Genomic DNA, 57,671 nt, shown 5'->3' with positions numbered 1-57,671 from the left:
ATGAGGACTGGCACGCTCTCCGATGCTCCTTCCAGCATGCCAGTACTGCTTTGGAAGGCGCTTGGAGTTGTCGAAGTGCTTTCGCTGTATCGTCCACAGTGAGCATCCTAGGCGAAGTCGAAGGCCCCTCTGCTATTGGTACGCCTCAGCGCCTTTGGTACGTGGCATGCCACGTACCAAAGGCGCTGACACATACCCGTGGCGACCAAACGCACCGACGCTACCCCAACACACCAACAACACAGCAAGAACACACCAACACACCAACAGCAGCGCCGCACACGACCTCTTCAATGACCCCACTAAGCCTGGGTGGCCCCCAACAAAAAACTGGGTGGCCCCCAACAAAAAGGCGGGATTAGCCTCAACAAAAGGCTGGGCACCCCTCCACAGGGGTGCCCAGCCTTCAGACCTTTACCAGGTAGGCATTGAGCGCCGCGCTCACTCCCACTCGATGGTGGCCGGCGGCTTCGAGGTCACATCCAAAACCACGCGGTTCACGTCGGGCACCGAGTTGGTAATGCGCGTCGAAATACGAGCCAGAACCTCGTAAGGCAGGCGCGTCCAGTCAGCCGTCATCGCATCCTCGGAAGACACCGGGCGCAGCACAATCGGATGGCCATAGGTGCGGCCATCGCCCTGCACACCCACCGAACGCACATCGGCCAGCAGCACCACGGGACACTGCCAGATCTCACCATCCAGGCCAGCGGCGGTCAGTTCCTCGCGAGCAATCAGATCAGCCGCACGCAAAATCTCCAGGTTATGGGCGGTGACCTCGCCAATCACGCGAATACCCAGGCCGGGGCCAGGGAAGGGCTGGCGGGCAACGATCTTCTCGGGAACGCCCAGCTCACGGCCGATGGTACGCACCTCGTCCTTGAAGAGGTCACGCAGGGGCTCAACGAGTTCGAACTGCAGGTCCTCAGGTAGGCCGCCCACATTGTGGTGGGACTTAATGTTGGCTGCGCCCTCGCCGCCACCAGACTCAACGACATCGGGGTAGAGCGTGCCCTGAACGAGGAACTTAATCTCCGCACCGGCGGCGCCGACCTCTTCAATGACGCGACGCTGGGCGGCCTCGAAGGAGCGAATGAATTCGCGGCCAATGATCTTACGCTTGGCTTCAGGTTCGGTCACGCCCGCCAGGGCGTCAAGGAAGCGCTGGGATTCGTCCACGGTGATGACGCGGATACCCATACCCTTGGCGTAGTCTTCCTCGACCTGTTCGCGCTCACCGGCGCGCAGCAGGCCGTGGTCAACGAAGATGCAGGTGAGCTGATCGCCAACGGCCTTGTGCACGAGGGCGGCTGCGACAGAGGAGTCCACGCCGCCCGACAGGCCGCAGATGACGTGAGCGTCACCGACCTGCTCGCGGATGCGTGCAACCTGCTCGTCAATGATGGAGCCCGGGGTCCAGGTTGGTTCAATGCCCGCGCCCTCGTAGAGGAAGTTCTTCAGGGCATCCTGGCCGTGCTCGGAGTGCATAACCTCGGGGTGCCATTGCAGGCCAAAGAGGCGGCGTTCGCGTGATTCGAAGGCGGCGACTGGGGTTTCTGAGGTTGAGGCGGTGACGGTGAAGCCTTCGGGGGCGGCCTGGACCGCATCCCCGTGGCTCATCCATACGGCCTGCTCAACGGGGGTGCCGGAGAAGAGGCAGGAGTCGCCTGCGACGGTGGCGGGAGTGTGGCCGTATTCGCGGGTACCGGTGCGGCCAACGGTTCCGCCGAGGGCGTGGGCCATGGTTTGGAAGCCGTAGCAGATTCCCAGGACGGGCACGCCCGCGTCGAAGATGCTGGCGTCGATGCTGGGGGCGCCGTCCTCGTACACCGAAGAGGGTCCGCCCGAGAGGATGATCGCTGCCGGATCCTTGGCGAGCATCTGCTCGACGGGCATGGTGTGCGGGACGATCTCGGAATAGACCGAGGCTTCGCGCACGCGGCGGGCGATCAATTGGGCGTACTGTGCGCCAAAGTCGACGACAAGGACAGGGCGATTCTGATTTCCAGTTGTGCTCACGGGTCTAATGCTACCTGTCTGCCTTGGGGGAAAGGAACGCCTGGAGGCCCTTTGGACCTCCAGGCGTTGCGGTTCTCACTGTCGCATAATGCTACCTTTGTCTCGGCAGCGCGCAGTGCCGATTAGTGTGTTGAACACTGACCAATGCTCACTTGTCGAGGGCGCGGTATCCAAGAAGCATCATGCCGGCGAACACTGCGATCTTGAGGGCGTCACCAATGAGGAAGGGCAGGACACCGACGCTCAGACCTTCAGCCAGGCTCATGCCAGTGAAGGGCACCAGCCACGCCAGGCCAGCGGCATAAACCAGAGTGGAGGCGAGGACGCCTGCGGCGAGCAGTGCCCACAGGGAGCGGCCGATGGCGCGTTGAGCAACCCATCCAATGAGCACTGCGGCCAGGATGTAGCCAAGGATGTAGCCCAGCGAGGGGATGGCCCAGCCCGCACGGCCCGCTGCGAAGATTGGCAGACCAGCCACACCCAGGGCTGCGTAGAGACCGGTAGAGGCAGCGGCGCGCCCCAGGCCCGATGTACCCGCGATGAGCATGACGGCCAGGGTCGCCAGGGAGACGGGCACGGGGGTGAAAGGTAGGGGAATCTGGACCTGTGCGGCGATGGCGAGCAGCGCGGTTCCTGCGAGCACGATGACGGCGTCGCGGACGCGGGTGCCTCCCACAAGGTCGGCGAGGACGCGGGCTTCACTGACACGGCGGGCGGAGGCGAGGGTAGCCGAGGTCGTGGAGGTGGGTGCAATAACGCTCAAAGGAAAACCTTTCTCGATGCCGGCACGCGCTGCGACTGCCCTGCGCTTACCCTGCGTTTGCCCCGCGTTTCCTCGTTTTGTGGGGGCGAGGGCGAAGCGAGAGCTAGGGGCCCTCAGCGTTGTTAGAACAGAACACCGCGCGTCGGCTGTTGTGTGGTGTCAGGCGAGCAACTGATGTCAACCACCCTTCCTGAACACCGTTCAGGTGAACAGTGTTCACTATACTGTTAACGATTCACTTCTTGCCCACAACGCCCTCTTTTGTCCATATCTTGAAACATGACTGCCTTCCAAACTTCCCCTCCCCTCGCCTCCCCTCCTCCTGCCCGTGCTTCCTCCACTTCTGCGCCCGCGGCGCCCTCGTCGCGTCCGCGCTATCGGCGTGAGGACATCATCCGCGCCGCCTGCACGCTTTTGAACGAGGGCGGCCTCGCTTCGCTGACCATGCGCCGCCTGGCCACACACCTGGACGTGCAGCCTTCGGCCCTGTACTGGCATTTCGCGGATAAGCAGACCCTGCTCGCCGCAATGTCTGCGCATATTCTGACCGGCGCCGCGATTGACACCTCTGCTCCGATTGGCGAGGCCACCACCCCGCTCCCTTGGGAGGTCCAGATTCGCCACACTGCGGCAGAGGTCCGCGAGTGTCTGATGAGCTACACCGACGGGGCAGAACTGGTGTCCTCTTCCTTGGCGTTGGGGCGCGTGGAGCTGCCCTTGCGCGCGCAATGTGCGGATTCCTTGCGAGCTGAGGGCGCATCGGAAACGGCGATTGACCTGATCACTTCAACGCTAGGGCATTACGTGGTGGGCGCGACCTTCCACGAGCAGCAGCGCCAGAGTATGGCCGCACTTGACGCTAGCGCAACGGATGCCGAGGCTCCTAAGAACACCGAGCGCGAGCAAACCCTTCAAGCGCAGGCCAATCAGGGGTTCACTCAAGGCGTTGAGCTCATTATTGCCGGTGCCGCAGTGCTCCTGAGCATGGGAGCGGGCAGCGGGGAATGAGGGACATATGATGCCACCATGCGCATCGGAGCGTACTGTTTCACCATAGTCTGTATCCGATTCACCCACCCCGAGTCCCTCAGCCTTGTTACAGTACGAAGTAGTTGACAGCACACAGGCAGGTGAGCGCATTGCAAGAAGTAGGTTTCGATCGAGATTCGATAGGAATCAGCATCAAGAAAGACTGGCACGACAGCGAGGTTTTTTCTTCGGCAGGTGCTTCCATGCCCTATCGTGAGGCAGCCGGAGCAGTTCCTGACATGCCGTGCGGCGATGGAGAGGGGACACGATCTCTACAGTCTCAGCTCCAGACCTTCTGCCGGGTGATGAGGCTTGTCCTCTTAGAGTATTCAGACGCGTGCGCACTCATGGGTTCGGGGCAAGAGAAAGCGATCTCCAACTTCGATCGCTCAGAGTACGAGGTATCTGACCAGTTCAGACTTCTTGCTGAAAGGCTCGGCTAATGACCCGTGGCATGAACGCGCTTCCCGCACCAGAAGACCGTCGCCCACAGCTGTACCGCATCGCAGGCGAGCTCCAGCGCATTTCTTACATCATTAATGGCACCCAGATATCGGTGGATACTGCGCGCACCCGGCGCCCAGAGTGGGTGGGTGAGGCAGCAGAGGCCTACGTGTCACAGTTACAGACGCTGGGGAGCAAGGTACGTGATCTGGCGCCTCGCTTAGGCAAAGCCGCGGAGAGCATTAATGAATGGGGCGACTTGCTGGGTTCGACGATTAACGTTTCACTTCCGGCCTTGTGGGACGACTGGGACGAAGCCAATCGCATATGCGAGCAGGCTATCGCAGACATCAACATCGATGAGATGAATGCCCAGAACAGCCCCACGTCCCCTCCCGCATCGCATTTTGGAGCACAACGGGAGCGTGCATATACACTCCGCGATGAGGAACTTGTGAGGATCCGCCAATCCTACGAGTCGAAGATCCGCTTCCTTGACGAGGCTGCGGGTGATGTTGCCCGCTTACTTCGGACCCTTCAGGACCAGATCGTCCCTGCGAAAGCCGCAGCCGAAAGCCGCGAGGCTATCGGAGCAGCCTTGTTTGATGACATTCCTCTGATTGACGGTCAGGCCCAGTGGGAGCATGCGTTGTCGTTAGCCGACGACATTTCCCAAGGGATACGGGACAAGGATCTGACGACCGAGGAACTCCTTGCGTTCCATGAGAAGTACGGCGAGCTTTTGAAGGACCCGTTCTATAGTCGCGCTGTTCTTGATCAGGTCAGTGCGGAGGACCTCTATCAATTCGCTATGCGCATTGCACCCGGCATGCCTGGCTCTATGATCCCCCACGAAAAGGAACGATCTGATCTTCTCGCCTCCGTTGGTACCATGTTGGCGCTCGCGACGGGCGGCGCAAACTATTCTGGCGACACCTCCCTCTCTCAAGAGAGCTTCGACCAGGTGAAGGCTGGTCTTATCGGCAAATCTGGTCGTTCCTACGATGAGATGCTTGCCCATGAGCTGCAGGAGATCCATGAGAGCGGCCGGAAGCTCATCAGCCCTCAAGGCAGTGACTATTTCGATGCACACACAGATATTGAGGGATACAACCTCTTTAGCCAGCTGACTGGTCACGCGGCAAATCGCAACCCCAACCTTACCTTGGGTGCCGCGTTCTACAGCGGACATGAGGGAACAGACGGCCAACACACTCCCTCCCTGGCAGAGGACATTCTTCTATGGGACCGTGAGAGCGGAGCAGGACTCAGCGCTGCGCGCAACGAGGGTCGAGCACCTTATGACCTTCTGCTCGGCACCAATAGCGCTCTACTAGACCCCATGCAGTCGATCTTCCTCCTGTCCGACACACCCGATTCTCTCGAAGGACTACCGGAGGATTCTCCTCAGAGGATTCAGGAACGTGACAGGCTCAATGCAATTGGTGATTTCCTATCGAAAGAGGCTCCTTTTACGGTCAAAGTGATCGAAGGTAACCAGAGCACTGACAAGACCGTTTCCTTTGCCCGCTATCTTGCAGGACACCGAAATCAGTCCTTCGAAGGCAGCTTTGGCTTCATGGATCGTGGACACGCATTCGGGAATATGATCGCGGACGTGACTGCCCCGGAAACACACCCCCATCTGAAGGAACCTCTACGAGGAGATTTCGACAACCCGAAGGACTTTGAGGAGGCAAAGGCCGCGTGGCAACGTTCCCGACACACAGGAAAAGTCAGCGCCACTGTAGCTTTGAACTTTATCGAGGGCTACCAGGATGGACTCAACCGAGACCATGGAGACGACGATAAATACCTAGGCCAAGATATCTACGGGTATTCCAATGCCGAACTGCGACCGTGGATGGGCAAGGTGCTCGCCTTCCGTGCCGAGGATCTTGCGATTGGAATGTCGGAAAGCACTAACGAAGAGGACAGTCACATAAGTGCCAGAACCGACGGCAACCCCTACAGAATCAAGGTAGGCTCTCTCCTCGCGAGCAGCATCAGTCGTCACAACGGGGTCATTGCAGATCTCGCCTTTGACGAAGCACGCGCGACCCTTTTTAACGATCCTCAATACAGGGTCTCCCACCCGAATGGACACCCACCAGCGCTCGATTATCTGCGTAAGGCCGCTATCCTTGGCCTCAATCAAGACTTGCATTCCACTATCAATTCTGCCGGTTCTGGTACGGACAATGCGCTCAGCCGATGGGGCAAGATCCTTGGATACACTCACCTTGAACCCATACATGCCGCAAAAGAGTTACGCGAGGTCTATGCAGAGAGAAATGAACGCCTGGCACAAGCCGGTGAATTCGCATTGGATCTTGTCACACTCAAAAGAGGAGATAACATTCCAGGCATCGACGAGATGAAGGAGTCCGTTGCGGGCCAATTTGCTGACGCAATCCAGCCCCCACAACCTGGCGTGAGCCTAACGGACCAGCGCAAAGAGACCGCATACGATTTCAGCAGAGATATTGATCTGCTGTACCGCCGAGCATTGACAACCATTGAAGAAATCCCGCCCTACCACGGAGAAACCTTCACAGAAGTTCCTCGAGAAATAGCTGGAGTGACCACCGTTTTCAAACCATACGATCAGATGTCCGATTCTGAAAAGGACATCTTTGACACGTATCTCTCAAACAACCCAGGGTTTGCCAGTCACTTGCAAGCAATCGATGCTCTTCGAGAGAGAGTGGAAACCGGATGGAAGAATGCTCATGACACGGACTAAACGCTTCCTCACCGCTCTCGCAGCATTGTCGCTAGCCTCGGCGCTTGCTGCGTGCAGCCCGCCTCCACCCGAAGGCATGCTCGCCGACTACCCTGAACTCCCCGCCGACTACACCGGCCCCACCTGCAGCGGAACACATACCGGCCCACCCACTGAAGGCGTCATCTTTGGTCCCTTCGAAAATCAAGACCCTATCCCCTACGAGGTCAAGTACAACCACTACACCGAGGTAGCGCACGATACGAAGGCAAACACTCACGGTCGAGCAAACCTCACTCGAGAAGCCCTTCTGGAAAGTCCCGTTTTTGCCGATGCAGTGTATGTGTATTACGGGGTGACACCTCTTGGCGATCCTGTAATCCCGGAATCTCCTGAGGATTTCCGACAACGGTATATTGAAATGGCTGGCGATCTCAACACCGTGGAAGTGACCAACGGCGGTGGAGAAGAAACAATCAGGTACGCTCTACCGCCTCGCTACATCGATGGCAACCTCGCCCTGGGCTACACCCTAATCACAAAGTACAGAGTGACCGGCAAACGGATCGAAAAATGGCGTGTCTGGCGATGCGACGGCCTCTGGACAATCACATTACATTCAGCTCGCCTTAAGCGCCCGGCAGACGGGAGTGTTCCACCATTTCTCGAAGAAGACAAGAAACTACTCGACACTATGAAATGGGTTCCAAAGACGCGCTTCGAAGACCCGCCGCCCCGGGACTACAGGTAGGCCTTTTAGTCCGTTAAGGGAATCTCGCAAGAAAACATTCCTTTCATAGGTCTTCGGCAGATTCTTAGCATTCGAGCCAATTAGATGGACAGTCATGATGCAAACTCAACGCTTCCTCACCGCCCTTGCAGCATTGTCGCTAGCGTCAGTGCTCGCCGCTTGCAGCCCCACTCCACCCGAAGGCATGCTCGCCGACTACCCTGAACTCCCCGCCGACTACACCGGCCCCACCTGCAGCGGAACACATACCGGCCCACCCACTGAAGGCGTCATCTTTGGTCCCTTCGAAAATCAAGACCCTATCCCCTACGAGGTCAAGTACAACCACTACACCGAGGTAGCGCACGATACGAATGTAAATACCCACAGCCGAGTCAACCTTACTCGGGTAGACCTTGTCGAAATCCCTGCTCTCACCGATGCGGTGTATGTACGTTACGGGGTTGCATCTCATAGGGATCATGGGATCCCCGAATCCCCCGAGGATTTCCGACAGAGGTATATTGAATTAGCTGGTGATCTTAACACCGCGAAAGTAAGTAGCGATGGCGAAGAAACAATCCGTTACGCTCTACCGCCTCGCTACATCGATGGCAACCTCGCCCTGGGCTACACCCTAATCACAAAGTACAGAGTGACCGGCAAACGGATCGAAAAATGGTTTGTCTGGCGATGCGACGGCCTCTGGACAATCACATTACATTCAGCTGAACTCAAACGGCCGGCAGACGGGAGTGTTCCACCATTTCTCGAAGAAGACAAGAAACTACTCGACACTATGAAATGGGTTCCAAAGACGCGCTTCGAAGACCCGCCGCCCCGGGACTACAGGTAGGCCTTTTAGTCCGTTAAGGGAATCTCGCAAGAAAACATTCCTTTCATAGGTCTTCGGCAGATTCTTAGCATTCGAGCCAATTAGATGGACAGTCATGATGCAAACTCAACGCTTCCTCACCGCCCTTGCAGCATTGTCGCTAGCCTCGGCGCTTGCTGCGTGCAGCCCTACACCCCCTGAGGGGATGCTTGCCACCTACCCCGAGCTCCCCGCCGACTACCACGGCCCCACCTGCACCGAGACGCACACAGGCCCACCCACCGAAGGCGTCCTCTTCGGACCCTTCGAAAACACTGACCCTATCCCCTACCAAGCTGAATACGACCAAAACACCCAGGTAACGCATAACACGAAAGTAAACGCTTACGGACATGCTACTGCCACCCGCCACCCATATATCTCCGACTTGTTGAGTGTCTATTACGGGTTTATCCCTCGGGGGGATCCTGTCATTCCAAGCTCTCCAAGCGAATTCCATGAGCTGTATACAAAACAAGCTGGGGACCTCAATGCTGTGCGTGAGCTAGACGGTGGAGAAGAAGAGAAAATCCGTTACGCGCTACCCCCTCGATACATTGACGGAAACCTTGCCCTAGGCTTCACTGAAATCACTAAACGTAGAGTTACCGGCGACCGGATTGAAAGGTGGCTTGTCTGGCGATGCGACGGCATCTGGACGGTCAGATTACGAACGCCTCCCCTTGAACGCCTACCCGACGGCAACGTTCCACCAATTCTCGACAGCAGCAAAAACCTACTCAACACCCTCAAATGGGTCCCCAAAACCCTCTTTGAACCCACACCAGAGGGCATCATCGTACTCTAGACAACGAAGCGCGGCCCCATCACCGCCAGTCCCTCCCCCAATAACGCTTGAACCGTCCTGGGTTTCGTTCCGGGGTGAAGCCTGAAAGGATGGTTCAAGAATTACAAAAAGTGATGCGAGCAACCTGAAGTAGGTTCCCAAAACACATTTTGAACCCACACCAGAGGGCATCACCATAAGCCGCTAGACAACGAACGCCGGTCCGCCCTGAGTTGGTGCCTGGGAGTGAGCGAAGGTGTCCCGTGGGGGTCGTAAAGTGGCTCTTCCCAATTGAGGGTGTGGGTGGGTGTGAGCTAGTGCGGGGGTGTTGGTGTGTGGATAGGCGTTGAGGTCTTCCGATGATGGGAGTTAACACAGCCTCCAACGGGAAGACCTCAACATGTCCAACGCTACCTTCATTGAGCCTGATTTGACTACTTTTGCTGGTTTGGACGGCCTTGGGCTCATTGTTACCGGCCAGTGTGTTGAGCCTGAGCGAGCAGTGCTCGAATGCCGCGTGGTAGAGCCGGATAACTGGTGCAGGAGGTGTGGCGGCCAAGGACTAGTACGCGACAGTGTGACGCGAAGGCTTGCGCATGTGCCTTTTGGGTGGCGTCCTACCAGTTTGTTGGTACGGCTGCGTAGGTACCGCTGTCGGGAGTGTGGGCATGTGTGGCGACAGAACATGGAGTCAGCAGCAGCCCCCAAAGCACTCCTGTCCAGACGGGCGGCGCGATGGGCGTTGGAAGCGGTTGTGTGCAAGCACTTGAGCATAGCTAGCCTCGCCCAGGGGCTAGGGGTGGCTTGGGATACCGCTAACGACGCTGTAGTGGCTGAGGGCCTGGAGGTCTTGATCAATAACCCGGCCCGGTTTGACGGTGTGAGAGTTATTGGCGTGGATGTGATGTGCTGTCAACTTTTTGGACAGTTTGTGTGGTTTTCCTTATTGCGGGTTTGGCCGCGAGGGTGTGTTGCTGGACGCGTCTGCGTTCCCATTCGCGCTCTGGGGGTAGGTAGTTGATAGCGGAGTGGAATCGGGTGGTGTTGTAGAAGGTGATCCACCGGGCGATTTCGTGGGTGGTGCCAAGTCCTCCGGGGTGGGCTTGTTGGTAGTAGAACTCGACTTTGAGGCTGGCAAAGAAGGATTCGGCTACCGCGTTGTCATAGCAGGTCGCGACGCGTCCTTTGGACTGGTAAACGAAGTTGTTTTCGCAGAACGTGTCGAATTCCTTGCTGGTGTATTGAGCGCCCCTGTCGGAGTGAAACACGCATCCAGGCAGGGCTCCATTACCCAGGGCCATCTCCAAAGCAGTGGTGACCAGGCTGGTGCGCATATGGTTGGCGGTATGCCAGCCCAGCACTTTGCGTGTGGCAAGATCAATAACCGTTGCCAGGTACAACCACCCGCTCGGGGTCTTCAGATACGTGATATCACCAACGAGAACTTCGCCTGGCTCATAGTGTGACGGGGCAAAGTCTTGCTCAACCAGGTCCAACACATACTCGTTGGGGTTTTCACTGCGGATGGTGGTTTTCTTATACGCCCTGGGTTGAATGGCGACCAGGTTGTTTCCCGCATGATCCGACTCACCAGTTTCACCGAGACGCTGTGACCGCGTCTGCGCATTTCAGCGGTAATACCGCGTGCCCCAGCCCGTGAACGTTGTTCAATGAAAATCTCTTTTACCTCATTGGCGAGTGCTGCGCGGCGTTGAGCATACGAATTCACGTGACCACGCGTGTTTTTCCAGTGGTAATACGATGAGCGACGCACGTGGAGCTTGCGGCACATCCAGGCGACCTTGAAATTGCCTTCTTCGCATCGATCAGGTCAAACTTCGCTAAGACTGGTGCGTGGCTGCAAAGAAGGCCCCGGCTTTTTTCAAGAATTCATTCTCCATTTTCAACTCTGCTAAAGCACGCCGATCAGCCTCCCAGGCCCGACGCTCAGACACATCCAACGCACGATCCTGCCCCGGATGAGCATCACGCCACAGGGCAACCCAATGACCAAGCGTTCCCTCATTCACATCCAAATCACGTGCCACCTGAGCAATCGGCTTACCAAGCTCAATCACCATCCGAACCGCATCATCTTTGAACTCCTGCGCATACCGCCGACGCCGAGACCGACCACCAGAAGCACTACTAGTCAAAGAACTCATCAAACAATCCTCTCAGATCACCTGTCCAAAAAGCAGTATGCACCTCACATACGGAAATCTGGGTTCGTAGTGAGAAGCGTCTTTTCGTTGATGATCACTATGTGACACCCGATGCCTACCTGACTGCACTGCGCGAGCAAGCCAATCGCGAACGCGAAGCTGCTGCTGCCGCTGCCCTGAAGACTATGAATGCCGAGGTCGCCGCTCATACTCAAAGCCTTAAGGATGAAACTGGCCGTTTTCGTGAGGAACCTGCCGGGAGCACTCATCCGGGCAGTGTTTCGGGCAGTGTTGCTGTGGGGGGTGTGGGTGCTGGTGGCGGGTGCTCGGGTTGGGGGGTGATCGTCGGGGCTTTTGGTGCTATAGCCCCTCAAGGAGGTTCAGGCGCGGGCTCTGGTGGTGTGGGGGTGTATCGGCGTCCGCCTGCTTTTGGGCCGGGGAGTCGTATGGAACCTATTAATGATCCTGATGCTTTGCGTCATCTTGATCTTTACAAGACTCCGTTGAATCCTAAGATGAGTTCTGATGGGCCTATTGGTGGGTATTTGCCTGCTCAGGTGACAGATGGTACTGATCCGCGGTGGAGTTCTGAGGCGGGTCGTTCTGCGTTGCCGTCGTCTCGCGCGTCTTTGAGTGCGGGCATTCTTGGTGGTGTTGGTGGCGTGGTTGCTGCTGGGAGTGCGCGCTCACTGGTGGGGCAGGGCCAGGGTGTTGATGTGGGGCATAGGAGTGGTGTGGGTGCTGGCCCTGTGTTTGGTGCGGGCAGGGCAGGTGGTGGGCTCTCAACTGCTACCAGTATGTCGAGTGTGTCCAGTTCGACCCCTTCTGTGGGTGTTGCTCGTTCTTTTGGTGTTCCTGGCGTGGGTGGTTTTGGTGCCCCTGTGGGTGGGTCTGGAACAATGAATGCCGCTGCTTCGACTAGTTCGGCTGGTTCGGCTGCTTCTACTGCTTCTTCTGGTGGTGTTGGTGGGTTGCGTCCTTTCGCCCCTTCTGGTGCGGGCACCCCGGGTGCTGCCACCACCGCCACTGCGGGTGTGCCTGGGGTTCCTGGCGCATATGGGCCTGGCGCAGCCGGGGTGTCTTCTGATCGTAAGGATGGGAAGAGTCGTGTTGGGTATCAGGTGGTGCGTGTGCGTGATGATGAGCGTCGACCGGTTAGGCTTTCAGAGGGCGCGGGCCCTGGGGATGTTGCGAGTATGAAGCCTCTTCGTTTTGATGATGACACGGATGATTCCTGGGAATAACCCCTCTTAGAGAAAGTAAAACAAGCAGTGCTCCAAGTCGGCTAAGGCATAGCGGATACGGTAACGCTTAATGTATGCGGTGCACCGCATACATTAAGCGTTAAGCCCTACGTTAAGCATTGAGCGATACGCAAAGTGCCAATATGGGACACAAAAGCCACACTTTCGCCAGGTCTTCATCCTGATATTCCCGTGCTTTGTCCCGCAGCCAGTGACCTAACTTATCCTCATCCCTCTCCGTGCAGAAATCGTCAATGTAGCTATCTCCATTCAAAGGGCACAATTCGTACCCGTGTGAATGAAGATAACGATTAACTGCCTCAACACTCATCGCAACTGGAGTGCCTCAATGAACGCACGATGAGGCTGAGCATCTAGCACAGGGGCTTCCACAATCGTGACCGCACGCTCTGGCATTTCGATGCCCTGTGGACCAAGGGGAGGGTGAAGAAGAAAATAAGTGACAAGAGTGTCGGCAGAAAGATCGGCGCGCTGGGAACCTTCTCGGCGGCTCTCTAGCAACAAGTGTAATCGCGTCATACGAATCTGCCGGGCGATATCACACACATTCCCTACGCCACGACCTACCAACGCCCGAAAAGCCTCCAAGATAGCGCGGCTGCCTAAGGCCTGTCACCTCGACAGCCGCGCCCCTGCAATGACGGCATCACTGTCGCCTACAGACTCCTATCGCCTCGTCCACTGCTCCCACAAATGCGCATAGGCCCCGCCCAGCGCCACGAGTTCATCGTGGCTACCCAACTCGATAATGCGCCCTTCTTCCATGACGGCCACGCGATCAGCGTCGTGAGCGGTGTGCAGGCGGTGAGCGATGGCCACCACCGTGCGCCCCGCCAGCAGGGAGGCCAGGGATTGCTCAAGGCTTCGCGCAGCCGAGGCATCCAGCAGGGAGGTTGCCTCGTCAAGAACCACCGTGTGGGGGTCCATGACGATAATGCGCGCCAGGGCGATCTGCTGGGCCTGCGCAGGGCTGAGTTCCACTCCCCCAGCGCCAACGGCGGTGTCGATGCCGGATTCCAAGCCCGCCACCCACTCGCTGGCACCGACGGCGGCAAGGGCGTCGGCGATGGCCTCGTCAGACACGGTGCGCCCGTGGGCGGCCAAGCGTAGGTTGTCGGCGATACTGCCGACGAACACGTGGTGTTCCTGGGTGACGAGGACGACGTGGGAGCGCAGTTCGTCCTCGGTCAGGTTGACGAGGGGCACGCCGTCAATGCTGACGCTGCCTGAGGAGGGCGGGTGGATGCCGGCGAGCATACGCCCGAAGGTGGACTTTCCTGCGCCCGATGGGCCCACGATGGCGAGGCGTTCGCCGGGGCGGAGCGTCAGCGAGACGTCGTGGAGGACGGGGTGGCCGTCACGGTAGGCGTAGGAAACGTTGCTGGCCTCAATTTCGGCCCGTTTCACGCGTGAAACGGTTGGGGTGCGGTCGGCAGGAACCTTCCCCACACCGAAGATACGCTGCAGGGCAACGATGGCGAATTGCAGCTCATCGAGCCAGAAGGTCGCCTCCCACACAGGGCCGCGCGCCTGATAGCCCAGCAGTGTCACCGTCGTGACCTGACCGGCGGTCAGCCACCCCAGCGACACCAGGTACACGCCCACGCCAATGACCACCAGCAAAGGCAAGAGGGTGCCACACACCAGGGCAATAAAGAGGATCATGCGGGTCCACGCTCCGTAGCGCTCCATCCGCCACACCTGCTTCACTACGGCATCCATGGAGGCCATGCGCACGCGCCCCAGCCGCAAAGCATCCACCGTTTCGCCGTGGTCAATGGTCTCGGCGACCATGCCCGATAAGGTTGCCTGCCCAGCCGCACAGGCACGATAGACGGGGATGGTGTGGCGGTAGTACCAGCGTGCCACCAGGGCGATAAAGGGCAGGCCCACCAGCATGAGCGGCGCCAGCACCCAGGAGGCGGCGAAAGCCGCTCCCACCGTCACCGTGAAGGTAATAACCATGGTGAGCATGGCAGAAATCCCGTTGCGGACAAGGTGCTGCACACTGCTCATGTCATGGGTGGTGCGAGCCAGCAGGTCACCCGAACCCGCATTCTCTACCGCCGACAGTGGCAGGCGGGTCAGTGAGTCCATAAGTTCAACGCGCATGGAGGAAAAGACTTCCTCGCCCAGGACCCGCGCCCTGTAGGAGGCCACCCAGTTCAACACACCAGCAACCATGACCATCGCGAAGGCAATGCCCAGCATGGTCAGTACCCAGCGGGCCTGCTGCCCTGCCTCAATACCATCAATGACCACGCCCAGGATCCACGGCAATGACACCGCAGCAAGCGAAGCCACGGTTTGGACGACGACTACCAGAGCCACCTGCCCGCGCCGCGCGCCCAGGTGAGTTCCCAGGCGCCGTAGGCTCTCACGCTTGCTTGCCAAGGGGAGTTTGATCATCAGTTGTCCGCCTTTCCCAGCATGGCATGCAATGAGTACGGCTCATTGGAGCTGGCCTGGGCCGAGGTGCCCAGCAGCTCCTCATATGTGCCGCGAGCGCGCTCGCCTCCGGCCTCGTCAATGACGATGACCTCGTCGCAGTGGGTGAGCAGCAGGGGCGAGTGGGTGACAATGAGCGTCGTGCGCCCGCCGCGTGCGGCCTGCAGGCTCTGGCCGACAAGGGCCTCCGTGTGGGCATCCAGGGCAGAGGTGGGCTCAACGAGGATGAGCACGGGGGCGTGCGTGGAGTAGGCGCGCGCCAGGGCCACGCGTTGGCGCTGACCACCAGAAATATTGCGGCCCTTTTCAGCGAGGTTGCCGTTGAGTCCGCCAGGCAGTGAGGTCAGGACGTCCTCGGCGTGAGCGCGGGCGATGGCCTCCAGGAGGCGCGGGTCGGCCTCGGAGGGCGTGTCGTAGATGGCGCCTTCTTCTGTGCGCGCCGCCGTGTCGAGGTCATTGCGCCACACCGTTTCGGTCACGCCTGCGGCTATTGTGAGGTCGGCCTGGGAGCCGCGCAGCGCCTCACGCAGGGTGCCGGCGAAGAGTTGGGGTGTGGCTTCACTGAGGACCACGCGTTTGCGGAGTTCATCGACGGGAAACTGCGCTGCAGGAGTGCCGTCGATCAGGAGTGGGCTGGGGTCTTCAACGCGGGCGAAGCTCCTAGCCAGGGCGGCGCCGACCTCTGGCGTGGGGCCGACGAGGGCGGTAATGCGCCCTGGGGTCAGGTCAACGGTGCCGACGCTCAGAGTCGCCCTCTCCCACGAGACCGGGGCGGCGGTAGTGGTGGCGTCGGCAGACTCGGCCTCGCCAGAAGGCGCGTTAGTAACGAGAGGTTCCACGGCGAAAACCTCGCCAATCCGGCGGGCACCCACGCGAGCGCGCGTCAGATTCTCCAACACCATTGCCGCCATCCACAGCGGGTGGCGCAGGTAGAGCGTGAACCCGTAGAAGGAGAGCAACTGCCCAACCGTGAGCTGTCCGTTCAACGTCAGCAGCGCGCCTTGGGCGACCACCAGGGTAATGAGCAGCATCGGTGCGGCAATACGAGCCGCATACAGCAGCGAGGAGGTTGCCGCAGCGCGGATTGCCGCATCACGCACACGCTGGGACTGCTCAGCATAGGCTGCGGCGTAGGATGCCTCGCCGCCGATACCCCGCAGAATACGCAGACCCTGCACGGCGTCAGTGGCGATCGTTGTGAGCTTGCCTTGCTCGTCTCGCAAGTCGCTTTGGCGTTTCTCCAACGGGCGGGAAATCCACGCGAGGAAAGCCAGAACAATGGGCAAACCAATGAGCACCGTCAAGCCCAACGGCACTGACGCGGTGAGCATCAGGTAAGAGACGATGCAGATCGAAATGGTGGCAGCGATAAACTCCGGGACAGTGGTGAAAAGGTCACCAATAGCGCCACTATCAGTACTGGCAGCAGTAACCACATCCCCAGAGGTCGTCGTGCGTTTAATCGCGCGTGACCTCTGGCTGATTCGACTGGCGAGGCTACGCTTACTCCCCCAATCCGCTCCCGCCCACATCCCGGTTTCTGCGAGCTGACCGAAACCATCACCCGCAGCCACAACGGTCAGGATAAGGACAAAAACGACGCTCGCCCACGCCAACTCACTCCCGATCCCGTGCGCCAGACCAATATCCAAGGCTCGGCCCATCGCCCAGGGCATAAGAGCCGATGACACCGACCCCAGCAGGAACAATGACAACGCAAAGACCGCTGCCCAACGGCGCTCCCGCAGCAGTGTGCGCAGCACACCGTTGCCCGTCGTTGGCAGGACGAGGGCGGAGCCGCGCGGGGAGCGCATGGGGGCAAGCCAGCGGGTCGGTGTGGGAGCGATGGGAGACAGCTCCGTGTCCAGGGCGCGCGCCTGACTATCGAGGTCGGCGGCAACCTCGGCACTCATGGTCGCGCGCGCGGCCTCCTTGGCGCGGCGAGCGCGCTCGCGGTTGAGGCGGCGCTCAGCACGCCTGTCTTTGCGTGACACGGCGCTTGCTGTATGGCCGGGGTTTGCGTGGCCTGGTTGCGCGTGGCCTGGGGTGGTCACAGAACATCCTTACGAATAGTGGGCAGCTCATCGGTTATCACCATCGCGCGCCTGACGCGGATGGTTCTTTCGCGTTCACACACCCCCGGCGCACACCGATGCCGGTGGGGAACGATCAATCGCGATCTTTCCGCCACCGGCACCAGTGGAATGTTTGGGTCAGCTCCAGAGAAGATGAGGCCCTGTGAGCTCAGTGTTGCCAGCGAAGTTTTGCCAGCTCAGTGCGCGAAGTGGCGTGTTCCAGTGAGGTACATCGTAATACCTGCAGCGTTCGCGGCCGCAATTGTTTCCTCATCGCGAACAGAGCCACCGGGCTGGACCACGGCCTTCACACCCGCATCAATGAGGACCTGCAGCCCATCAGCGAAGGGGAAGAAGGCATCCGACGCGGCAACAGCACCCTCAGTGCGGCGCTCGGGTGTGGGAGCAGTGACGGAGGCAGGCGCCCCCTGCGCGGGTAGCCCGTGCGCATTTGGGGTAGGCGTTGAGTTCGCGCCGGAGGCGCAAGAACTCATGGGCGAGCAGGGGGCGGCGGCCTCCGTGGACACAGACACAGGCCTCGCACCGCCAGGTTCGTTTACGTCGGCTGCAGCATCGCCTGTCGAGCGGCCGCCCAGAGTGTTGGCGCGCTCAACGGCCAGCTTGCAGGAATCGACGCGGTTGACCTGGCCCATGCCCACGCCAACAGATGCGCCATCCTTGCAGATAATGATGGCGTTGGAGCGCACAGCGCGAACCGAGCGCCACGCGAATTCCAGGTCGGCCAGGGTGGCCTCGTCAGCGGGCTGGCCAGCGGCGAGCGTCCAGTTTTCGGGGCTGTCACCAGCGGCATCAAGGTCGTCGCGTTCCTGGACGAGTAGGCCGCCGCTGATCTGCTTAAACTCCACCTCAATCTCAGCGCTCTCAGCGGTTGCGGCGGCGCGAAGGGGCGGGGTGACCTGCAGGACGCGCAGGTTCTTCTTGGTAGAAAGGACCTCCAGGGCGCCGTCCTCGTAGGCGGGGGCTAGGACGACCTCGGTGAAGATCGGGGCGATCTGCTCGGCCAATTCCACGCTGACAGGGCGGTTCACTGCGATCACGCCGCCGAAAGCAGAGACAGGATCGCAGGCGTGGGCCTTGCGGTGAGCTTCGGCCACGTCCTCGCCGACGGCCACGCCACAGGGGTTGGCGTGCTTGATGATGGCCACGCAGGGGCGCTCGTGGTCGTAGGCGGCGCGCAGGGCGGCATCGCCGTCGGTGTAGTTGTTGTAGCTCATGGCCTTGCCGTGGAGCTGGCGGGCGTTGGCAATGCCGGGCAGTGGGGCGACCTCGGCAGCGTCTCCGGCAGCGCCGCCCGTGCGCTCTTCGTCCTCGTCGAAGCGTGCCTGACGGTAGACGGCCGCATTCTGGTGGGGGTTCTCGCCGTAACGCAGCACGTCAGCCAGCTCGAAGGCTTCGCCCACAACGGTCGGCCAGGTGAACTCGTCATCCTCAGCATCGGCGGTGGCCTCGCCAGCAGGATCGGCGGTGGCGGCGCACCCGCACGCGCTACCGCAGCTGCCCTCGTCCTCGTCCTCCTCAAGGAGGTCCAGCGCGTCGGCAACAGCCGGGCCCATAAAGGCACTAAAGAGCGCGGTTTCGATCTCGCGGCGGCCCAGCTGTTCACCAAACCAGGTGGCCACCGCCATGTCGTACAGGGCCGTGTGGGTGAAGGCTTCGGCGGCGAGTTCGCGGCGCTCCTCCAGGCTGAAGCCTTCGCCTGCGGCGGCGCGGGCGACGTCCTCGTAGCGTTCGGGTGAGGTCACTACGGCCACGGAGGGGTGGTTCTTCGCGGCGGCGCGCACCATGGAGGGGCCGCCAATGTCGATCTGTTCGACGCAGGCGTCAAAGCTTGCGCCCGAGGCGACGGTTTCGGTGAAGGGGTAGAGGTTGCAGATGACCACGTCGAAGGCGGCGATATTCAGGTCGGCGATCTGCTGGCGGTGGTCGGCCTTGCGCTGGTCAGCCAGGATTCCGGCGTGCACGTGGGGGTGCAGGGTCTTGACGCGGCCCTCGAGCACCTCGGGGAAGCCGGTGACGTCGTCGACGGGGGTGACGGGGATGCCGGCCTCGGCGATGCGTGCGGCGGTTGAGCCGGTGGAGACGATTTCCACGCCAGCATCAGTCAGGGCGCGGGCGAGGTCAATGAGGCCAGTCTTGTCGTAGACGCTGATGAGGGCGCGACGCAGCGGGCGGTGGTCGATGGCGTCGAGATTGTCGAGGTGAACCGTGTGGGTGACGGGGGTGGACATGTTTCCTCCGGTAGGCGAGCGTATCCTCGCCCCGGCGCCCAGGCGGGCGACGCCCTTAGGGCCTGTCCCTGGCCGCTCCCCGGTGGTCCTCCACCCTCGCCAGTTGCGGCCACAGCCCACTTTAGCGCCTGGGTGCACACGCGGGAAGCGGGGTCCACGGTGTAGTCATGTGGGGGCTGGTGGCGGACGGCGGGGGTTGGCGTGTGTTTGACGAGGGTGCTGCGGGTGGCTTTTTGGGTGTGCGCACTGCGGTGCGCGAGGGCGCCAGGGGTGGAGAATCTCTATAGGCGGTAGTGGAGAACTCCTATAGTCAGGTGTGGAGAACTCCTATTCTCTCTAGTGGAGAACTCCTATAGCCATGCGTATACTTGAGCACATGAACGGCTATATTCCGCGCATTGTTGACGCTGAAATCCAACTCGCCCTCGAGAGTTCCGGGGCGATAGAGCTGCGTGGCGCTCGCGCTTGCGGCAAGACGGAAACCGCTCTGCAGTTTGCCACCTCTTCACTGCGCCTGGATATGAACGAGCCTCGCGCCTCTTTAGCGCAGCAGCAGCCAAGCACGGCGTTGGTGGGAGGGACCCCGCGCTTATTGGATGAGTGGCAACTGGTTCCTGGTCTGTGGAACGAGGTTCGCCGCGCGGTGGATGAGCGACGCACGTCTGGCCAGTTCATTTTGACGGGGTCGGCGACGCCCGAGGACGATCCTCTGCGTCATTCTGGAGCGGGACGCTTTGATCGCATCCTCATGCGCACCATGTCTTTGGTGGAGACGGGACACTCTTCTGGGTCAGTCTCTCTGTCAGGGCTATTTGACCTGAAGGATGGCCAGCAGATTCCTGTGACAGACTCCCCCCTTGAGTTCTCTGACGTTATTGACCGTCTTGTTGTGGGCGGATGGCCGGGCTGGTGGGATGCGTCGCCAGAGGTGGCAAGTCGCCGGATTCGTTCCTATCTGGCCGATATTACGGAACATGATTACCGCACATTGACGGGCGCCTCGCGTGATCCTCGGCGTTTTTCGGCCTACCTGCGTGCGGTTGCCACCATTACCGCTCAACCCGCTGCTTTCACGGCGTTGAATGCGCACATGGGCGACTATCTGGCAGCAACGGTTGGCCCGCAGGCAGCCTCGACCCTGCATGACCTGGCTGTGCGCATGTTCCTGGTGGAGGATCAACCTGCGTGGTCACCGAAACTGCGTTCCAAGACAACCGCAGGGCAAGCCCCGGTGCGCCACCTCACTGATCCGTCACTGGCGGCTTCACTGTTGGGGGCGACCCCAGATCGCTTGCTTGCCGAGCCCAATACCTTGGGTTTCCTATTCGAATCCCAAGTGACGCACGATGTGCGCATCTACGCCCAGGCGATGGGCGCGCGCGGCGTCTTCCACTTCCGCGACACGAAGGGCCGCGATGAAATCGACATCATTGTCGAGGACGAGGTCGGCCGTTGGATCGGCTTTGAGGTCAAACTCGGGGTGGATGCGGTCGATAAAGCCGCAGCGAATCTACTGCGCGTAGCGGCAAAGATTGAGCGCGCACCCTCGGCCCTTGCCGTCATTACTCCGACCGGCATTTCCTACACGCGCGCCGATGGCGTGCATGTGATTCCACTTGGGACGCTGGGGGTGTAAAGCACTCTCAACACTCCCCATTTTCTCCTGTTGGACTTTATGCTCACCAGCAGGAAGTTCTTCGACGAATAGGATCACGATGAAGTCGAATACGAAGACCTGGGACTCGCCCAACAAGTACTTGCACGCTAAGGATTTGAACACCTCACTCGGACCAAGGATGACGCCAATCAATGGTGTGCGATTAATGGTTCGAAGATGGGAGGCGTCTTCAGCGCATTCCTTCCCATCAACGATGCCATTGTGAGCACCGGATCAGAGGTCTTTGAGTACCTCATCACTGCTCATCAACATTCTGCTCAGGCAATGCAAAACACCATCGACAGCTACGCCAAAGCAGACAAGGAAGCATGGCCCAGATATGAGCACCCCCACCCCGTTCTCTGGCGCATCTTTCAATTTCGACGAAATGATCTCCCGGCTCGATACACTCAACCGCCAACTCGAAGCCGAGAAAAAGGCTGCCGAAACTGCGGACGATAAGCGCGTAGCCCGCGCCCGATCTGGTGAGCTAGGGCTGGAGTGGAAAAAGCTCCGAGAAAGAATCGATTCTGGCCAGACCTCCCTTGAACAGATTTTTTCGGGGGAAGACACCTCGCGTGAGGCGCAAGAAGTATGTCGCCTCGCTCAACGGAATCTAGCGGCGATGCGAGATGCCTGGCAGCAACAACAAAACGCTGGTCAGGATTCCCCTCTTGATGAGATGGAACGCGCTCGCTGCGGTGAGGGTGCAGACCCCCGCGCAGTGATCCCAACGATTTCCCTGACTACTGGAGGGAGTTTGGCCGATGAGTATCCTGCGAGTTGAGTCTCCTGTACTGACTTATGCCGCAGAAGACCTCCGTTCCGCTAGCTCCCGCATCGCTGAAACGGTCAATACCCTTGACCGAGACATGAGCATTCTCGCTGGAGCGTGGACGGGTGAAGGTGCTGACGCAGCAATGCGGCGGTGGCACTTAGAGAACGCGGATCTGATGCGGATTTCTACTGATGCTGAGCGTGCCGCGCGTGCGCTTGAGCAATGCCGTGAACTCTACGAACGTGCTGACGCCACGGTTGCAAGCATCTGGTCGCTCTAACACGATAAAAGCCTCACATGTCACGATTTCAGGTCATGCCCACACGCCGCTTTTTGGTCCCGCTAGGACCAACCGAGGCGGTTTCTTTTACCTACCGTTTTCTAAAGGCTCGCGGATACTCTTCTGATCCGTGGAATCTTGATTCTGCTCTGCTTGCCCACGGGGACGCTGCGAGGGGGTGGAAGGGGGTCGTCATGCGTGCGGGCGGCGATAAGGAGGAAATGGTCGCAGATTTCCTTATGGAGGTGCTGCCGCCGCTTTTTCTTGTGCCCAGCCTGAGAAACAAACATACACTTGTGCGAGTCGCTATTATCGCCCGCTCAACCAGCGATGCCCGCATAAGCGAACTATTCTGCTCTTTTGTCAGTGTTGCCTCCGATAGGGGCTGGGTCTCCCCCAAGCTTCAGGCTGTGGATGCATTTGACTCTCTTCCACAGGCTTTCGCTGCAGAAGGTTTGAGTGTCCAAGAAACCCTGGCATGCAGTGCTTTAGATCTGGACAAAGATCACCCCCTCCACCCCAAAAAAAATGGCCGCACTCAGGAAACTTATGCGTCGGGAGGCACGGCAGCGAAGGCGTTAGCTTGCGCGCGAATATACCGCGCCTCTTTCACGGCAGGTTTTTCAGGTCATGCATGTAACGCCCCCGGTTCTCAAAAGGCGTGTAACTGGGCCAATGTCGGTCCTCAAAAGACTCCGCCTCAAACAACGCCCGCACACGCTCCACAGCATCGGGCCCAGTAATGAACTCCGCCCATTCTGGTGTGCGAGATAGGCGTATGAGAGTCTCCCATGGCCGCAAACTAAACGACAACGGCGACACCAACAACCGAAAATCCCTCGCACGCACACCACCCCAACGACGCCACCAACACCCCCACCCACGACACACAGGACCACTCACCACCCGATACACCAACACCACATCACCACGCGCACTCTTCCTCGCACCCACCGCACGCACAATATCGGCCCAAGCAACCTCCCACACCACATCCCCCACACGCTGAGACACACCCTCCACCGACAACACCACATCACCAGGAAACACCCGCCGCCGCGACCGTAACCACAACAACACACCTGCCCACATAAGCATGAACACAACGCCGATCTGCCCCATGACATTGAGGACGAAAGAAACCGGCAGGCGAGAGTGTGGATGGGAGTCATCTGCCGAAGTCACCAGTACAAGGCCCCCAAGGATAAGTGCTCCTCCAAACCACCCAACAGCTGCAGAGAGATAGGTGTCAGGTAGAGTGCCCGCTCGTAAAAGCACACCCCGGTCAGCTACTTCAACATGGGGATGGCGCATGCAGTCGAGACGCGCCCTCGCGCCCAACAGAACTGAAACCCCTATTCCCCCGAGCCCACTCGCGATCACAGCCAATCCTGCGATTGTCTGCGGTAGTCCCTCCATCTCTTGTCCAGCCAAAGCCAGGGCAAGCACGATAGCGAAGGTAATTCCCAGAGCTGGATATGCGCCAGCTAAAACCCACCATATCCACGGTAGGTCACGAAAACGGCCTTGCACACCCGTCATCACTCTCGCAGCATTCCTCTCACGGCAGATTCTTCAGGTCATGCATGTAACGCCCCCGGTTCTCAAAAGGCGTGTAACTGGGCCAATGTCGGTCCTCAAAAGACTCCGCCTCAAACAACGCCCGCACACGCTCCACAGCATCGGGCCCAGTAATGAACTCCGCCCATTCTGGTGTGCGAGATAGGCGTATGAGAGTCTCCCATGGCCGCAAACTAAACGACAACGGCGATGCCAGCAGCCGAAAATCCCTCGCACGCACACCACCCCAACGACGCCACCAACACCCCCACCCACGACACACAGGACCACTCACGACACGCGCCACTAACAGCACATCACCACGCACAGTCTTTTTTGCCTCCGCCGCATGCACGATGTCGTTCCAAGCAACCTCCCACACCACATCCCCCACACGCTGAGAAACACCCTCCACCGACAACACCACATCACCAGGAAAGAGCCGACGCCGCGACCGCAACCACACCAACACACCCGCACGCACAAACATGAGGACTGCAATGCTTCCCATCGTCAATTGAAAAACGATGATCTCCCGGACAGATTCTTGCGGTGGAGAATAAGACAGCTGCACCACTTGAGCTCCAAGGAAGACAGCAGCCCCACTGCACCAGCCAACTATGGGCGACAAGCGGCTATCCGGCTTTACACCAGCCCTCAAAATGATGCTGTTGTTAGCTCGCTCCACCTTCGGTGCCCGCGCGCAGTCCATACGCGATTGAGCGGAGAGTAACGAGGCAAAACCCAAGCCAGAAGCGCCGATGGCAATAAGAAGTTGCCCCAGAACCATAATCCACAGGAAGGATCGAGCTTTGAGAATCTCCTGATAAGTAAAAGCTCCGGCAAAGAGCCATCCAATAGCCGCATATGCTCCGGCGAGAATCCACCACAGCCATGGAAGGTCACGAAAACGGCCTCGTGCCCCTCTCATTCCTCTCGGCCTTTCATTCACAGCTGCTTCTGGATGTCTTGCACGTACCAGTCGCGATTCTCAAAAGGCGTATAACTGGGCCACACCCGATCCTCAAAAGACTCCGCCTCAAACAACGCCCGCACACGCTCCACAGCATCCGGAGCCGTAATAAACTCCTCCCATTCCGGTGTACGAGACAGGCGCATAAGGGACTCCCATGGCCGCAAACTAAACGACAACGGCGATGCCATCAAGCGAAAATCCCTCGCACGCACACCACCCCAACGACGCCACCAACACCCCCACCCACGACACACAGGACCACTCACCACACGCGACACTAACAGCACATCACCGCGCACAGTCTTTTTTGCCTCCGCTGAATGCACAATGTTGTGCCAAGCCGCCTCCCATACCGTATCCCCCACACGCTGAGAAACATCCTCCACCGACAACACCACATCCCCAGGAAACACACGACGCCGCGACCGCAACCACAACAGCACAACTCCACGGCTGAGACAAACGACGAAAACAGTCACGAAAATTACGTACGAAAGAACCTCAGCCCTCCGGGGAACAGGTGTGGGGTCACCTGCACTAAAAAGGAGAGCTAAGAGAAAAAGAAGGGCAAGGCTAAATGACCCGACGGCTGGCGATAGGTAGGAGTCAGGATAGATGCCTGCCCTGAGAACCACACCACCATCCACCCTTTCAACAGCAGGAAAACGGTGGCAATCTAAGCGCTCCCGAGCAGCCAACAGCGCAGAAAAACCAATCCCTGTCGCACCTACAGCAACAAGGATCAAACCTAATCCCACAAGCTCAAGGTGCGCACTGCCTCTCAGATACGTTTGGTAGAAAGCTGCCACACCGAGGACCCATCCTGTACCTGCATACAAAGCTGCCACACCCCACCACAGCCATGGAAGGTCACGAAAACGGCCTTGTACCCCTGTTGTCACTATCGCAGTGTTCCTCTCATGGCAGCTTCTTCAGGTCATGCATGTACCGGCCACGATTCTCAAAAGGCGTATAACTGGGCCACACCCGATCCTCAAAAGACTCCGCCTCAAACAACGCCCGCACACGCTCCACAGCATCCGGAGCAGTAATAAACTCCTCCCACCCAGGCGAAAACGCCAACGCCACCAACGCATCCCACGGCGACACACTAAACGACAACGGCGACACCAACAACCGAAAATCCCTCGCACGCACACCACCCCAACGACGCCACCAACACCCCCACCCACAACACACAGGACCACTCACCACCCGATACACCAACACCACATCACCACGCGCGCTCTTCCTCGCACCCACCGCACGCACAATATCCGCCCAAGCAACCTCCCACACCACATCCCCCACACGCTGAGACACACCCTCCACCGACAACACCACATCACCAGGAAACACCCGCCGCCGCGACCGTAACCACAACAACACACCTGCACGCATAAACATGATCGATGCAGCTAAAACAAAGAAAGCAAAACCGAACACATAAACTAGCGTGTTCACACGCTGGTCTGGCAGCTCTGAAAGCGAGGCAATGAACATACCCACGAATGTGAGACCGCCGCTACTCCAACCAACTATGGGAGAAAGGAAAGTGTCCGGTTGATTTTCAGCATGTAGCTGTACTCCATCGGTGCTGTTTTGAACATGCGGGTAATGCACATAATCTAGGCGCCCGCGAGCACCAAACAATGAAGCTACCCCGAGCCCTATCAGTCCTGCTGCAACTAGTGATAATCCGAGCGCCATAACCGGGAGTAAAACAGACTCACGCTGGAGAGCAATCCGAAAGATCGCAATGGCAAACCAAACTCCGAGGATCATGTAAAAGATAGCGATAAACCACCATATCCATGGCAGGTCACGGAACCTGCAGCTAACACCACGATTAGGTGTACCCATACTCCCTCTTCTCTTGATTGAACAGCGTCAGTTCTCAAAGAAGCTATCGACGGCATTATCAGTACAGGTATAAACCACGATTCCTACCCCAATCCCAACAAGTGCACCAACAACTGTTCCCAGACCCGGCACTACGGAGCCGAAAGCCGCTCCCATTGCAGCGGATGCGCCAGCCGACGCAATCGCAGAGGCTCCAACACTCACTGCCCCAGCGATCGCATTTGAAACACCCGCCTGAACAAGAGTTTCACCGTTCTGATAATCCTCATAGCCTGCGAGAAACATCCCTCCAACGGCTAGACCACCCCCGGCTACCTTAAACGCAGTCGGCGTCACTTTAAACGCGCCAGTCTCGGACCGAAGGACCTGGGCTTGAAAATGTGCCGCATCGACATCGTTGAGGACTTGATTGGCAAGCTTCCCTCCGCCAAAAGCCACAGGATCAGCAAGCACCCTTCCTTTGAGAGCCTTCGCTCCATCATCAAGGGCGGACGCATATTCCTGGCCCCACTTTGTTCCTCGATATGTCGAGTACCCCACCACCGAAGCCATCGACATCGATGTCCCTATATCAAAGGCCTGAACCCAGTCCCCCAAAGTCTTTGGCACCAAGCTCTCTAGTGCCGCGCGCTCGCAATACTCCTCGCTGCGCAACTGCTCCATCCGGTAGGATAGATCTTCATAAATCGCTTGACGCCGTAGATATTGGTCGTCATCTGGACCGTTCGGCTCCGGTGGATAAATTGTGTCACCAACGACTGTCAATCCAGTATCTCTGGCTTCTTGACGTATCTGCTCCGCTGATTTCTGTACCCGGTCGAGGCACGTCCCGTAGTCATACAACATGTCGATGACAGGAGATATTTCCCTGAGGATTTCTCCACACGCCCGGCTCTTATCCTTCGCCCACTGTGAAGCAGCCTGAGCGGTCTCCCCTGCCCAATCGTCCTCAATCCTTCGACATGCAAATCGCAGGTCGCTCTCCGAGTTTTCGAACGACGGGATCACCCTATGTCGGAGCCATTGCTCAAGCGCAAAAAAGACCTCAGGGCGCCCTTCAAAATCCGCGTGAATGCTCACAGCGCACGCTCCTGATTAACAATCGCTTCACACACCTGACGTTCAACATCGGAAAATCCTTCAGCGGCTCTTTGAAGGTTCTCCCCGTATCGCCCGATTCCTTCCGCCGCTGCCAAAAGGACGCTATCGACCTCTTCAATAAAAGCAGACAGCACCGTTGTCAGAGCACCCGCATCTCGAACTTCAGGTTTGAAGTGGCGTGCCGTCCTCATCTCAACAACAGTAGCGTCCATCTGGCGCGACACTACATCGCTGACATCTGAGCTAAAGCGCAACTCCTGAGCTGTCATCGCCGCTCCTCTGGAATGACAATGTCCTTCACAATCATGTCAAACCCATCGACCTGCTGAGCCTCTTCCAACATTGCCCAGTCCATCAGAACCCAAGGCGTCTGCTCCCCAGCCATATCAATCAGCCGATCAAGCGCCGTGTAGACAAGCAACGCGCGCCTACCATCAGGCATTTCACGCAAGGCAAGGTGTGCTTCATTGCGTTCATCAAGCACACAAGGGACATAAACCACAGGCGGAAGAATCTCCCAACGATTCTCCGAAGGGGACGGTACATTCACCGAGCTAGCAAAGTCAGACATGCCTTGATCCTAGGTGACCCTAACTCACTCCCGCTGCTATTTGCCCGTGCTTCGCCGCGACTTAGTTTTCCACCCCGTACCGCACGCGGCGTCCGTTGATGGTCCAGCCTTCGCGGATCATGCGGCCCACGGCCTCGACCAGTTGCTTCTGCTCGGCGATCTTGATGCGTGCCAGCAGAGAGTCCGCGTCGTCCTCGTCCTCAACGGGCACGGCCACCTGAGCGACAATCGCGCCCGTATCCAGGCCGGGGTCGACGATGAACAGGGTCGCACCCGCCAGCTTCACGCCCGCTTCAATGGCATCAGCGGGCCCGCGCACGCCAGGGAAGGAAGGCAGCAGGGAGTTATGGGTGTTGACAATACGCCCCTCGAAGCGCTCCAAAACCGCAGTCCCCAACAGCTTGAGGTATCCGGCGCAGACCACCAAGTCTGGCTCGTACTCAGCCATGAGTGCAGCCAGCTCGCGGTCCCACTGCGCACGGTCCCACTGCGCACGATCCCCTTGGGCACCTTCCGCGCCACGCTTGAAAGGGTGGCAGAAGGTGGGGATATCCTGCTCGGCAGCCCACTCCAGGCCTGCGCACTCCCGGTCCGCGCCGACGGCCACGACCCTGCCGCCCCAGTAGGCGGCGCGGCTAGCCTCGACGACGGCCTTCATATTCGACCCCTCCCCCGCACGAGGACGAGGATGCGGGCGGGAGCCAGAGGTGCTTGCGTGTGCTTAGTCATCGGCGGGGTCCTCAATGCGGGGGATGCGGGTGGTGGGGATGGTGTCGGCCTCCGTCGCTGGGCGAGGCCGACGCGTGGTGGCGTACAGCGAGCCGGTGTCGACAGAGCCGGTGTCGGCCGCTTCTATTGAAGGGTTCTGGGCAGAACCGCGAGCGTCTACATCAGAAGCGGCCTCGTTTATGGCCGGATCATCCGTAACGTCCTCCGCTAAGGCGATTACCTCAGACAGTGGAGCCGTCGTCTCGGTGGTCACAGCATCCGTTTCAGTCGTTTGCGAGGTCGCAGCGTCACCCTCAGACGACTCGGAAACTTCGACCAACTCTGGCTGCACAGAATCAGCACCCTCGGCAACTGAGAATACCTCGGTGGGAATATCGTCAGGGTCGAGATCTTCAGTCCTGGACGCTCTCGCCTCCAGACCAGTGCTTCCTTCAGCCATGCCAGAGGAGGCACCTTCGCCGGGGCCAGCTTCAGCCACGCCCTCGTGAGCAGCCCGACCCGCACGGATCTTCTGACCCAAACTACTTCCAGCCAGTGCCTCGTGAGCGTCCGCGCGACACCCCTGCATCCATGCACGAGTGATGGGATGTGAAAGCACCACGATCAGCGCAACCGCGCCCAGGATTTCCCCCAGCAACGCAGGCAGCGTCCACTCCAGACGCGGGCCGATCCCCACCATGCGTCCCTGTCCCAAGGTCAGGATCGACAGCCACATCCACGCAGCCATGAACAGGGCGAACACTCCCGCAGCGACGCCCAACGCATAGGCCTGCTCACGTAGGGAAGGCAGGCGGCCTCGCCAGGCAAAAAGTACCCCCACCAGGGCACCCAACACCAGCGGCACACACACCACCCATGCGCCCACGGGAGAGGAAGGCAGCACGCCAAGGAAAGGCACCGGCGGGATCGGCGCGGTCGGAGCTGACGTCAGCGAATGGACAGTGTCGGGCCCCAGGACGACGCCTGGCCCCGCTCCCCAGGCCGCCACCCATGCGCCTGCCGTCGGCACAAAGAGCGCCTGCGCGATAGCCAGCATCACCGTGTCTACCGTAGTTGCCGGATGCAGCAAGTCAGCAATGGCAACGACGTTCTCCCAGCGCACGAATACCAGGCTCATCAGCGCAATCAAGCTGGCCACCCCAACGATGCCCGTCATGGCCGCCCCCTGACGCAGGCCGATGCGCAGCCATTCGGGAATCTGCATCATTCGGGGAGGTTCAGGTGGCGCGGTGTCGGCTTCACGAGCCAGCGTGCAGGCTTTACGGTAGGCGGCGCGGGTCTGCCCCAGGGCCGCCCACGCGGTTGCCAGCGTAGCGCAGCAGAAAGCGCCAATCATTGTCGCTGGCCACGAGTGATGCGTCGTATTGCTCCCCACCAGCAGGGCGGTTGTGCCCATGTATGCGGGCACGGCAAACCACAATGCGGAGGCCGGGAAGTGGCGTCCCGTGAACAGCAGCAGACGCAGGATGACCACAGCTAGCAGAGTCATCAGCAGTGGCACCGCACGGTAGGTGACTTCGTTGACAGTGAGCGGGCTCCCCAGGCTCATCGCCCACAGGTCAGACCCCACCGCCATCGCGTCATCCCACGAAATTTTTCCCATCCACGGGTTACCAGAAACCCCCAGGTAGGTGACGAGCACCAGCGTGGTCGACAGCGCCCACCCCAGCAGTGCTCCTTCAACGCCTGCCAAGAGTGACCGCCCCCAGCCGTCGGGAATACGGATGCGCAGGGTTTTACGTTCGCTGCGCGCAGCGCGCGGGCGTTGTTCGTCTGACGAGGCCACCGGCGGCGTGGCGCTTTGTCGGCCAGGTGCGGCCTCGCTGTCGGTTGGGGTGGCGCCTGCCTGAGCTCGACTGCCCACACCGTGAGTGGGCGTGCTGATACCTCGGACGGGTGTCACCATATGGCGTGAGGCTTCAGCCGAGGTGCTGGCAGAGGCGTCCATGCTTCGGGCATCCGATCGCGCGCTCGCAGTAACGCTGTCACCGGGCATGGCTGAGCCACGCGAAGATTGACCATTCAGGGCTTCGCCGCGTGAGGGGGTGCTGGGGGTGGGTGTTTCACTCATCGTCTCCATCGTCGCCTACATCCTGCGCCCCTGCTGGGTGCAGCGCCGAGGATGGGTGAATTGTGGGCCTCCCCAATGGGTCTCAATGCTCACATCGCCTCTGCGTTCTATGTACCAGGAGTACGTCCATGGCCCTTCGTTGCTTGATGTCCTCCTGGTCGCTCACATGCAGCCGTGCGCGGCAAGGCATGAGCGGCCAGGAGCTTCGCGTGTAACGAGCCCCGCATGCAATGCGGATCCCCTTGAACCAAAAGGCAGTTACAGGACAGAAGGCGTCCACACACGGAAGTTCCCTGGGTACGCAGCTCGCGCAGCGGATTTTGATTACTGTCCTTCATATGCGGCAAGCACTTCAAGGGCCGCCTTCGCCTGAGCGCGTTGCTCTTCCACGATGGGGGCCAGTTCGTCGCGGTGGGTGTTGACGAATTCTTCCCGCACGGCCCATTCAGCCTCGTAAAGGGCGTCAAACCAGCCAGAGGAACGTCGACAAGCAGCATCATGCGTTGCCACGGCGATTTCGTCAGCTGAGGGTTGCCCACTCGTCTCCCATTGCCAGCGTATCTGCAAAGATTCAGGCATTCTGCGTGATGCGTTGCGCCACGGGCGTTCTGGAAGGTCTGGGATTCCCAGGGGAGCCATACATTCTCGCCACCTTGCCGCAGCATCAAGAAGTTGGGGCAAAGTGGGGTCGCTGCCCAGACGGTTGAGTTTGGACCCGATGCTCTGTTGTGCTTTCTCGGCTGCTGCCTGTATTTCTGCCTCTGTTTCGGGCAGTCCCTCGGCTTTCTCTTTCTCAATCTGTGCAACTTCATGTGGGCGCACACGGCGGGCGGCCTCCATCGTGCAACGCTTCCATGTCTGATCAAACTCCGGCGGCATCGTGGCTGGGTCGGGCAGAGTGACGCCTTCAACGTAGTCGCCATTACCATCCATACGATAACCGTATTTCGCGGCGATCTCTTCGGTGAAGATATTGTTCGATGCTCCCCAGGGCATTACCGCGTCCTCGGGTTGGAAAAGCTTGATATGTAGCGGGTAGTCGGGGTAGCCCGATTCGCGCATGCACTGCACGGTGCCGACAATCTCCGCGTCAGATGCTAACTTTCCCAGGACGCGTCCCGTGTAGATGTCGGTGGGCATCACCCAGCGTTGCTGGTCTTTTTCAGGGATTTCCTCCGAAAAAATGGGCATCCGAGAGGCAAGGTCCACGCTTATTTTTTCTGACGAGGCCACCGTAGCGCCGTTCTGTGCGCTGAGATGCACGCTTGAAGGGGCAGATGATTGCCCTCTTCCAGCAACACTGGAATCAGATGGGTTGGCGCTACATGCTCCGATCATCAGAGCGAGCGCAGCCCCGGCAATGAAGGTGCGCCGTGTATGGCCGAGAGTGGAGCGTATGCGCGTCATGGTGTCTCCTTCGACAGAATGTGGCTTCCTGCCACCGTGAGTGCTTTCTTCTCACCATGCTAGGAAGGGGCGCACTACCACCTCTATTGATTTTTGTTAATGCGCTGCCTTACTTGTATCCATAGGAGGCGAGCACTTCAACAGCGCGCTTCGCGTTGTCGCGGTGGCGTTCCAGCAGGGGTGCAAGTTCGTCCTTATGCGCGGTCATGAACTCTTCGTGAAGGCTCCAGGTCTGCTCGTACAGGGTGTCGAACCACCCTGATGATCGTCTGCAGGCGGCATCATGGCGAGCAACGGCGATCTCATCGGCGGAGGCGTCGCCATCTGTTTCCCAATTCCACCTGTCACGCAATGAATCAGGCATCCGTTGGGAGACATTTGGCCATGGCCGCTCGGGCAGGTCAACGATCTTCAGGGGCGCCATACATTCGCGCCAACGTTGGGCAGCTTGTGTGAGCTCGGGGCTCGTCAGATCAACACGAAGGCGATCCAGTTGCGTCTCAATGTCTCGAAACTCGGGCGTGAAGAATGTCCGCCACTGTTCCAGGGGCGACTCGTGCAACTGGGCTAACGGCGAATCTTTGGCTAAAAGATTTTCATACTCTTCCACAGTGGTGCCCGCTAAACGCGCTGACACTTTCAGCGTGCAGGCCCGCTCATCGTCGGCAAAGCCGTCTGGCATGTTCGACCAGTCCGGCAATTCGACACTGTCGATCCGGCCAGGATCGGGAGCCAAACGGTAACCGTATGTGGCGGCGATTTCTTCAGTAAAACGATGCCCGATGCCTCCTGCCGTCTCTGTTTCCGGTGGCGGGGCGAATGGGGTGACGTGGATGGGGTAGTCGCTGTATCCGGCCTTTCGCAGGCAGTGGGCGCGCGCAACGATGTGGGCATCGCTTGTTAATCTGCTGATCTGCCCACCATAGTAGGCGTCGGTTGGCAGGGTCCATCGTTTTTGATCTTTAGCGGGTGTAGCGTCGCTGATTGCGGGAACGCGGCTTTTCGCTTCCTCTGCTCCCTCCAAGGGGGTCGATGCGGCTGATTCAGGTGCGCGGGTGACCTCGTTTATCGCATCTGGCCCTTCTGTGACGAGGCCACTACAGCCGCTTAGTCCGAGCGCCACCGTAATGGCCAGCGTTGCGGGGAAGGCATGCTGTTTTCCCACACTGCAGGTTACCCCGCACCTAGCTTTCCGAGTGCCCGATTCTGCGGTGCCCTCGCGCAGTGGGCCGCCTTCCTTCTGATGTGTCGTTGCAACCACTCTCACCGACTGTACTATCCCTACTCTTCAGTGTTCGCCGTCAGTGCACGCGCGCCTGAGCCCGCGCCGCATTCAATGCCACTTCAGTTCGAGAGCGGCACCCCAGGGCATCAAGAATCTGCGTGACATACACTCGCACCGTGCCCTCCGAATAGGCCACGCATTCGGCAATCTCACGGTTTGATGCTCCTGTGATGAGCACCTCGTACACCTCACGCTGGCCAGTGTTTAGCGATTCAACGAGGCTGAACCAGCGCTCACTTTCTTGACGCTGCTCCCCAAGGTGTCGTAAGGCTTCAAGGGCACTTTCCGTTGCGCGTGCTGAAAGAAGACGTTCACCAGCATGGATACGCAGCAGGCCATTGATCACTTCCTCCGGCGGCATGTCCTTGGTTAAGAAGGCCACTGCGCCTGCGGCCATTGCCGCACTCAAGCGTTCCTGCCGCTCAAAAGCGGTGTACATGACAACCTTTACTCTCGGGTGACGGCGAGAAAGACGCTGGGCCGTCTCCACCCCATCCATGATGGGCATTTCAACGTCAAGGAGCACAATATCGACGCTATGCACTTGTAGGAGATCAAGGACCTGCCTCCCATGTGCCGCTGTTGCCACGATGCTGACCCGCCCGTCTGCGCCAAGCAGACGGGCAAGGCGTTCGCGCAGCTCGGGCTCGTCCTCGGCAAGAAGGACTTTCAGCGGCCACGGCGCTTGGGTCGTGTCAGTCACGAGCTTCCTCCCGGGTTTCTGAGGAGAGCGCTTCGGTCTCCTCATGTGAAGGTTCACGTGTGGGCAACTGTATGGACAGCATCCATTTGTCTGCCACCTGCCCAACCATCACTTCTCCGTTGAGAAACTGCGCCCTACGACGTAGGTTCTCAATCCCTCGCCCCGAGGTCAGTGCGGCATCGACCTCGTTCATCGACAACGCAGTGTATGCCGAAACGATGGCAACCTCGACTTGTTCATCAGTGATTTCGCCCCACACGCGTACTGTGGCCCCGTGAGGAGTGTACTTCGCGCAATTGACCAGCCCCTCCCGAATGAAGAGGACAAGGAAGTCGTAGGCGACAGCCCCTAAGGCTTCTCGCAAGTCAGGTTCTTCTGGCAAGTCCACGCGGAGGCTCCGGCGTTCTTGACGCAGGATCACTTGTGCTTCCCGCAGGATTTCAGCCAAAGATTGTGCGGGCACCTCTCCGTCAGGTTGGAGGATATCAGCAAAACCTCGCAAGTATTTCACGGATCGTTCGGCTGAGCCTTCAATAAGGGCGCACTCTTGGCCGAAGGCACCAGAAGAATCCTGAGCTCTGATGGTGCGGGCAGCAACCAGTATCTTGCTCAGGTCTGTCATCACCGTGTCATGCAAGGACATGGCAACATCCATACGGGTGCGCTGAGTGGCCAGTTGTAATGCATGTTCAAGGCCATGAATCCGCGCCTGGTTGAAGTACATCGAGAGTCCAAAGGGGAGCGCGATTGCCGTTTGGAGAATGACAGTCACAACACCGGTCAGTATGTTTCCCTGCGTACGTGTCACCACGCCGATGATAAGCGCAAGAGCCGCGATCCCCGCAGCGAGTGCCCACTGTCGGCGTGAAATCAAATCAGCGGCAGCAACCACGATCAGGAAAGAGGTGAAGCCGACGCTACCGAAGGGGGGCAAAAAGACGGGCCAGATCAGGCACAGAGCAGCCGTGGTGAGGGCTGCAGGAGTGGGATAACGGGCGATGAGAACTGTTGAGAGGACGATGGCGGCCATGAGAAGCAGACCATGCATCGGCGGAGAAGATATGAAGGTCCAGGCCACAGCGTCCACACAGACAAGGGCTAGGCTAATCGCAAGGTAGGCATGAGCTTTACTCACGTCCCCTCCCCCTATGTTGCTGCCTACAGGTCGGCTCCATTGTCTGCGATGAGGGCATCCTTTTCCATTAACAAAAGTCAATAAGGACCGATCGTTGCTCGATGTCCTCTTGGTCGCTCACATGCAGCCGTGTGCGGGGAGGCATGAGTGACTAAGAGCTTCGCGCACAAGGAGCCCCGCATTCAATTCGGATCCCCTTGAACCAAAAGCCGGTTGCAGGACAAAATGCGTCCACACACGGAAGTTCCCTGGGTGCGTGACCCTCTTGGCCACGCACCCAGGGAACTAATCTCGTTTATCACGGACGAGGTTCTGCAGGAGAGTGTGAGCGCGACTGCCGGCCTACGCCCCTTTCAGGTTGGGGTGATGTGTCCCCTCAGCCCTGCAGAATCTCCCTGGCCAGCAAGGCGGTCTGCGACGGAGTACGTCCCACCTTCACGCCCACAGCTTCCAGAGCTTCAGCCTTAGCCGCAGCCGTGCCGACTGAGCCGGACACAATCGCACCGGCATGGCCCATGGTCTTGCCTTCAGGAGCGGTAAAGCCCGCCACGTAGGCCACCACCGGCTTGGTCATGTTTTCGCTGATCCACGCGGCGGCACGTTCCTCGGCGTCACCGCCGATCTCACCGATCATGACGACCAGGTCGGTGTCGGGGTCCTTCTCGAAGGCCTCCAGAGCATCAATGTGGGTGGTGCCGACAACCGGGTCACCGCCAATACCGATACAGGTAGTGAAGCCTAGGTCGCGCAGCTCGTACATGAGCTGGTAGGTCAGCGTGCCCGACTTCGATACCAGGCCAATGCGGCCGGGGCCGGTAATGTCGGCGGGAGTGATGCCAACATTGGACTGTCCGGGGCTGATAATGCCGGGGCAATTGGGCCCAATTAGGCGTACGCCAGCTTCCAGAGCGCGGGCCACGAATTCAACGGAGTCGGCCACGGGTACGCCCTCGGTAATGACAACAACGGTTTCCATGCCCGCATCGATGGCTTCGAGGACGGCTGCTTTGGTGAAGGCTGGGGGTACGAAGACGACGGACACATTTGCGTCGGTTTCGGCGCGGGCCTCAGCGACGGTGCCGTAGACGGGAACCTCAACCTCGCCGCCTGTGACGGTGTCGGCTGCAGGGCCGTAGCCTTCAACGGTGAAGGTGACGCTGGTGCCCGCTTTACGAGGGTTAACGCCGCCAACAACTTTCGTCCCGGCGCTGAGCATGCGGGTGGTGTGCTTCATGCCTTCGCCGCCGGTCATGCCCTGAACGATGACGCGCGAGTCGGCGTGGAGGAAGATCGACATTGTTTCTCCTAGTCCTTAGTCGTTCCGGGTCACTTTGCTGCGGCTTTTTCGGCGGCGGCAAGTTCGGCTGCACGGCGGGCGGCACCGTCCATGGTGGGATCCAGGTGGACCAGCGGGTGAGCAGCCTCTTCCAAGATGGCGCGGCCTTCTGTGACCTTGTTGCCGTCCAGGCGAACCACTAGCGGCTTAGTTGCTGCATCGCCCAGCAGTTCAAGGGCGCCAAGGATACCCTTGGCAACCTCGTCGCAAGCGGTGATGCCGCCAAAAACGTTGACGAAGACGGAACGAACCTGCTCATCACCGAGGATGACATCCAGGCCCTTGGCCATGACGGCTGCGGAAGCACCACCACCAATGTCGAGGAAGTTAGCGGGGCGCACGCCCAGGTCTTCACCGGCCATAGCGACAACGTCCAGGGTGGACATAACCAGGCCGGCACCATTGCCGATAATGCCGACCTCACCTTCCAGGCGCACGTAGTTCAGGCCTTCGGCCTTGGCCATGGCTTCGCGGGGATCCTCAGCGGTGATGTCTGCCAGCTCAACATGCTCAGGGTGACGGAAGGTTGCATTATCATCCAGGCTGACCTTGCCGTCCAGGGCGATAATCTCGCCATCCGGGGTGGAAACCAGGGGGTTGACCTCAACCAGGGTGGCATCCTCACGGGCGTATACGTCCCAGAGTTTGACGAGGATTGGAGCGATAGCGTGTTGTTCTTCGGGGGTGAAGCGTGCGGCGCTGAGGATGTCGCGGGCAACCTCGTCGGTGATACCAACTCCCGCTTGAAGCGGGACCTTCGCCAGAGCTTCGGGGCGTTCCACGGCGAGGGCCTCAATCTCCATGCCGCCTTCGCGTGAGCACATGGCTAGGTGGCGTCGGTTGGAGCGGTCTAGGAGGATGGAGAAGTAGTATTCGGCGGCAATATCTGCAGCCGAGGCAATCAGGACTTTGCGGACGATGTGGCCCTTAATGTCCATGCCCAGGATTTGCGAGGCTTTCTCTTCTGCTTCTTCAACCGAAGTGGCGAGCTTGACACCACCCGCTTTGCCGCGGCCACCGGTCTTGACTTGGGCCTTGACGACCAGCAGCGAGGCACCGCCATCGAAGAGAGTGCGCGCAGCATCGCGGGCTTCTTCAGTGCTGGTGATGACGATGCCAGGCAGGACGGGTACGTCGTGGGCAGCGAACATGTTTCGCGCTTGGTACTCGTAGAGGTCCATACTTTTCCTTCTACTTGTTTGTTCTGGCACTACCAGGGGTGCGCGGCAGTGCGCTGAGACTCAGCGTTGAGACGTCGCGTCCAGATTACCCCCTTTTAGGCCTTCAGTCCCAAATTTGGACAATTTTACTGTGCCTTTGCCCGATGAGGGGAGGGGCGTTGCATACTGCAGGTTTGGGCCTTGCCTGCCAGGCCTCCCCCTTATGTACGACTTGGCACACTATGCACAGCCTGCCCCCTTATGTACGGCTTAGTGCACTGTGTACGGCTTAGTGCACTGTGTACGCGGCGCACCACGTACATAAAGCTCTAAGTCGTACACCACACAACAGCAGGAACGCCCTCAAGCCCCATTCATCACAGTCGTTGCCTAGGCCCTACTGTATTCAGAGCTTTTCGAGGGGCGCCATGCGCACGAGCAGTCGTTTCTCGGTGCCGCCGAAGGAGATTCTCGCGACAGTACGCGCATCCGATCCTTCAATGCCCACAACTGTTCCAGTTCCCAAGGTAGCGTGGGAAACGCGATCGCCTACCTTCAGTGTGAGCACGGGTTTATCTGACGAGGTTCCCGCCACCCCACTCTGACCCGCAGCGCCGTTTACCCCAGTTGACTGGCCCATACGCACGGTTGTGCCCAAGCGGTGAGGAACGAAAGGCTTTGAGGATGAGCCTGAGCTCCGGCCAGAACCAATCACAGGGCCGTCATCGTCCCACTCTCCCCTGCGTCCGCTGGAGCCATAACTGCCGGAAGTGTCACCACCACCAGAGCGGTAACCAGAGCCGCCATAGCCAGAGCCAGTCCCCCATTCGCCACTTCGAATACGCTGCATGGATGAGGCAGCTCTGCGCACATGCACGACTTCTTCGGGAATGTCATCAAGGAATCGCGAGGGCGGCATTTCTTGAGGTGTCCCCCAGGCTGATCGCACAGCCGCACGCGTCAGGTAGAGGCGTTCACGAGCTCGGGTAATCGCTACATAGGCGAGTCGTCGCTCCTCGGCAAGCTCCGCCACTTCACCAAGGGATCGCTGGTGGGGGAACGTGCCATCTTCCATGCCGGTCACGAACACGATCGGGAACTCCAAGCCCTTGGCCGTGTGGACGGTCATGAGTGTGACCTGTCCTGAACGCCCGTCCTCGGAAGGAAGCTGGTCAGAGTCGGCCACCAGAGAGATACGCTCAAGGAAATCAACGAGGTGTCCGTGCGGTTGTGGGTTCTCGGCATCCAGTACGCCTCGCGCACCCGGCGCACCCTGTACAGCCTGTTCGGTCTGGGCGCTCTGTTCAGCTTGCTTACTCCGTTCAGCTTGCGCCGCCACAAGGCTGGCGTTGAAGTCCTCGGCAACAGAGTGCAATTCAGCAAGGTTTTCCACCCTCGAGGCGTCCTGCGGATCCTCCGACCTGCGCAGTTGCTCCAAATACCCCGTGCGGTCCAGGACTTCTTCGAGAATGTCGCCAACGCTCATGCCCGCCTGGTCGCAGCGCCGCAAAGCATCCAGCAGCCCCCAGAATCCGGCAATGGCCTTGAGAGCTCGAGCGCTCACTCCAGCGGGCCCCGGCCTTTCCACTCCCCTATCCGCAGTGGGGGATGTGGTCTCGCGGGTCTCAGCAGCCTCAACAATCGTCGGCTCGGGTTCCATCAACGGAACTTCACCCGCCAGCGAATCAGCGGGTTCGGGGGCGTTCGTCGCGGTTAGGTCGGGCGTTGAGGCCGCGCCGGAGGCGCCAGGCCTCATGGGCGAGACGAGCGCCCCCGCATCCGCACCGCTACCGGCGCTCACCTCGTCCTCCGGCGACCGTCCGCTTACAAGGCGGGCGCTCTCGGATGTGTTCGCCAGAGCGCCGGGCACTTCCAGCCCTTCGGCCTCGCCAGCCGGGCGACCTGCCTGCTCCCACACGTCAGCGATGGCCTGCCCGAAGGAGATGCCGTACTGGTCCGCGTAAGCAACCAATAATTCCTCAGCCTTGGCACCAATACCGCGCCGAGGCGTATTTAGAACGCGCCGCAGCGCAACGGTGTCATCGGGGTTGGCAATGGCTTGCAGGTAGGCCAGGGCGTCTTTGATTTCTTTGCGTTCGTAGAATCGGGTGCCGCCCACAACCCTGTAGGGGATGCCTTGACGGACGAAGAGTTCTTCAATGGAGCGTGATTGAGCGTTGGTGCGGTAGAAAACGGCAATGTCGCCCCAGTTGGTGCCCTCGTCATTCAGGCGGTCGATTTCGGCAACCACAAAACGGGCTTCGTCGCGGTCCGAGTCGGCGGCATCAAGGGTAATGAGCGAGCCCGCTCCCGAGTCGGTCCACAGGTTTTTGGGTCGGCGGCCTTCATTACGTGAGATGACGGCGTTAGCGGCGGTGAGGATGTTTTGCGTTGAGCGATAGTTTTGCTCAAGCATGATGGTACGTGCGCCGGGGAAGTCGCGTTCGAACTCTTCGATATTACGGATGGTGGCACCACGGAAGGCGTAGATGGACTGGTCAGAGTCACCTACGACGGTCAGCTCAGCAGGCGGAACGTGATCCTCACCGTCTCCAACGAGTTCGCGGACCAGCACATACTGAGCATGGTTAGTGTCCTGATACTCGTCAACCAGGATGTGGCGGAAACGCCGGTGGTAGTGCTCAGCGACAGCCGGATTGTCGCGCAGCAGGGCGACGGTGCGCATGATGAGGTCGTCGAAATCAAGCGCATTGGCTTGGCGGAGGCGCTTGTCGTAATCACTGTATGCGGCTGAGACGATGCGTGAGATCGGGTCGTTCGGCGCGGTTTCTGCGTAGTGCTGCGGGCTGATGAGCTCGTTTTTCAGGTCAGAGATGCGTGCGGCAACGAGCTTTGGCGTGTAGCGCTTAATGTCGACGTCATGGGATTTGAGCACCATCTGCAGCAGGCGTTGGGAGTCTTGGGAGTCGTAGATGGTGAAGGTGGAGCTCAACCCTGCGGCCCGGTATTCCTTGCGGAGAATGCGCACGCAGGCAGAGTGGAAGGTTGAGACCATCATGCGTTTCGCCTCTGGCCCGACGAGGTCGGCAACGCGTTCACGCATTTCGGCGGCGGCTTTGTTGGTGAAGGTGATGGCGAGGATTTGCCCGGCTCGGGCGCGGCCGGTGGCCAAAAGGTAGGCGATACGGTGGGTCAGGACACGAGTTTTTCCTGACCCCGCGCCGGCCATGATCAGCAGGGGCTCGCCCTCGTGGACGACGGCGTCATGTTGCTGCTGATTGAGGCCTTTGAGCAGTTCACTGGTGTCGATAGCGGGCGGCTGATTTCCCCAATTGGCGAGGCCACCGCCCCCGTAGTAGGCCGCAGTGTTGCCTTCAACGCCGCCGGGATAGGCAACGCTCGGCCACGCATTATTGTCGTCGGGCGCGTCATCCGCGGGCACGTACTCGGAGGGTACATATTCGGCGGGTACATAGTCGGCGGGGGCGTCGTCCTCGTAGGCAGGAGCATCTGCCGGGACGTAGCCTTTAGGGAGGACTCCACCCGGCATGCCCGAGGCCGAGGAGATCGCTGTGCCCAGATGTTCTGCGCCCAAAGTGCCTGTGCCCAGGGGGTCCCCGCCCCGAGTGCCCACGCCTGACGCACCATCGGGGGCGAGGCCGTAGGCGCTTTCATCCAAGGTGCGCACGGGAGCGCCGCCCTTGCCTCCAGCAGAAGCAGGTGTAGTGGTGGCAGACGGAGCAGAGGCAGGGGTGCCCATGTCGAAGAGGCCTTGGTCGAAGGAGTCAAGATCCGGCAGGCCTAGGTCAGGCAGTCCCAAGTCAGGCAATCCAGTGAAGTCAGTACTCATGGTGTCCCCCACTTTAGGCCAGCAACCCCGCATTTGCGTGATCGCCCACGGCAATAAATGTCAGGCATAGGGGGTTGTGTGTGGGGAGTCTTCGATTCCCGACACGCAACCCCCTAGAGGTTAGAGGCAAGTTTGTTGCCTTGTAGTCGCTAGCAGATTCCCTTAGCGTTCCAAGTGCTCGTCTTGGAGTTGCATCCTCTTTGTCGAGTCGTAGTGCTCGTCAACAAAGGCCTCAAACTCAGCGACCACCTCTCTGCCCTCCCCCAGTCGACGAAGGGTCACCTCAAGGTTTTTACGACAGCCGAGCTCAAGTGTCTTGTCCCTACGCAGCTCCTCCTTGCGCGGCTTGTGAGCGTGCCCATTAATGTCAAGCACCGTGCGTTTCTCTTGATAAAAATCGAGCACAACTTTGTCTGAGTAACGCTTATGAGACATGAGGATATTTGCTTGAGCCCATTCCCGGGGAACAAGAAGGAGTTCTTTGCCTCCTGCAACAGGGAGAACAACTTCCTTCTCTTCCCAATCCCGACTGTCCGGGTTCCAGACTTGCTTCACCACTCGCTTAGTCTCCCGAGCGAGCTGAGGATAGAGCAACATCATCTCATTGGTGAAATCGACGAGAGCGTCAAAAATAATCCGCGTGGTGATGTCGGAAGTGATGTCATCAGCCACCCCTTCAATGAAGAGAGGGAGGTGCTCTAGGCGTTTCATGATTGCGAGTTCAAAGTAGGCATCACTATTCGCTCGCAGTTCACCCAAGATCTTTAGCCCCGTGTCTGTGGCACCACCACGCCCATAGCTTCCCTCAGTAGAGAGGCCCATGCGTGTCTCCCATGGCTCACGGAAACTGCCGAGCAACTCCTCTGCGCGCGGGCTTTCGAGCTTTGACTCCCTCAGTTCGGCGAAAAATGTATCGAGACATGTGACGGCTAAGCTACCTTGCTTCACATGTCCAGCAAACATCCTCACTGCGCACGGATCAACGAACAACTTAGAGTCGTTCTTCACGTCGACATTCACGAAAGGCACCTGACTTGAGATGCCATAATAATCTGTCAGTTTCAAAGAAGATCTCCTAACGCTCATCGACCAAAGGACGAGGGAGGTTCTTTACCTCCAAGGACTCGTGTAGACTGACAGTTCACATCTCGGCCAGTTCTTTGGTCGCATCGGCTTGGCCTCCGGCAAGAGGCCAAGCCGGTTTTTTGTATCCGATAGCCGTTTTCTATCGAGTACACGAATACCATAGCACACAATTTCTAAGTTGCTATGTCTAAGCAATAATTGCCTCCTCATTTCTAGTCACTCACACAGACAGCACCCCGCCAATAGGGCCTAACGCGACACCCATCCCGACCTACAAGATGCACAGCCGCCTCTCCATATCAGATAATCAACGGGTTCCCTGTACCAGACAGGGATGACCCGTTGCTCTGTCTCAGACGGGAACCCTCCCCGCATATGCGGGGATTGCAGTCGGGGCTGCTTCACCATTGTGAGGCAGCCCCGACTCGCACCTAAAGGAACTGCGCCATGCCCCCTCCCCTCTCAACTTTGCAGTACGCACCCCGCATTTGCGTGATCGCCCAGCGTGGAGCCCTTCATTACACAGCCCATACCCTTAACGCGCCACGATCTACACCACACCCCCTCAGCCCGCATCCCCACCACCCAACACCCCCCAACAGGAAACCTCGTACCAAAAAGCGGTACCATTAGGGTGAAAGCTCAGCCGAATGACCCAGCCCGATGAATAGGAGTTCCGATGTCGATCAGCGCAAGCGAAGCGCGTCGCACGCTCTTTCCATTGATTGAGCAGGTGAACAACGACTGCGAAGCTGTCGAAATTGTCTCTCGCGCAGGCAACGCAGTCCTCATGTCAGCCGATGAGTATGCCGCATGGAAAGAAACCGCTTACCTGTTTCGCTCTCCAGAGAACGCACGACGCCTCCTTGACGCTTACCAACGCGCAACGGCGGGCATGACCGAGGTTCATGAACTCGACCGCGAGGACTGACATGCGCCTCGTCTGGGATCAGGCTGGGTGGGAGGATTACGTCTTTTGGCAGCAGGCTGACCGCAGAATCCTCAAACGCATTAACACCCTTATCGATGCATGCTTGCGCGATCCTTTCGAAGGCATCGGCAAACCTGAACCTCTGAAGTACGGTGCTTCCGGTGCATGGTCACGACGAATCACCGACGAACATCGCCTGGTCTACCTCGTCATTGACGGCGACCTCATTATTCTCCAGGCGCGCTACCACTACTAACGGCTCGTCAGCTCAAAGCCCTCGCCCCACAGCACCGCAGCCCGCAGCCCCACAGTCGATACGGTTCGAGGGCGCCCTCTGGCAGCAAGCAGTGCACCGCCAAGAAGCCCCCTCGAACCCGCCGAAGAAACCCTTTCAGCTCTTCTTGTACAGGCTCTTCGTCTGATACACGGGTTCAGAGGTGACTTGCACACCGAGGTTACGGAAGATGCCCTCGTCCACGGATCCCAGGATGGTGGAGGTGTGGACGTCGCAATGACGCAGGGTTCCGAGCTGAGCTAGGGCGGCGCGAGCGTTGGGATCGTGGTTGGCTGAGACTGCCAGGGCGATGAGCACCTCGTCGGTGTGCAGGCGCGGGTTGCGGCTGCCGAGGTGGCCGGTTTTGAGGGCTTGGATGGGCTCGATGGATTCAGGTGAGAGCAGGAGGATCTCACGATCCAGGTCGGCCAGCATCTTGAGGGCATTGAGCAGCATCGCCGAGCACGCGCCCAGCAGGGGCGAGGTCTTGCCGGTGACGATACGCCCGTCGGGCAGTTCGATGGCGGCTGCGGGGGCGCCGGTCATTTCGGCGACGGTGAGGGTCGGCTCAACGACGGGCCGGTCGGTCTTTTTCACGCCCAGGCTCCCCATGAGCAGGGCGATGCGCGCGGATTGCTCGGGGTCGAGTTCCTTGCGGCGTTCCTCGACGAGGGCCTTGTAGTAGCGGCGGATGACTTCCTGTTTGGAGGCTTCGCGGCAGGCCTCGTCGTCGCTGATGCACATGCCGGCCATATTGACGCCCATGTCGGTGGGTGACTTGTAGGGGGATTCTCCCAGGATCGTCTCGAAGAGGCGTGAGAGGACGGGGAAGATTTCGACGTCGCGGTTGTAGTTGACGGTCTGCACCCCGTAGGCGGCCAGGTGGTAGGGGTCGATCATATTGACGTCGTCGAGGTCGGCGGTGGCGGCCTCGTAGGCGATATTGACGGGATGATCGAGGGGGAGGTTCCAGATGGGGAAGGTCTCGAACTTTGCGTAGCCTGATTGTAGGCCGCGCTTGTGGTCGTGGTAGAGCTGGGACAGGCAGGTCGCCATCTTGCCTGAGCCGGGTCCGGGGGCGGTGATGACAACGAGGTCGCGGCTGGTGTCGATGTAGTCGTTCTTGCCGTAGCCTTCGTCGGAGACGATGCGGGCGACGTCGTGGGGGTAGCCGGGGATGGGGTAGTGGCAGTAGACGCGCATGCCGAGTTTTTCGAGTTTGGCTTTGAAGGCGTATGCGGCGTGGTTGTCGTCTGTGAGTTGGGTGATGACGATGGAGCCGACGTAGAGGCCGTAGCTGCGGAAGGCGTCGATGTGGCGGAGAACGTCGTCTTCATAAGGAATGCCAAGGTCTGCGCGCACTTTCTGGCGGGCAAAATCCTTGGCACTGACGACGACGACGATTTCGACTTCTTCGGCGAGGTGGCCGAGCATGACGATCTTGTTGTCGGGGGTGAATCCGGGGAGGACTCTTGAGGCATGCATGTCGTCAACGAGTTTCCCACCGAACTCCAGGTAGAGCTTCCCACCGAATTGACGGCGCCTTTCGGCGATATGTTCGGATTGGAGCTGGATGTACTTTTCACGGTCGAAACCGATTTGATGCATGTCTCCTCCTGAAATGATCAACCCGCTTAGTTTACTCCTCAGCTGAGTGCCCTTGACTCTTCCTTGATGGATGTCTGCTCACACTCTGACATGCTCTGCAGGACGAGGCTACCGCCCGCGCTTCCTTGCGCTGTCGGCTGCCCTCTCGCGCGGGCCGGGTGGGACGCGGTGTGGGCCGGGAAGGCCGACAGGTAAGCGTTAGGGAGGAGGAAAGCAGAACGGGACGCCGGGAGGCGGCTAGTAGCCGCCTCCCGCTCCCGCTCCGCCTCAGATGATGTGTCGTTGCGCGGCCCATCGGCTGAGCTCGTGGCGGTTGGAGAGCTGTAGTTTGCGCAGCACCGCAGACACGTGGGTTTCCACGGTTTTAATGGAGATGAACAGTTCGGAGGCGACTTCCTTGTAGGTGTAGCCGCGGGCGATGAGGCGCATGACCTCTTGTTCACGCTGGGACAGCAGGTCAAGCTCGTCGTCTTGGATGGCGACACTGCCTGTTCCGAAGGCGTCGAGGACGAAGCCGGCCAGGCGGGGGCTGAAGGCGGCGTCCCCTGCGGCGACGCGTTGGATGGCTTCGACGAGTTCAGCGGTGGAGATGGATTTGGTGACGTAGCCGCGAGCGCCTGCGCGAATCACGGAGACGACGTCTTCTGGGGCGTCGGAGACGGATAGGGCAAGGAAACGGACGCCCTCAACACCGGCGCAGTTGTGGGCGACTTCTGCGCCGCCTCCGCCTCGTCCGCCGGGCAGGTGGACGTCAAGGAGGGCCACATCGGGGCGTAGTTCGGTGCAGATGGCAATGGCGCTGTCGACGTCGGCGGCTTCGGCGAGGATGTCGAGGTCGGCGCCGGAGGCTTCGAGTTCGGCGCGCACGCCCGCGCGAACCATGGGGTGATCGTCAATGACTACGAGTCGAATGGTCATGCTGTCATCCTACTTGCGGGTTCGTGGTTTTCGGGACGGAGAGGTGAATTTCGGTGCCGGGGTCGAGGGCGCGGATGATGGCGCTGCCGCCTGCGCGTTCGACGCGGCCGATGATGGAGCCGCGCACGCCGTGGCGGTCGGCGGGGATGGCTTCGATGTTGAAGCCTGTGCCGCGGTCTTTGATGAAGACTTCCACGCGATCGCGTCCGACTTCGAGGTAGACGGAGACGGGTGGGGTGCCGTGGCGGACGGCGTTGGTGACGGCTTCGCCTGCGGCTGCGACGAGGGCGAGTTCGGCGGGGCCGGGTTCGACGTCGCCGACGCATACGACGTCAACGGCGACTCCGTAGGTGGCTTCTGTGCTTTCGACCTGTTCGCGCAGGGCTTGGGCGGTGGAGGTGGCGGCCTCGTTCTTGCCGGTGTATAGCCATGCGCGTAGTTCGCGTTCTTGGCCGAGGGCGAGGGCGCGGACTTGCTGGGGGTTGTCGGCGTGGGAGCGGATAAGGGTGAGGGTTTGGAGGACGGAGTCGTGCAGGTGGGCGGCGATGTCGGCGCGTTCAGCGTCGCGGACTTGGCGTTTTTGCGCGTTGGAGAGTTCGGCGCTGGTGCGCACCCACAGGGGGATGAGGGTCAGGACGATGACGAGGACGATGCCCGCGCCGTAGACTCCGCCTTTGAGGAGGTCGAGGGTGGGTGGGCCGCCTGCAACGAGGATGGTGACGCCGATGATGACGAGGATGATGCCGACGATGACCATGAGCCAAAAGCGCAGGGTTCGCCAGTGGCGGAGGTTGTTGCTTTGGCTCCACACCATGCCGATGCCGACGAAGATGGGGACGGGGCCGACGATCCAGTACAGCTCGAGGTGGGTGGAGTTGAGGAAGAGGATGAGGAGGACTGAGAAGATCAGGAAGGCTGCGCCGACCATGAGGAGCTGGTTGCGTGCGGTGACTTTCTTTTTGCTGTCACCGATTTGTTCCAGGCCGCTGGCGAGGCGTTCGGTGCTGGTGAGGGAGGCGTGGTCTCCGTCTTTGGGGATGAGGACGGAGATGAGGAAGTAGATGAGGAGTCCGGCGCCGAAGAAGCCGGTGATGATGAAGATCCAGCGGATGAGGGTGACGGAAACACCCAGGTGGACGCTCAGGCCCGAGCAGACACCGGCCAGCCAGGGGGTGGGCATTTGGACGGATTGTCCGGTTGCGCGCACGAGGGGCGGGCGAGCAGTGTTGGCGGGAGGGGGGTTCCACTGCCAGGCAGGAGTTTCTTCATTCACCCCACTATCTTCACATTCTTTCGCTTCTCGCCCCCACCCTGAGGTGGAGAGTTCAGGGTTTCTTCAGGGCAGTCCCTCATAGATAATTGGGCGGGGATTAGGCACAGTGGAGTACATGAGCACGCATTCCCCTTTCGAGGGCCCTCAGTCTCCGATGGAGGATCCTCAGATGTTTTCGCAGTACGGCGCTGCGCAGCAGGATCAGGCTTCCTCTGGCCCTCAGGCTACCTTCACGCCGAATGCGGGTGGCTATCAGTCTGCTGGCAGCTATCCGCCTCCGCGTCCGGCCGGAAGTGGTTTCTTTGATTCCCTTCGTTCCAGCGGGTATTACCGTTCAGAACCGCGGGTTCTGGGAGGTGTCTGTGCTGGTATAGCAGCTCGCTTTGGCTGGGACAGGACGCTTGTCCGTGTTATCACTGTCGTCTTGGCGCTGTTCGCTCCGATCCTGTGTGCGGCTTATGGTGTGGCGTGGGCATTCTTGCCTGAGCATCGTGATGGCCGTATTCATTTCCAGTCTCTGCTTCAGGGCCGTTTTGATATTGCCCACCTTGGGGCTTTGCTCATGGTCCTCATCGGTGTAGGCAATATTGGCCCATGGTTCACGGTCTTTGGTGTGACGGGCATTGGGGTCATGGTCGGCCTCTCAATCCTTGCTATCGCCATCATTGCCATTATTGGCGTTACTTCCGTGAATACCTCTCCCTTTGGGCGGTCCTTCCCTTCGCAGGGAGCCACCGCATTCTCCCCTACTGGAATGGAGAACCCTATGCCTACTCCTCCTCAGAGCGGCACCCCTTCAGCTCAGCCGGGTGCTGATTGGCGTTCCCAGGGCGGCCCTGTCTCTGGTGCTTCCACTCCCGGAGCTTCTTGGGAGGCATCCTCGACCCAAGCTTTTGCCGCTCCCCCATCCCCGGGGCAGCCTTTTGCCTCCCACTCATCGCCCATGCAGGCGCCTCCGTCGCAGGCGTCTTTTGTGGGCGGGCCGCAGACGCCTCACTCCGGCGCTCCAGGTAGCCACAGTGGCCCTGGCACCCCTGGAGGGCCTGCAGCATTCCAGCCCTACGCCAGCCCAGCTCCAGGCGCGACTGTGCCCCCGCAGCAGCCTCGTCCGTCAGGCCCTGCCTTCTCTGCCCCCGGCCCTCAACCCGGCCACACTCCTCCTCCCTTTGGAGCTGGCGCGCAGGCCTCTCCCCACAGGCCCCCCCCGGCGTATATGGCTCCGCCGATGAATTGGCGTCCCGGGCCGATGCTCAAGCCTCGAGTGCTGCCCGCTTGGCTGAATCTGGCGACCACTGGCCTGATTGTGCTCGTCATTGCGGCGACGCTTTTCATCCTCCATCAGATGTCGTATGGCCCCTACCACTACAACGATTATGCGCAGGTTCTGCTCATCGGTGGCGGCTCGTGTCTGGTGATTGTGGGCCTGGTGATTGCGATCGCGTCGATGCGTGATCGCAGTGCAGGGTGGATGGTTGCCTTGTCGATCATCGGGACGCTGATGGCGATTCCGACGATTATGGTGGGTGTCGCGGGCGTGAACTACGCTGAAAATAATGAGTCGTGGAGTTTCCCTGACTCCGCTCCCGTGGCCTACTACGACTGGTCGGCGGGTTCCCTTGACGAGGTCGTCAACGGTGAGCTTCATCTTGAGGATATGCCCACCGATCAACGCCCCACGATTGAAATTCAGGACGTTGTCGGCGAGCTGATTCTTTTTGTCCGTAAGGATCAGCCGGTCGAGATTCAGATTGTTGACATGTTCGGCACTCTGTCGGCTGACTATGTCGAACCGGGCGAGCAGTGGGTGCCCACTCACCTGGGTTTGTCGCAGGATACGAGCTTCCGTTCCATTACGGATAAGACGGTGCCCGTGCCGACTGTGCGGATCCACAATATGCTCGGATCACTACGTGTGATTGAGGTCGACATGGAAGAAGCGGACTTCGCGCCCGATGCTGCTGAGAATGTCGATCCGGTTACTCCCTCAACACTAAATCCCCAGTCGGCCCTTCCCGCGCAGACTGAGCAGGCTCAATCCGCTGATCGTCCCCAGTCCGCTACTACTCCGGCCTCCGGCCAGTGAGGTGAGAACAATGAGTGTTGAGAACACGCAACGCGATGATGAAACCACTGTCCTGCCTGTAGCAGACGAAGAGGAAACCGTGCTGCTGCCCGCCGCCGGTGTCGAGGATGTGGACGCCTCCGCTGAGGACGCGCCCGCGATTGTCACTGACGAGGTTGACGCCCCAGCTGAGGATGGTGTGGACGTGACCGAGGAGGGGGCTGCGGCTGCGGCGGAGGCTGCGGCACCGAGTGGCGCTGTGCCAGATGATGCCCCACCCGCAACTGGAGTTAATGCTGACGCTGGTGCTGCTTCTGGCTCTGGCTCTGGCTCTGGCTCCGCATCGACAATCCCCCAGTCTCCTCTTCCCGGAGCTGGTACCGCGTCGGTTCAGGAGGCTCCTGCCGGAGGCGTGCGCGTCGCGCAGCTCGTGTGGGCGGGCCTGGTCATTGTGCTGGGTGTCTTCATGATCGCTATTTCCTTCCTCCGTTTTGTGTCGATCCCGCTGCTCCTGATCTCACTGATTGCAGCCCTTGGCATTGCCCTGATGGCAGCCGCCGTCGTGACGTCAGTGAAGAAGGGGTAGCACTCTTCGAAGAGCCGCTCTGATGCGTGAGGGCACTGTTCTTTGCTTCCCCTCACAAATAGGTGCCTTGTTGACATAAAGGTGGCGCACCCGCCATCGGTATGACGACAAGGCACCTTTTTGCTGTCTCAGCTCCACCCAGCCACGGCCCATAGCCCAACCACGGCCCATAGCCCGGCTACAATCCGGCGACAACCCACGGAGACATCCAATACACGAGGCCGCCGCGCTCCCCTGATCATCAGGAGGGCGCGGCGGCCTCGTTATCAGTCGATCATTCTCCGCCTGCGCGGGCAAGCTCCTCTTCGACGATCGACTCATCAAGCTTGACGAAGACCGGCGTGGGCTTGCCGATCACGCGGCCCACCTCGATCTCACGGCGGCCCCACGCAGGGTAGCCCTCGTAGTCGCCGGTGAGGATCGGGTAGCAACGCGGCGAACCGTCCTCGTTGGTGACATCCAGGTCCTCGACCTCTTCGATACGCGGCATGGGCGCAACCTTGCCGTCACCCCCGAGCACCATGTCCACGTCGTTGGCAGCGTGGGGCAGGAAGGGGCTGAGCATGAGGTTGAGGTCATTGACAGCCTGCGCCAGGGTCCACAGCACGGTAGCCAGACGCGGACGCTCCTCCTCGCTCTTGAGCTTGAAGGGCTCGGTGTCGGTGACGTACTTATTGGCCTCGCCCACCAAGCGCATGGCCGCACCCAGGGCGGCCTTCTGGCGGTGGGTGGCGATCAGCTCGCCGACCTCGTCAAAGCCAGCGGCAATGGCGTCCAGGAGCGCACGGTCAATATCCTCCAGCTCAGCGGGGGCGGGCACCTCGCCAAACTTCTTGTGGATCATCGAGGCCGTGCGGTTGACCAGATTGCCCCAGCCCGCCACCAGTTCAGAGTTCGTGCGGCGCAAGAACTCTGCCCACGTGAAGTCAGCATCCGAGGTCTCAGGGCCAGCGGCGCAAATAAAGTAGCGCAGGGCATCGGCCTGGTAGCGGGCGAGCATGTCACGCACGTAGATGACAATGCCGCGCGAGGAGGCAAACTTCTTGCCTTCCATCGTGAGGAACTCCGAGGAGACGACCTCGGTGGGCAGGTTAAGGGTGCCAAAAGCGCCGGGCTGGCCGCCCTTGTCGCCTGCACCGTTGTAGCCGAGCATCTCGGCCGGCCAGATCTGGGAGTGGAAGACGATATTGTCCTTGCCCATGAAGTAGTAGGACAGGGCCTCAGGGTCATTCCACCACTGACGCCACGCCTCAGGGTCGCCGCTGCGGCGCGCCCACTCAATGGAGGCCGACAGGTAGCCCACGACGGCGTCAAACCACACGTAGAGGCGCTTGGAGGGCTGATCCTCCCAGCCGGGAACGGGGATACCCCAGTCAATGTCGCGGGTCATGGCGCGAGGGCGAATATCCTCCAGGAAGTTCTTGGAGAACTTAATGACATTGGGGCGCCAGGTGCCTGACCTGTCGCGGTCATCGAGCCACTCGGTGAGGGCTCCTGCCAGAGCAGGCAGATCCAGGAAGTAGTGGTCGGTCTCAATGAACTGCGGGGTTTCGCCGTTGATCCGCGAGACAGGGTTAATGAGGTCAGTGGGGTCGAGCTGGTTGCCGCAGTTGTCGCATTGGTCGCCGCGAGCGCCGCCGTCACCGCAGATGGGGCAGGTGCCCTCGATGTAGCGGTCGGGCAGGGTGCGCCCCGTCGAAGGTGAGATCGCGCCGTGCGTGGTTTCGACGAGCATGTAGCCGTTATCGCGGACGACCTCGAACATGGCCTGCACGACGGCGTAGTGGTTGCCGGTGGTGGTGCGGGTGAAGAGGTCGTAGGACAGGCCCAGCTGCTGGAGGTCCTCAACGATGAGGCGGTTATTGCGGTCGGCCAGTTCTCGGGCGCTAATACCGGCGGCGTCGGCGGCCACCAGAATCGGGGTGCCGTGCTCGTCCGTTCCGGACACCATGAGCACCTCGTGGCCCGCCATTCGCATGTAGCGGGAGAAAACATCCGAGGGGACGCCGAATCCGGCGACGTGTCCAATATGGCGGGGCCCGTTTGCGTAGGGCCATGCAACGGCAGAAAGAATACGACTCATAGTGTCCTAGCGTAGTCCCGTTAGGGTGCCAAAAGCGAAGCGCGCAGTATCAAAGTCGCCGACGCCACGACGCAGGGGACGTGCTTTCGTTAGGCTTGGTTCCAGCGACTTCATACGTGCGTAGTTTTGGAGGTCCTATGTCGCGCGCTTTGATCCTGGTTGATGTCCAGCCGACCTTCTGCGAGGGCGGTGCTCTGCCCGTCGAGGGCGGAAACGCTGTGGCCCAGCGTATTGCGGATTTTGTTGAGGCCCATCGCAGTGAGTATGCCCTGGTGGTCACCACACAGGACTGGCATATCAACCCTGGCGGGCATTTCTCCACCACCCCTGATTTTGTCGACACATGGCCGCCCCACGGCATCGCCGACACCGAGGAAGCCGCCTTGCACCCCGCGCTGTCGAAGATTGCTATTGACGTGTCGGTGAAGAAGGGCCAGTTCGAGGCCGCCTACTCTGGCTTTGAGGGCGTAACTGACGAGGGCGAGCACCTCGCTGACGTTCTGCGTGACAAGGGCATTACCGCAGTTGACGTGGTGGGACTGGCCGAATCGCACTGCGTGTGCGAGACCGCCTTGGACGCTGTGGGCTATGGCTTCCCGGCGCGCGTCCTCATGGATCTGACCGAGCCGGTCACCGAGGAGCTCGGCGCCCTGGCTCGCGCCCGCATGGCTGAGGCTGGCGTGGAGCTCACTGTTTCGCCCGATGCTGAGGACTATGGAAGCATCGAGGATACGGTGGCGGATACCAACTAGACCTGGCACGAACTCTGAGCCGAGGGGGGTGCTGGTTCCGAAAGGAACCAGCACCCCCCTCGTTGCTTGGCAGTGACTTTTCCAGACTCTGTTCCAAGCCGCTCCCACCCTCACGGGTGTTTCCCGGCCTGGCGGCATGCCGCTTCCTTCGCCTCGGCCTCCTGTAGCCCGAGCCTCTCACGCTATTTCTGTGGCCCGAGCCTTTCGAGCGCGGCTTTAAAGAGCTCGTTCTTGCGCAGTCCGGTGGCTTGAGCGACCTGCCCCGCAGCGTCCTTCAGACGCGCGCCTTCATTGGCCAGGGCCAGCACGGCCTCCACGTAGTCGGCAGCGTCTCCTCCGCTCCTTGCCCCTTCGACGACGATGGTGATCTCCCCCAGGACTTCACCACTGCTGCGCTCAAGGAGGTCACTGAGGGTGCCTCGCCAAATATCCTCGTAGGTTTTCGTCAGTTCCCGGCACACGACCGCCTGGCGGGCGCCACCAAGCACGCTCACCATTCTGCTGAGCGTCTCATGCAGGCGTTTGGGGGACTCAAAGAAGATCAGGGTATGCGGCATAGCGGCAATACCCTCAAGGTAGCGCAGCGCCTCCCCCTCTTTACGGGGCAGGAAACCCTCAAAGGCGAAACGATCCGAAGGCAAGCCAGACACAGCCAGGGCGGTTACCGGGGCGCTCGGACCAGGCAGGGCCGACACCGGAATCCCTCGTTCAACAGCGCGCTTGACCAGGCGGTATCCGGGGTCCGACACAGTGGGCATACCCGCATCGGACACCAGCACCACGCGCTGGCCTTCCTCCACGCGGTCCAGCAGGGCATCGGCCTTGTCCCCCTCATTGTGGTCATGCAGGGCGATCACCTTCCCTTGTAGAGTGATCTCCAGGCGGGCTGCCAGGGCTTTGGCGCGACGCGTGTCCTCGGCGGCCACAATGTCAGCCTGACGAAAGACCGTCACGAAGCGTGACGAGGCATCGCCGACGTCCCCGATGGGTGTTGCTGCCAGGTAAAGGACGCCAGCTGGCTGTGCGTACTCCTCAGCCACGGCATCCTCCTTCCATGTCAGCGTCTGCCTCACCTACGCACGCTTTGCCAGGGGATGCCTCACCCGCATCTGCCTCGCCAGTCAGGAGGGCCACCAGGGCCGCAGGCGTGTCAACCATCGCAACCACCCCATCGAGTTCGCCCTCCTCGGCGTAGCCCCACTCGACACCAATCACCGGGATACCAACCGCTCGGCCCCCAATGACATCCCACTTACGGTCACCCACCAACACCGGACGCGACACATCAGCCCCACCTTCCGCAAGGCGCGCGAGAGCCTCTTCAATGACGGTCTCCTTCGTCGAAGAAGGATCGGGGGTAGCGCCCGCCACCACGGCGAACACCTCGTCCAACCCCAAGAAGGAGATCTGTTCGCGCGCCATCGCGGCCTGCTTCGAGGTCGCCGTGGCCATGGGAATCCCCGCAGCGTGGAGAGCCTCCAGCATCTCGCGAACGCCGGGGAACATCGGCGGGTCAAGGAAAAACCCGTGGTAGAAGCTCCGGTAATGGGCAACAGCCTCAGCGGATTCCTCAGGGCTGAGGCCGTAGTGGGCGAAGGTCTCCCACAGGGGAGGGCCGACAAAGGCCATGAGTTCTTCGGCGCTACGTTCCTCCAGTCCCATACACGCCATGGCGTGCTGGATTCCACGGATCACTGCATCGGCAGAATCAACAAGGGTTCCATCCACGTCAAAAAGAACCACGCTATACGGACCAGACATGAGGCCTCTTTCATGACAACGACGCCACGCGTGCGAGTATCACGCTGACGCAACGATTATGGCAGAGCATAGAACACTATGGGATAGCCATCTTCGTAGGAGTAGAACATCAGCAACAAAGGATCGTCGTCCTCCACGAGGAAAACGACCCGTCCTTCAAGGATGCCCTCGCTATTGGGTTTTGCTTCCCATCGGAAGTCTTCCCCCTCCTTGAGGCTCACAGGCCAGAAGGCGTAGTCATCGTCCCTCATCAGCACGGGTTCGAGGGAAACAGCCTTGTCCTTGGGGTTCTCGAAACGGATATCGACGAGCACATATTCGTATCCCGGAGGGGCAGGGTAGAAAGCTGCCCGCGCAGCATTGTCGCCACGTTGAATATCAGTGACGGTCAGGGCCACGTCCTTGACGCTAATACGCTCACCGACGTGAAGAGGCGTCTCCCGCGAGCCCGATTGCTGCGCAGGCAGTTTATCCCTGTACTCCATCATGGACTCTGCGAAGTAGGGTTCTTGCGGCCTCGCGTAGGGACTGGGGACAGTCGTGTCCTCAGTATTCAGATCGGCATTCAGCTCGATATCACTATCACCATCGCCCGTGACCTCCTCCAGCATCGGTACCGCATCGCGCCAGGGTTCATCGGCCGTGAAATACTCCACCAACCGTGGAACGAAGGACAGGACAAAAACAATAATGACAATGGCGATGCCGAGGGTGTTTTTCGCTTTACGCACAGGCTGCGGTCGCCCGCCAGCGGTGGCGGTCCGAGGCACTCGCCCAGCAGGTGTGGGAGTGATCCCTGTGGGGACGGTGGTCGCGCTGGTGCGCGCTTCTGGCAGGCGTGCCATGCCACTTGGGTGGGCCCCTGCCGTCAACGAGGGCGTCTGCTGTGCCTGCACTCGGCTCCTCCCCCGGCGTTGGGGTGAGGGAGGCGGCCCGGACAACTGGACCGGCGCCTGCGTCTGGGGTTCGGACTGGGCGTTGTGTTGGACGGTGCCGCTGTCGACGATCTGGCTGCCCTTACGGGATGTGCGGCCCTCGGCGCTGTTCCGTGTGTGAGGAGTCGAAGCAGGCGTTGCCGTCTGGGGCTTTGCTTGGAGTGTGAATGTGCCGGGACGAGCAGGGCGCGCACCTAAGCCAGCGCCTGGGGAACGGCGTCCCAGAAGAGCTGCGGCAGTATTCTTCTGAGCGGCGTAGGGTGTCCGCGGATAGGGCGAATGGAGGGGCACCATGCTCACCCTGCGTGCGGGGCGCTGCCCTTGTCCCAGGTCATGAGGCTGTTCAGGCATCCTGTCCTACCTTCCGATCACGCCGCACCCAGTTTTCTTGTGGGGCTTGTTTATCTTCACCCATTGTGTCACGTTCATGATGGTCTCAGCGCACCGATCATCAGGTTATTCTCCGTGAGCGTCAGTCTAAAGATCCTTACACGCAAGGGTTAGAGGAGCGCACGGGTGCTGTCGGTGGCTGCGCGGACTAAGGATCCTCACGCGCTTGGGTTGAAGTGCGTCCGGTGACGGCGCCACACACGCTGTGTCTGCGCGCTCGGTGTCGCTAAAGGGGCGTTGTCTGTGGTGGGCTGTCAGGGAATGTGAGAGGCCACGCTCGGCGCCATCTACCCTTCGTCTTGCAAACCACGGTGGAGAAAAGGACAGTGAAGGAAAAGTGTAGGAGGAAAGCGCAAAGAAGTGCCTTGGAACCTGCGTTATGCGGGGGTTCCAAGGCACATCTTCAGTGTGTCTCTCGTGCGCGCGAATCAGATTTCGCCGAGCTTATCGTCAGCGGCGTCGCGAACAGCATCGATCTTGTCATCGAAACGGCCGCCGGTGACCTTCTTCGCAGCATCGGCAACGGCGTCGAGTGCAGCGTCAGTCTTAGCTTCGTCCTTCAGTACGGAGTCGAGCAGTCCGCTACCGCTTTCCTTGGCACCTGCAACTGCTGCAGCTGCCTGGTCCTTCACATCTTCTGCGGCCTTCTTGAGGTCATCGAGGTTCATTGGAGCTCCTTGCTCAGTCTTTTGATTACCTCTTCTACCCTACGTGGTAGTAGGACTTTACGCGCGGCGGATGCTTCGCCATCTCATTCATTGATGACGCACTCGTCGCAACATCTCTGCGCGAGAGGCGAGGATAGAGCACACAGGTTGTGAGCGCCTGGCTCGTTGTGGGTGTGTGTTTGAGCCCCGTTACTGGTGTGGTAACGGGGCTCAGACCTGTTTGGTTGTGTTGCGGCGGTGTCCTACTCTCCCACACCCCCTCGGGTGCAGTACCATCGGCGCTGTGGGGCTTAGCTTCCGGGTTCGGGATGGGTCCGGGCGTTTCCCCCACGCTATTGCCGCCGCAAA

At 59.9% G+C, this 57,671-nt stretch carries 47 protein-coding genes, 1 rRNA gene, 2 pseudogenes and 1 riboswitch (1 of these 51 running past the window's edge); of the genes and pseudogenes, 16 read left to right on the top strand and 34 right to left on the bottom strand.

All coding sequences use genetic code 11. The features are described from left to right. Positions 1-4: the final stretch of a hypothetical protein gene (locus HWX48_RS08940; RefSeq protein ID WP_175956750.1), read on the top strand. It extends 1,511 nt beyond the left edge of the window; 4 of the gene's 1,515 nt are visible here — the last part of the coding sequence; its start codon lies beyond the left edge, outside the window; it ends in the stop codon at positions 2-4. A gap of 437 nt (positions 5-441) precedes the next feature. On the opposite strand, the gene guaA is transcribed toward HWX48_RS08940, so the two are convergent. Continuing rightward, positions 442-2,019, bottom strand: a complete 1,578-nt coding sequence (gene guaA / locus HWX48_RS08935) for a glutamine-hydrolyzing GMP synthase (RefSeq protein ID WP_175956748.1) — start codon at positions 2,017-2,019, stop codon at positions 442-444. Positions 2,020-2,167: 148 nt separating this feature from the next. Next, positions 2,168-2,782, bottom strand: a complete 615-nt coding sequence (locus tag HWX48_RS08930; protein WP_175956746.1) for a biotin transporter BioY — start codon at positions 2,780-2,782, stop codon at positions 2,168-2,170. A 279-nt stretch (positions 2,783-3,061) separates the two neighbouring features. Here HWX48_RS08930 and HWX48_RS08925 point away from each other — a divergent pair, with 279 nt between their 5' ends. From HWX48_RS08925 to HWX48_RS08900, 6 genes and pseudogenes are all read left to right on the top strand, one after another. Then, entirely contained in the window at positions 3,062-3,790 is a 729-nt protein-coding gene (locus HWX48_RS08925; protein ID WP_175956744.1) for a TetR family transcriptional regulator, read from the top strand. 463 nt (positions 3,791-4,253) lie between these two features. Further along, complete coding sequence (locus HWX48_RS08920; RefSeq protein WP_175956742.1) at positions 4,254-7,001, top strand: hypothetical protein; 2,748 nt, start codon at positions 4,254-4,256, stop codon at positions 6,999-7,001. Then, positions 6,988-7,731, top strand: a complete 744-nt coding sequence (locus tag HWX48_RS08915) for a hypothetical protein (protein ID WP_175956740.1) — start codon at positions 6,988-6,990, stop codon at positions 7,729-7,731. Before HWX48_RS08920 ends, HWX48_RS08915 begins: the two co-directional genes overlap by 14 nt. A 94-nt stretch (positions 7,732-7,825) precedes the next feature. Beyond that, entirely contained in the window at positions 7,826-8,566 is a 741-nt protein-coding gene (locus HWX48_RS08910) for a hypothetical protein (RefSeq protein WP_175956738.1), read from the top strand. A 94-nt stretch (positions 8,567-8,660) separates the two neighbouring features. Next, positions 8,661-9,392 (top strand): hypothetical protein, encoded by a 732-nt coding sequence (locus HWX48_RS08905; RefSeq protein ID WP_175956736.1) that lies wholly within the window; start codon positions 8,661-8,663, stop codon positions 9,390-9,392. Positions 9,393-9,771: 379 nt separating this feature from the next. Next, positions 9,772-10,272 (top strand): annotated as a pseudogene (locus tag HWX48_RS08900) (transposase family protein); the annotation flags it as partial. Here the strand turns inward: HWX48_RS08900 and HWX48_RS11290 are convergent. The 3 genes and pseudogenes from HWX48_RS11290 to HWX48_RS08890 all read right to left on the bottom strand — a co-directional run bounded on the left by HWX48_RS11290 (position 10,259) and on the right by HWX48_RS08890 (position 11,536). Then, positions 10,259-10,936: an IS3 family transposase gene (locus HWX48_RS11290; RefSeq protein WP_303048077.1), complete on the bottom strand. Its 678-nt coding sequence runs from the start codon at positions 10,934-10,936 to the stop codon at positions 10,259-10,261. The pseudogene HWX48_RS08900 and the gene HWX48_RS11290 sit on opposite strands and share 14 nt — an antisense overlap. A 17-nt stretch (positions 10,937-10,953) precedes the next feature. Further along, positions 10,954-11,163 (bottom strand): annotated as a pseudogene (locus HWX48_RS11425) (IS3 family transposase); the annotation flags it as partial. 49 nt (positions 11,164-11,212) lie between these two features. After that, positions 11,213-11,536, bottom strand: a complete 324-nt coding sequence (locus HWX48_RS08890) for a transposase (protein ID WP_175956729.1) — start codon at positions 11,534-11,536, stop codon at positions 11,213-11,215. A gap of 101 nt (positions 11,537-11,637) precedes the next feature. Between HWX48_RS08890 and HWX48_RS08885 the strand changes: the two genes are divergently transcribed. Continuing rightward, entirely contained in the window at positions 11,638-12,780 is a 1,143-nt protein-coding gene (locus tag HWX48_RS08885) for a hypothetical protein (protein WP_175956727.1), read from the top strand. A 687-nt stretch (positions 12,781-13,467) separates the two neighbouring features. Here HWX48_RS08885 and HWX48_RS08880 read toward each other — a convergent pair. From HWX48_RS08880 to purH, 3 genes are all read right to left on the bottom strand, one after another. After that, positions 13,468-15,210, bottom strand: a complete 1,743-nt coding sequence (locus HWX48_RS08880; protein ID WP_254873049.1) for an ABC transporter ATP-binding protein — start codon at positions 15,208-15,210, stop codon at positions 13,468-13,470. Then, entirely contained in the window at positions 15,210-17,303 is a 2,094-nt protein-coding gene (locus HWX48_RS08875) for an ABC transporter ATP-binding protein (RefSeq protein WP_175956725.1), read from the bottom strand. The genes HWX48_RS08880 and HWX48_RS08875 overlap by 1 nt, the downstream gene beginning before the upstream one ends. Positions 17,304-17,521: 218 nt before the next feature. Next, the gene (purH, locus tag HWX48_RS08870; protein ID WP_175956723.1) at positions 17,522-19,573 is read right to left on the bottom strand and encodes a bifunctional phosphoribosylaminoimidazolecarboxamide formyltransferase/IMP cyclohydrolase; all 2,052 of its coding nucleotides are present in this window, start codon (positions 19,571-19,573) and stop codon (positions 17,522-17,524) included. Positions 19,574-19,602: 29 nt separating this feature from the next. Then, positions 19,603-19,690: riboswitch (ZMP/ZTP riboswitch) on the bottom strand. Between the two features lie 241 nt (positions 19,691-19,931). Between purH and HWX48_RS08865 the strand changes: the two genes are divergently transcribed. From HWX48_RS08865 to HWX48_RS08855, 3 genes are all read left to right on the top strand, one after another. Then, complete coding sequence (locus HWX48_RS08865; protein WP_254873048.1) at positions 19,932-21,209, top strand: ATP-binding protein; 1,278 nt, start codon at positions 19,932-19,934, stop codon at positions 21,207-21,209. 361 nt (positions 21,210-21,570) lie between these two features. Then, positions 21,571-22,017 (top strand): hypothetical protein, encoded by a 447-nt coding sequence (locus tag HWX48_RS08860; RefSeq protein WP_175956721.1) that lies wholly within the window; start codon positions 21,571-21,573, stop codon positions 22,015-22,017. After that, a complete protein-coding gene (locus HWX48_RS08855) occupies positions 21,998-22,288 on the top strand; it encodes a WXG100 family type VII secretion target (RefSeq protein WP_175956719.1) in 291 nt (96 codons plus the stop codon). The genes HWX48_RS08860 and HWX48_RS08855 overlap by 20 nt, the downstream gene beginning before the upstream one ends. A gap of 609 nt (positions 22,289-22,897) precedes the next feature. On the opposite strand, the gene HWX48_RS08850 is transcribed toward HWX48_RS08855, so the two are convergent. From HWX48_RS08850 to HWX48_RS08770, 17 genes are all read right to left on the bottom strand, one after another. Further along, positions 22,898-23,473: a hypothetical protein gene (locus tag HWX48_RS08850; protein ID WP_175956717.1), complete on the bottom strand. Its 576-nt coding sequence runs from the start codon at positions 23,471-23,473 to the stop codon at positions 22,898-22,900. 376 nt (positions 23,474-23,849) lie between these two features. After that, positions 23,850-24,779 (bottom strand): hypothetical protein, encoded by a 930-nt coding sequence (locus HWX48_RS08845; protein ID WP_175956715.1) that lies wholly within the window; start codon positions 24,777-24,779, stop codon positions 23,850-23,852. Between the two features lie 17 nt (positions 24,780-24,796). Further along, complete coding sequence (locus HWX48_RS08840) at positions 24,797-24,967, bottom strand: hypothetical protein (protein ID WP_175956714.1); 171 nt, start codon at positions 24,965-24,967, stop codon at positions 24,797-24,799. Between the two features lie 775 nt (positions 24,968-25,742). After that, positions 25,743-26,687, bottom strand: coding sequence for a hypothetical protein (locus HWX48_RS08835; protein ID WP_175956713.1), 945 nt, complete (start codon positions 26,685-26,687; stop codon positions 25,743-25,745). 27 nt (positions 26,688-26,714) lie between these two features. Next, on the bottom strand, positions 26,715-27,767 hold the full coding sequence (locus tag HWX48_RS11150; protein ID WP_217701615.1) for a hypothetical protein: 1,053 nt from the start codon (positions 27,765-27,767) through the stop codon (positions 26,715-26,717). After that, positions 27,764-28,057, bottom strand: coding sequence for a hypothetical protein (locus tag HWX48_RS08825; RefSeq protein ID WP_175956712.1), 294 nt, complete (start codon positions 28,055-28,057; stop codon positions 27,764-27,766). The genes HWX48_RS11150 and HWX48_RS08825 overlap by 4 nt, the downstream gene beginning before the upstream one ends. Beyond that, entirely contained in the window at positions 28,054-28,359 is a 306-nt protein-coding gene (locus tag HWX48_RS08820) for an SAV_915 family protein (protein WP_175956711.1), read from the bottom strand. The genes HWX48_RS08825 and HWX48_RS08820 overlap by 4 nt, the downstream gene beginning before the upstream one ends. A 61-nt stretch (positions 28,360-28,420) precedes the next feature. Then, positions 28,421-29,017, bottom strand: coding sequence for a phosphoribosylglycinamide formyltransferase (locus HWX48_RS08815; RefSeq protein ID WP_175956710.1), 597 nt, complete (start codon positions 29,015-29,017; stop codon positions 28,421-28,423). Positions 29,018-29,080: 63 nt separating this feature from the next. Next, complete coding sequence (locus HWX48_RS08810) at positions 29,081-31,159, bottom strand: DUF6350 family protein (RefSeq protein ID WP_175956709.1); 2,079 nt, start codon at positions 31,157-31,159, stop codon at positions 29,081-29,083. A 324-nt stretch (positions 31,160-31,483) separates the two neighbouring features. Further along, a complete protein-coding gene (locus tag HWX48_RS08805; protein ID WP_175956708.1) occupies positions 31,484-32,566 on the bottom strand; it encodes a hypothetical protein in 1,083 nt (360 codons plus the stop codon). 109 nt (positions 32,567-32,675) lie between these two features. Beyond that, a complete protein-coding gene (locus HWX48_RS08800) occupies positions 32,676-33,731 on the bottom strand; it encodes a hypothetical protein (protein WP_175956706.1) in 1,056 nt (351 codons plus the stop codon). Between the two features lie 136 nt (positions 33,732-33,867). Further along, entirely contained in the window at positions 33,868-34,554 is a 687-nt protein-coding gene (locus HWX48_RS08795; RefSeq protein WP_175956704.1) for a response regulator transcription factor, read from the bottom strand. Then, the gene (locus HWX48_RS08790; protein WP_175956702.1) at positions 34,547-35,689 is read right to left on the bottom strand and encodes a hypothetical protein; all 1,143 of its coding nucleotides are present in this window, start codon (positions 35,687-35,689) and stop codon (positions 34,547-34,549) included. The genes HWX48_RS08795 and HWX48_RS08790 overlap by 8 nt, the downstream gene beginning before the upstream one ends. 376 nt (positions 35,690-36,065) lie before the next feature. Then, on the bottom strand, positions 36,066-36,986 hold the full coding sequence (gene sucD / locus HWX48_RS08785; RefSeq protein ID WP_175956700.1) for a succinate--CoA ligase subunit alpha: 921 nt from the start codon (positions 36,984-36,986) through the stop codon (positions 36,066-36,068). 29 nt (positions 36,987-37,015) lie between these two features. Then, the gene (gene sucC / locus HWX48_RS08780; RefSeq protein WP_175956699.1) at positions 37,016-38,206 is read right to left on the bottom strand and encodes an ADP-forming succinate--CoA ligase subunit beta; all 1,191 of its coding nucleotides are present in this window, start codon (positions 38,204-38,206) and stop codon (positions 37,016-37,018) included. A gap of 385 nt (positions 38,207-38,591) precedes the next feature. Beyond that, a complete protein-coding gene (locus HWX48_RS08775) occupies positions 38,592-41,996 on the bottom strand; it encodes a UvrD-helicase domain-containing protein (RefSeq protein WP_254873047.1) in 3,405 nt (1,134 codons plus the stop codon). A gap of 162 nt (positions 41,997-42,158) precedes the next feature. Then, positions 42,159-43,061, bottom strand: a complete 903-nt coding sequence (locus HWX48_RS08770; protein WP_175956697.1) for a hypothetical protein — start codon at positions 43,059-43,061, stop codon at positions 42,159-42,161. 700 nt (positions 43,062-43,761) lie between these two features. Between HWX48_RS08770 and HWX48_RS08765 the strand changes: the two genes are divergently transcribed. Next, complete coding sequence (locus HWX48_RS08765; protein WP_175956695.1) at positions 43,762-44,013, top strand: type II toxin-antitoxin system Phd/YefM family antitoxin; 252 nt, start codon at positions 43,762-43,764, stop codon at positions 44,011-44,013. 1 nt (position 44,014) lies between these two features. Then, on the top strand, positions 44,015-44,269 hold the full coding sequence (locus HWX48_RS08760; protein WP_175957017.1) for a Txe/YoeB family addiction module toxin: 255 nt from the start codon (positions 44,015-44,017) through the stop codon (positions 44,267-44,269). A 135-nt stretch (positions 44,270-44,404) separates the two neighbouring features. On the opposite strand, the gene HWX48_RS08755 is transcribed toward HWX48_RS08760, so the two are convergent. From HWX48_RS08755 to HWX48_RS08745, 3 genes are all read right to left on the bottom strand, one after another. Continuing rightward, complete coding sequence (locus HWX48_RS08755; protein WP_175956693.1) at positions 44,405-45,895, bottom strand: DUF1846 domain-containing protein; 1,491 nt, start codon at positions 45,893-45,895, stop codon at positions 44,405-44,407. A gap of 267 nt (positions 45,896-46,162) precedes the next feature. After that, positions 46,163-46,813 (bottom strand): response regulator transcription factor, encoded by a 651-nt coding sequence (locus tag HWX48_RS08750; RefSeq protein WP_175956691.1) that lies wholly within the window; start codon positions 46,811-46,813, stop codon positions 46,163-46,165. Between the two features lie 4 nt (positions 46,814-46,817). Continuing rightward, entirely contained in the window at positions 46,818-48,086 is a 1,269-nt protein-coding gene (locus HWX48_RS08745) for an ATP-binding protein (RefSeq protein ID WP_254873046.1), read from the bottom strand. Positions 48,087-48,201: 115 nt separating this feature from the next. Here HWX48_RS08745 and HWX48_RS08740 point away from each other — a divergent pair, with 115 nt between their 5' ends. Continuing rightward, entirely contained in the window at positions 48,202-50,169 is a 1,968-nt protein-coding gene (locus HWX48_RS08740) for a PspC domain-containing protein (RefSeq protein WP_175956689.1), read from the top strand. 10 nt (positions 50,170-50,179) lie between these two features. After that, positions 50,180-50,734 carry a hypothetical protein gene (locus HWX48_RS08735; protein WP_175956687.1) on the top strand — a complete coding sequence of 185 codons (555 nt, stop codon included), beginning with the start codon at positions 50,180-50,182 and terminating at the stop codon, positions 50,732-50,734. A gap of 274 nt (positions 50,735-51,008) precedes the next feature. Here HWX48_RS08735 and metG read toward each other — a convergent pair whose 3' ends face one another. Continuing rightward, positions 51,009-52,817, bottom strand: a complete 1,809-nt coding sequence (gene metG, locus HWX48_RS08730) for a methionine--tRNA ligase (RefSeq protein ID WP_175956685.1) — start codon at positions 52,815-52,817, stop codon at positions 51,009-51,011. 137 nt (positions 52,818-52,954) lie between these two features. Here metG and HWX48_RS08725 point away from each other — a divergent pair, with 137 nt between their 5' ends. After that, positions 52,955-53,569 (top strand): isochorismatase family protein, encoded by a 615-nt coding sequence (locus HWX48_RS08725; RefSeq protein WP_175956683.1) that lies wholly within the window; start codon positions 52,955-52,957, stop codon positions 53,567-53,569. A 182-nt stretch (positions 53,570-53,751) separates the two neighbouring features. Here the strand turns inward: HWX48_RS08725 and rsmI are convergent, their stop codons facing one another. The 5 genes from rsmI to rrf all read right to left on the bottom strand — a co-directional run bounded on the left by rsmI (position 53,752) and on the right by rrf (position 57,669). Then, on the bottom strand, positions 53,752-54,609 hold the full coding sequence (rsmI, locus tag HWX48_RS08720) for a 16S rRNA (cytidine(1402)-2'-O)-methyltransferase (protein ID WP_175956681.1): 858 nt from the start codon (positions 54,607-54,609) through the stop codon (positions 53,752-53,754). Further along, the gene (locus tag HWX48_RS08715; RefSeq protein ID WP_175956679.1) at positions 54,602-55,330 is read right to left on the bottom strand and encodes an HAD hydrolase-like protein; all 729 of its coding nucleotides are present in this window, start codon (positions 55,328-55,330) and stop codon (positions 54,602-54,604) included. Before HWX48_RS08715 ends, rsmI begins: the two co-directional genes overlap by 8 nt. Before the next feature lie 56 nt (positions 55,331-55,386). Continuing rightward, positions 55,387-56,616, bottom strand: coding sequence for a hypothetical protein (locus HWX48_RS08710; protein WP_175956677.1), 1,230 nt, complete (start codon positions 56,614-56,616; stop codon positions 55,387-55,389). Between the two features lie 467 nt (positions 56,617-57,083). Further along, positions 57,084-57,323, bottom strand: coding sequence for an Rv0909 family putative TA system antitoxin (locus HWX48_RS08705; RefSeq protein WP_175956674.1), 240 nt, complete (start codon positions 57,321-57,323; stop codon positions 57,084-57,086). A 229-nt stretch (positions 57,324-57,552) separates the two neighbouring features. Further along, a 5S ribosomal RNA gene (rrf, locus tag HWX48_RS08700) occupies positions 57,553-57,669 on the bottom strand. Positions 57,670-57,671: the final 2 nt, after the last annotated feature.

The sequence above is a fragment of the Schaalia sp. Marseille-Q2122 genome, assembly GCF_903645355.1.
Classification (GTDB): Bacteria; Actinomycetota; Actinomycetes; order Actinomycetales; family Actinomycetaceae; genus Pauljensenia.
This window is presented reverse-complemented; position numbering and strand designations above follow the sequence as displayed.

Excerpts from the sequence above, each read along its gene's own strand:
- HWX48_RS08815 (WP_175956710.1), bottom strand. The coding sequence starts at position 29,017 with ATGAAGGCCGTCGTCGAGGCTAGCCGCGCCGCCTACTGGGGCGGCAGG.
- HWX48_RS08920 (WP_175956742.1), top strand. The coding sequence starts at position 4,254 with ATGACCCGTGGCATGAACGCGCTTCCCGCACCAGAAGACCGTCGCCCA.
- HWX48_RS08715 (WP_175956679.1), bottom strand. The coding sequence starts at position 55,330 with ATGTCTGGTCCGTATAGCGTGGTTCTTTTTGACGTGGATGGAACCCTT.
- HWX48_RS08825 (WP_175956712.1), bottom strand. The coding sequence starts at position 28,057 with ATGACAGCTCAGGAGTTGCGCTTTAGCTCAGATGTCAGCGATGTAGTG.
- HWX48_RS08865 (WP_254873048.1), top strand. The coding sequence starts at position 19,932 with ATGCGTATACTTGAGCACATGAACGGCTATATTCCGCGCATTGTTGAC.
- HWX48_RS08710 (WP_175956677.1), bottom strand. The coding sequence starts at position 56,616 with ATGCCTGAACAGCCTCATGACCTGGGACAAGGGCAGCGCCCCGCACGC.
- sucD (WP_175956700.1), bottom strand. The coding sequence starts at position 36,986 with ATGTCGATCTTCCTCCACGCCGACTCGCGCGTCATCGTTCAGGGCATG.
- HWX48_RS08765 (WP_175956695.1), top strand. The coding sequence starts at position 43,762 with ATGTCGATCAGCGCAAGCGAAGCGCGTCGCACGCTCTTTCCATTGATT.
- HWX48_RS08905 (WP_175956736.1), top strand. The coding sequence starts at position 8,661 with ATGATGCAAACTCAACGCTTCCTCACCGCCCTTGCAGCATTGTCGCTA.
- HWX48_RS08910 (WP_175956738.1), top strand. The coding sequence starts at position 7,826 with ATGATGCAAACTCAACGCTTCCTCACCGCCCTTGCAGCATTGTCGCTA.
- HWX48_RS08810 (WP_175956709.1), bottom strand. The coding sequence starts at position 31,159 with ATGAGTGAAACACCCACCCCCAGCACCCCCTCACGCGGCGAAGCCCTG.
- HWX48_RS08705 (WP_175956674.1), bottom strand. The coding sequence starts at position 57,323 with ATGAACCTCGATGACCTCAAGAAGGCCGCAGAAGATGTGAAGGACCAG.
- HWX48_RS08775 (WP_254873047.1), bottom strand. The coding sequence starts at position 41,996 with ATGAGTACTGACTTCACTGGATTGCCTGACTTGGGACTGCCTGACCTA.
- HWX48_RS08820 (WP_175956711.1), bottom strand. The coding sequence starts at position 28,359 with ATGTCTGACTTTGCTAGCTCGGTGAATGTACCGTCCCCTTCGGAGAAT.
- HWX48_RS08735 (WP_175956687.1), top strand. The coding sequence starts at position 50,180 with ATGAGTGTTGAGAACACGCAACGCGATGATGAAACCACTGTCCTGCCT.
- HWX48_RS08760 (WP_175957017.1), top strand. The coding sequence starts at position 44,015 with ATGCGCCTCGTCTGGGATCAGGCTGGGTGGGAGGATTACGTCTTTTGG.
- HWX48_RS08805 (WP_175956708.1), bottom strand. The coding sequence starts at position 32,566 with ATGACGCGCATACGCTCCACTCTCGGCCATACACGGCGCACCTTCATT.
- metG (WP_175956685.1), bottom strand. The coding sequence starts at position 52,817 with ATGAGTCGTATTCTTTCTGCCGTTGCATGGCCCTACGCAAACGGGCCC.
- HWX48_RS08725 (WP_175956683.1), top strand. The coding sequence starts at position 52,955 with ATGTCGCGCGCTTTGATCCTGGTTGATGTCCAGCCGACCTTCTGCGAG.
- HWX48_RS08915 (WP_175956740.1), top strand. The coding sequence starts at position 6,988 with ATGACACGGACTAAACGCTTCCTCACCGCTCTCGCAGCATTGTCGCTA.
- sucC (WP_175956699.1), bottom strand. The coding sequence starts at position 38,206 with ATGGACCTCTACGAGTACCAAGCGCGAAACATGTTCGCTGCCCACGAC.
- HWX48_RS08755 (WP_175956693.1), bottom strand. The coding sequence starts at position 45,895 with ATGCATCAAATCGGTTTCGACCGTGAAAAGTACATCCAGCTCCAATCC.
- HWX48_RS08860 (WP_175956721.1), top strand. The coding sequence starts at position 21,571 with ATGAGCACCCCCACCCCGTTCTCTGGCGCATCTTTCAATTTCGACGAA.
- HWX48_RS08840 (WP_175956714.1), bottom strand. The coding sequence starts at position 24,967 with ATGCGCCTGTCTCGTACACCGGAATGGGAGGAGTTTATTACGGCTCCG.
- HWX48_RS08890 (WP_175956729.1), bottom strand. The coding sequence starts at position 11,536 with ATGAGTTCTTTGACTAGTAGTGCTTCTGGTGGTCGGTCTCGGCGTCGG.
- HWX48_RS08750 (WP_175956691.1), bottom strand. The coding sequence starts at position 46,813 with ATGACCATTCGACTCGTAGTCATTGACGATCACCCCATGGTTCGCGCG.
- HWX48_RS08740 (WP_175956689.1), top strand. The coding sequence starts at position 48,202 with ATGAGCACGCATTCCCCTTTCGAGGGCCCTCAGTCTCCGATGGAGGAT.
- purH (WP_175956723.1), bottom strand. The coding sequence starts at position 19,573 with ATGTCCACCCCCGTCACCCACACGGTTCACCTCGACAATCTCGACGCC.
- HWX48_RS08845 (WP_175956715.1), bottom strand. The coding sequence starts at position 24,779 with ATGAGAGGGGCACGAGGCCGTTTTCGTGACCTTCCATGGCTGTGGTGG.
- HWX48_RS08855 (WP_175956719.1), top strand. The coding sequence starts at position 21,998 with ATGAGTATCCTGCGAGTTGAGTCTCCTGTACTGACTTATGCCGCAGAA.
- HWX48_RS08880 (WP_254873049.1), bottom strand. The coding sequence starts at position 15,210 with ATGATCAAACTCCCCTTGGCAAGCAAGCGTGAGAGCCTACGGCGCCTG.
- HWX48_RS08835 (WP_175956713.1), bottom strand. The coding sequence starts at position 26,687 with ATGGGTACACCTAATCGTGGTGTTAGCTGCAGGTTCCGTGACCTGCCA.
- HWX48_RS08925 (WP_175956744.1), top strand. The coding sequence starts at position 3,062 with ATGACTGCCTTCCAAACTTCCCCTCCCCTCGCCTCCCCTCCTCCTGCC.